We start from the raw sequence: 57671 nt of genomic DNA, 5'->3' as shown, positions 1-57671 counted from the left end.
CTGCTTTTTTACAAGATAGAATCGGCCCAAATAGAGCTGGACCTTTTGGTTTATTGCAGCCATTGGCAGATGGTGGTAAAATGTTCTTCAAAGAAGAATTTATTCCAGCTAATTCTGATAAACTATTGTTTATATTGAGTCCTGGTATAGCTATGCTCACAGCTACTATGACCAGTGCTGTTATCCCATGGGGAGCAGATTTTATGCTTCACGGTCGGTTGATATCGCTTCAATTATCGGATATAAATATTGGTATTCTCTATATTTTAGGTTTTCTATCGGTAGGGATCTATGGTATCTTACTTGGAGGCTGGTCGAGTAACAATAAGTATTCTCTCTTCTCTTCTATTCGTGCGAGTTCACAGATGATTTCTTATGAATTGGCTATGGGCATGCTCATAATTACAATCGTGATGATGACAGGCTCTATGAGTCTCAAAGATATTGTAGTATCTCAATCTGGTGGTTTGTATGGTATCAGTGCTTTACAAGGACTTAATTGGAATGTGTTTTATCAACCATTAGCTTTCATTTTATTCCTTACTTGCGCTCTAGCAGAATGTAACCGTGCACCTTTTGATATGGCTGAATGCGAAACAGAGCTTATTGGAGGATATCATACCGAATTTTCTAGTATGAAGCTCGGCTTTTTCCTTTTTGCGGAGTATATTAATATGTTTGTGAGTTCAGCAGTAATTTCTGTATTATTCTTTGGAGGTTATGCCTTCCCTGGTATGCAGCATTTTGAAGGTATTCCACTTGCATTGCTTTCATTCGGAGCCATGATGCTTAAGACTGTATTTTTTATCTTTGTCTTTATGTGGATTCGCTGGACTTTACCGCGATTCAGATACGACCAATTAATGGATCTTGGGTGGAAGAAATTGATTCCATTAGCCCTTATCAATATGCTTATCACTGCTGGAGTTATTCTTTATTTTAAAGGTTAGTTGAGAAGTTAGATAATAGATTTTAGACATTAGATTTAAGGCAAAATATTTTTAACTGCAATGTATTTTCACTAATAGTTATCACTATTAGTTCTAATTTATGGAAACTCATATTGGTCTAGATTTAGACAAAGCCGCACAACTTTTAATCGAAGGAGAATTAGTTGCCATTCCTACGGAAACGGTTTATGGATTGGCTGGTAATGCGTTATCAGCAGAAGCGATATCTAAAATATACTTGACTAAAAATAGACCGCAGTTTAATCCTTTGATATTACATGTAGCAAGTATAGAAGCACTGAAAAAATACGTCTTGTATTTACCTCCTAAAATTGAAAAACTAATCCAAAAGTTTTCACCAGGACCTTTAACGGTATTGCTACCTAAATCAAATATAGTTCCGGATATAGTAACAGCTGGTAGTTCAAAAGTAGCGATACGCATACCGAATCATCCGCTTACTCTTGACCTTCTTCATAAAATCGATTTTCCTCTGGCTGCACCAAGTGCCAATCTCTCTGGAAGGGTAAGTCCTACCTCATCCGAACATGTATTTGAGCAATTAAATGGGAAAATACCCTATATTCTAGATGGTGGTGAAACTATTGTAGGACTAGAAAGCACTATAGTAGGATATGATGAAAGTTGTGAAGAAATAGCAATTCATAGACTAGGTGGCCTGAGTATCGAAGAGATAGAAGCATGCCTAAATGAAAAGATACGTGTGGATATTCATCATAACCAACCTGCTACACCCGGACAATTAAAAAGTCATTATGCTACACAAACACCTCTATTAGTAGGAGATATTGAAGAACTAATGTTCGATAAGAATCCAAATGAAATTGTCATCATCAATTACAATAAATTGAAAGATATCGAAGTCAAAAAACAATATGTTTTAACGTCTCAGAACTCTAGTGCAGAAGCAGCCCAACATCTCTTTAAGATTATGCGTGAGGCAGATAAGTGCCAAGCGCAATATATTCTCTGCGAATGGGCTCCTGAAGAAGGGCTGGGATTGGCAATAAATGATCGATTGCAAAGAGCGAGTTTCTTAATATAATAATTTCACTTGCATTTAGTGACTATTGCAATTATTAATTAGCACAATACACAAAACTAACCACGCAATCTTATACCTATAAAAAAAGTTCTCGGCATATTGGGTCCATAGATATAGTTACTATCTCTATTTTTACCTATATCAAAATCACTTTGATAAGAGTTAAAGACATTTTTCACTCCACCATAAACTTCAAAATTGTTCTTAAACTTTTTGAAAGGTAAGTTATATGCTATTTTTGTATTAATTTCAGAAAAAGCGGAAGTTTCGACCATGGCATCATTCTGGAAATTTTCTGCACCTCCGAAATGAGCTAGTTTCATGCTGCCTGTATAGACGTAGTTGAGATTGATATTCCAATTTTGATTTGGAGTAAAACTCAAATTAGTAAACCCATATTGGTTAGGCGTGCGCAAGAAATCCCTAGTAGCGGGCAAGCCTTGTACATATTCCACCTCGTTCTCAAATAGGCTATTTTGAAGAGTAAAGCCTGCTTCAATTTGCAATTTTTTATTGTAATTGGCGCGTAACTCCAGAGTGACCCCTCGCACACTGGCGCCAAATCCATTTCGCTTTTCAAATATCTCTCCAAAACTATCCTGCCCGAGATTTTGAAGCACAAAGGCATTTCTCAAATAAGTATAGAATGCCTCTAAGGTAAATCCAGCTATCCATTTATCTCCTCCTTTGTCGTAGTTTAATGATGTAGATAAACTCTGGGAGTTTTCTTCACTTAACTGTCTAGATAACTGAACTCTCGATACACCTCCACCAGCAAATGCTATGTGAAGGTCAGAATCAAACGCCTGAGGTGCCCTAAATCCAGCTCCATAATTTATCCTGAACTGCGTATTATTTTTGAATTTATAGAGTAAAGCTAAGCGTGGACTCCAGATAATATCTTCTACGAAATTGTGATGATCTAGTCGAATACCTGATAACAGATTTAACTGTGGAGTAATGTCCCAGTCACTTTGAATAAATCCACCCAAATCCTTAGTATGCTGATTTACCAGGTAGTTATAGCTTTGAATCTCATCATGAACTTGATCAGAAATATACTCAAAACCTAAGGTGAATACATTCCTAGATTTGAAGAAATAATCTAGTCTATGATTTAACTGAAATCCTCCTTGAATAGTTCTAGCTTGGGAGTTTCCATAAGGCGGCTGTGCCAAATGGCGTGTAATATCTGAACTACTATCTGGAAAAATACCTGTATAATGACTTCTATTTGTATTCTGAAAAGCCCCAAAAAGTATCAATGAAGACTTATCTTTATTAAAATTAATTTGATAATCAAAACTTCCTAGCCAAATAGAATGCTTGCGCTCTTCGGACTGCATGGCCAGGTGAGGTTGGATTTCTCTCATTTCACCGCCATATCGGTATTCGTTGAGATAACTCACGGATAATTCTAGTTTTTGGTTTTCCTTTGGAAGATAAAATCCACTGATGCCTAGAGAATTATTTTCGAGCTTCGGTAGTTCAGAAAAATTGTCACCATTAACATCCAGATAATCTCTATGTCTTTTATTTAGAAAAATACTTAACCCCAGATTTCTATTTTTATTTACCACTGTTGCATTTCCATTGAGATTGATATCATTGGATTTCCCGTTGACCGATTGATAAAAACTATTGATATCATAACTCGTTTTCTTCGGCAATTTCGTAATGACATTCACTGTACCTCCTATCGCGCTAGAACCATATAAAGAAGAACCACCACCCCTTACCACTTCGATACGTTCTATCATATTGACCGGAAGCTGTTCCATACCATAAAGGCCCATCATAGGACTGAAAATAGGTCTGCCGTTGATGAGAATTTGAGAATACCCACCTTGCAATCCATTTATTCGAAGTTGGGTATAGTTGCATGTTTGACAATCTGTCTCAATACGCAGTCCTGGCTGAAATTTCAGACCTTCGGAGAGATTACAAACTTGTAAATTATTCAATGTTTTACTATCCATGACATTGACTATCACTGGACTTTCTGTTTTCCTTTTAAACGTCTTGGTTCCCGTAATGACTATTTCTGAAACTAGTCTATTTTTTAATGAGTCTGTCACACTATTTTTCTTCTGGGCAAACGTGTCCACGGTTAATAATAAGAAAGATAAAATCAAAAAGGACTTAGACAATTCGAATATAGGCTTTAATCAGCAAAGCTAAAGTTTTTGAATCAAACTTGAATTTCAAGCAAATCTAATTTGTTTAAATTAACAAGTTCTAGTTCATAAAGATTTCTATTTGTACACTTTAAAAGAAGTTCTTGCGTTATATTTGTGCGGATGTATAGGTATGGACTTATTTTGGTGATATTAGCCTCTTTAGAATTACATAGCCAAGCACCTAGACTAGAACATGAAATAGGATTTGGAGCTGGATTCGCTAATTATTATGGCGATCTCAATACCCAATTCGGTATAGATGCCATACGACCTTCAGCGACCGTCTTTTGGCGTGGAAATTATGGCTACCGATTTTGCTTAAAAACTTCTCTTTCCTATATGCAGCTAGCAGCAGATGATGCGAATTCATCGTCCACATTTCAAAAGCAGCGAAATCTGTCCTTTCATAGCTCAGTTACTGATTTGCAAGCACAAATAGAATTCAATTTTTTAAAATATGTAAAAAATGTTTACTATAATCAAATGGGGTCTAGATTTACGCCATATTTATCTTTTGGGGCAGGAGTTTTGTTTTTTAACCCTAAAACCTATTACAAAGGTCAAGAATATTCGCTACAACCATTAGGCACAGAAGGTCAGACAGATCAGAGTTATACCCAACTAGGTCGATATCATCTTTATGCACTATCTATCAATTATGGCTGTGGTTTCAAACTCCATGTGAAGAGAAATATAAGTGTCGGCTTAGATTTTCGAATTCAACGAACTATGACAGATTACTTAGACGATGTTAGCGGTAAATATGTATCACCTATAAATCTTCCACAGGCTGACAAAGGCATATCTTATTTGCTATATGACAGAAGTAAAGAAATTGGGAACTCAATAGCAAGTCCGGGAAAGCAGCGTGGTTCTGAGAATGGAAATGATGATTTTGCAAATGTATTTTTGACAATATCTTGGACATTTTTCTCACCAGCTTGTCCCGGTGAAAGATATTAGAATCTTTTTAAACAACATTTATAGAATTCTAATTATTTTAGTGTGACTAATAATATTGTATGATAAAACTCTTCCTTAACATTTGCACTATAATTTATTTTATAGAATCTAATGCCCAACTTATTGACACGAAAGATGTTCCTGAGTTTAAGTATAATCGTAAGTCTTTTGTAGTACTAAGAGATACTGCAAAGTTTAAAGCTATTTCTAATGCTGGTAATGGATATAGTAAAGAATATGAAACTATGACTTTGAGCTTTTTCGATTTAGATGACTCTAAGAAAATAGTAGCTAATATTACCCAAGAAGTTCTGGTATGTATTGAAGGTAATTATTTAAAAAATAAAAGAGTAGGTAGCTTTGTGTTTTCTATTCTGGATAGTTTGAATCCTCAACTCAAATTTAAAATATGGGAACAAAACTATAGGAATGGAAAGAGACACGGTATCAGTAAAGCATATACGCTTCAAGGCAAATTAGCTGCGCAATACGAGTACAAAGATGATAGTCTGACAGGTAAATCGATCTTATATGCCGCTGATGGTCAAAATAAAATGGAGGAAGTTATTTATGATATTATCCCTGGTAAATTTATAATTAGAAAATATAATGATACGAGTGGTAAATTAAAGAGAGAAGAACTCTACGAAAGATATGAACTCAATGGTAAATCAAGAGATTTCTATCCTAGTGGACAAGTAGAAATGGAAGAATTTTACATAGACGGTAAGCTTAATGGCACTCGAAGACATTTCTATCCTTCTGGACAACGGTGGAATGAAGTAGAATATAAAAATGGAAAAACTTGGACTGCTTTGGGCGCTTATTTAGAGAATGGAAAACCGCTTTATCCAGGCTCTTTAATGAATGGAACGGGAGTCCTTCATATATACGATAAGTATGGAGAATTGAAAGAATCCTATATGTTCATGAAAGGAGATTTTGTAAAATAACCCCTTCTACATTAAGTCTAATGAGGTGAAATTCTAGTGAAAAATGAAGAACTCTGCGTTTCATAAAAAATTTTTAAATCTATTTTAGATTTAAAAGGTAATAGAATATGCTCCAAAATTTTGAAGAATTTGAACATGAAAATTTTAGTGACTATGAAATATTCACTAAAATATGGTCTAAACCCTATTCTGTATTGCGTTTTATCCATACAAAGCAATACGAAAATAATATGTACCTTATACTATTTCTGATAGGAGTAGTCAATGCATTTGACCGAGCAAGTCTAAGGAATATGGGAGATACTAAATCTTTAACCGAAATCATAGTAGGCTCCATCATAGTTGGAGGTCTACTAGGCTGGATATCCTTCTATTTTTATTCTTTTCTTGTATCATGGGCTGGCTTGATGTTAAAGGGAAAAGGAGATAGAGAATCATTATATCGAGTGTTCACATATTCGATGATACCAGCCATTGGCAATATTATATTAACCTTTATTCAAATATTTTTTTTTGGTGGTGATGCCTTCACATCTGACTTTGATAATGAATTTGGCGACTATGCCACAGCATTCATTTTTTATTCCTTAGCAATGGCGTCACTTGGATTAGGTATATACAGTATTATACTTTGTGTTATTGGCACCTCAATAGTTCAGAACTTTTCGTTCGGGAGAGCACTTCTCAATCTTTTATTACCAATTATTTTCATAGTGATAATATTTGGAGGAATCTATCTGCTATTTGATTAATTATCCTAAAAGGCTTGGCGAAAAAATTAAGTGCCCTTTAATTGAATTAATACCGTAGCAAGGTATTAAAATGGGTTGGACCATTTTAAAACCGCTATTGGTATAAAAGGATATTAATGTAAAATTAAAATTCCCGTAATAAAAATACAGGATAACCATTTATTGGTTTACCAGCAATAGTCTTAGTATAAGAGATAAACTGAATACCATAGGTTTTTCCATCTGCCTTAATCACATAGCTACGAGGAAGTATCGTATAAAAACCATCTGGGCCACCATTGCTAAATTTTTTCCAGTCATATCCGATACTAGTGAGTCCATTATTAAATGGTAGACTAGTCAAACTCGCATCTGAAAGATCTTCTAAATTCTTGTTCTCTACTTTAGCCACTAGAATATTTTTAGCTGGATTCGATATGAACCCTCCCACACCGTACATTTGCGGTTGGCTGAAATCTGTAACATAGGTAGTATAGCGCGTCACCTCAAAATCCCAAGACAATCTATCTATTGGCTCTACATCAACTGCAGATGCATCAATTAACGATATGTAGGTATAATTTGTATTCGGGTTTAGTGTTATCGTTTTTGTTATCTCATTTGACCCATCTAAATTCGCATATCGGAAACTAACCTCTGTAGCTGTATAGCTTAATACTTGAAATTTTTTATTGACTAGATTGGACCCAAAATTTAAATAGTATACATTATAAAAACCTCTTTGAAAAAGATTAGCAAAGCTGTCATAATGATTCGCATAAATTTGTGTTTCTGAAAACAACTCTGCTTGCGTAATTGTTCTCGCCCAATTCGTATCTTGACGAGTAGCACCCCAAGTCGATTTACCTAAAGCATAATTCATTAATACTTTATGAGGATTAGACGCTTGAGAAGCAAATGCTATGTGCCAACTATAATTATCAGAGGTTTTAATTATTTCTTTTGTAGCCAAACTATAATATATTTTAGCCTTATAATCCATTTCTTGTTCTAAATTCAACTCTACTTTTGGATAAGGTGATAGAGTGATATCCAAAGGCCCATCTATTTCTTTCATGCAAGATGTCGTAGAGCATATTATAACCAAACAAGAAAGCGGAAACACTATTCTATTTAACATTATCTAAATTTAAAGTGATACTAGTGAATATAGTTCTTCCCCAAAGGTTATTGACTTCACCAGAACCAGCACTATGAAAATTCCCTGAAAATCCTGTTACTCGTAGATTTTTAATGTCAAAAATATTTTTGACCCCTAATGTAATATTGAGTTTATCATTCCAGACATTCGTAGAAGCACTCAGATCAGAATACATAAATGCAGAAAGCGAAGATTCCTCTACCATATTAGATTGCAGATTATATACTACAAAAGGATTGAAAGAATTGAATTTATTTACAGAGGTTAATTTAATGTCTAGTTTCTTGAAATAGTAAGTCAAGTTTGCGTTAATAGTCCAGTTGAATAAAAAGTAATCTAGTTGATTAGCAGTATTATTAAATAATCGTTGAAATCCATTTACAGATGTACCAAGAACAAATAGATACTCTTTATATTTAACTCTATTGTCAATATTCGTGATCAAACCACGCACATTTCCTACATTCAAATACTTAAACTCATTCGTATTGGGATTTACATTCACAATATCAATAGCGTTTGTTTTATTGAAGTAAGTGAAATTTAGAGACGAAGAATAGGAAATGAGTTTACTAGCCGCTTTGGTTTTATCGGGTTTCACGTCAATTCCTATTTGAAAATTATCATTTGTTTCAGTGGTTAAATTAGGATTACCAGTTATGTTGTGATTAATATCAATAAAAGTAAAATATAATTCTTTCAATTCTGGAATTCGATATCCGCGACTAAATGCCACTCGAGAGCTAAAATGCTTACTCAATTCATATCTAAAATTAAAAGTAGCTGAAATCGGTGTACTCGAAACATTATTAATGCTATACCGAAGTCCAGGCTGCATGAGTAGTTTCTCAGAAAACTTATAATTTGCCATAACGAATAAACTCAAATCTCTAATAGCCTTTACATTGGTATCCAATTTTTGAGAAGAACCGATATCCATATTATAATCTGCTCCATATAGTAAATTTAGATTTTTACTTGGTATCTCGTGCTTAATCTGAGAGCGCCCAAATAAATTATATATTCTCTCCGTTACATTTCTTAAATAAGTTTGATTTCCAGCAATGAGATCTTGATTATAAAATTCAATATTTCTTGAAAAGTAGTTAAAGTTGGAATAATTCTGCCATTCTACATATTTGGAGAAAATGGTATTGGTATTACCCCCTACATTGAATCTTGTCGTCTTATAATACTCATCATTCACCACTGTTTGTTGAGAAGAGGCTGGGTTGAGTTTATTCATTATACTTTCCCAAAAGCCGTTAATTTTCATATGCAAACTCGTTTTCTTTGAAAGTGGTGCATAGTAGGATGTATTCACCATAAACTGTTCCTTTGGATTCCATGCTACGTCACGCCACAAAGGTTTTATAGCGTTTTTTAGTGAATCTGAATTTTGATCCCAACCAAAGAAAATATTGCGGTGCACGCCCAGACTTACTCGATGTCCTTTCACTGCAGTGTTATAATATGCATTCGCATTAAGAACACCTACCGATTCTGCATATAAGTTAGCTTTGATATTTGATTCATAAGAAGAACCGGTTTTTGTAATAAGATTGATAACACCACCTGTGGCATTAGTTCCATATATCGTAGATAATGGTCCATCTACTACTTCTATTTTTTCTATATTGCCTAAAAGTACTTGTGAATAATCTATATTCCCATTTAATCTACCTGCAACCGGGATGCCATCTATCATCAATTTTAAATCTGAGCCGCTCATTCCATTGATGGATACTTTTGTTCCTAAAATTGGATCTTGACTAATGGTAAAATTATTTTCTGTCAATAAAAAATCTGCAAGTGTTACTGCATTTTTATTTTTTATTTCCTCTGCTGTATAAAATTTTAATTTAAAAGGAGATTGATATTTATTTCCAGGTACAATCTGCCCAGTAACGATAACTTCTTCTAGGACATTTTTAAGAGGTTTCATAAACAAAACTTTTGTATAAAGTGACCTATCTATTACTATTCGAGTCATACCTAATTTGAACATTATCACGGAATCCCACACAGAGAAATCTTTAAAATAAACTTCACCTTTAAAATTTGTCCTGGTAACATCTAAAGGTCGATTTTTTGAAAATAAAATTGCGGTGACGCCTTCTAGTGGCTCATTGGTTACAGAATGTTGTACAATAAATTCCTGACTGTAAACCGAATTAACAAGAAAAAGAAAAAATACTGATGCTAAAAAATACCTCACAAAATATACTAATGAACTCCGAATTTTGCGGTAAACAATTTAGAGTCTTTTTCAATTAGAATAAACAATAATTTAGGCTTCTGTGCATTCAAATCTAATTTCAACTTATCATTCAATACACCTTTAAATACAACCTTGCCCATAATATCTGAAATTAATATGGATGCGTTTTTTCCCTGCTCTGCGCTTTCAACTACCAGTTGATTATTTTCCTGATATATTGAATAAAAATCATTTAGCGATTCCCTACTTTGAATTGAATTAAATGAGCCTTTTTGCTGAAAAGCAATATTCACAGATTTAGTAGTTGCATCATAGGTTGTGAAGACCAAATGCCATAAACGATTATTTCTATCCTTTAGAAAATAGCTTCTGCCAGTAAAAGGTTGATTTGTAGCAGTATTAAACCACTTTTCTCCTATCTGATTAAAATTTCTAGTGATGATATCAGAGGTACTTAATGAGCCATTATATGTTACTGTTGCTACATCGCCTATCGCTTCATAGGCTTCTGTATTTACCACTCCTTGCTTTAAATAATCATCAGGAAAACCATTAATACTAGAAATGCGAATCAAATTATGCGCATTATTAGTCAAAGCTCCAATAGGATAAGTAGTTGAGCCGACTTTATATCTTCTAAACACCACATCCCAATCGTTATAAACTGGTTCAAAATCATTGAGGATACTAGCGTCTGATAATTTTACATATCTATAATGCCTTGCCAAGGGTGTTACTTTGGGGACAGCGATATACTTTGGATCACTATTGTCTATATTGGCATAACGGATAATAAAATTTCGACCCCCTGAAGATTTATATGAAATAAAAAACTTACCATATACATTATCTTCTCTTTTTATAATATACATCTTAGTAGGCACAGTTACTAAATTATCCTGATAAAAATCGCCTATGCCAATATTAAATTTAGTAGACAATGTACCGGTATACATGGTATCTAAGGCACCATGATAGAATATGCTAGCATGATTTGAGACCGATAAAAGGGTATCACTTAAACTTAGAGAACTGAACTGATTGGTGTCTTTAAATACTCGCCATACTCTCACCCCTTTCGTTTCGTTAATCATACCACCTATTTCATGCACTTCGTTATAAAGAGCTATATCCCAGCCAGACTGGTTTTTTGTGGTTGATGTATTGGTATGGAAATTCATAAACACATGATCGCCTTCACCTATTATAAGATTTTTTACAGTATAGTTTGCTGGTGGATTGTTTTGCGCTATAACTAAGATTGGAAATAGCACTAATAGAATAATTTTTTCTTTCATCTCTTTATTTTTTAATTTATAGTCTATATTATTTCAAAATATAATTCAGATTGCATTTTCATTCCTAAGTGTTCGATATCACTTCGTGATAATTGCTTTACGTTTTTATTTATTGAATTACCTATTTTACTTAATATTTATTTTACCTTATTGATTTGTTCAAATATTTTCTCAAAATCTACTTTATTAGGATTAATCAACTTGGCTTTTTCGAAGTATTCCTTTGCCTCTTTTACTTGAGATAATGCCTTTGGTTTGGTTTTTTCATTTTGTTCATTCAAAATTTCAAAAGAAGAATTTAACAGTACATAAGCTAGTCCATAATTCAAGTCGAAATCATTCGGAAAAAGTTTTAATCCTTCCCTATAATTCAACATAGCTTCTTCATATTTATCTTGATTCTCTAGCGTTTGTGACTTCACCAAATATAAACTTGTTGTAGGAGTGAGACGAATAGCTTCGTTTAGCTGAACCAAAGCTTGCTGATAGTTCTTTTCTCCCAGACTGCTATTGATCGAATAAATCAACAAGTCACTATCTTTAGGATACTTCGCCAATCCTTCTTGAATATATTTATTCGCACTAGCTTTGTCATCTATTTGATAACAAAGCTGTATTAGGCGAGCATAACTAACCGCAGAAGGATTGGTTTGAATTTCTTTTTCAAATAATGACTTCGCCTCTTCCTTCTTACCACTATTTATGCAGAATATGACCATATTATTAGTGATATCTTTGGTCGGCAAGGTAGTCTTTTCACCAGAATTAGATTCCAAAGTAAAGTCGAGTTTATTCTCTTCGAGAATAGATTGAATCTGAAATAGGTCTTTGTAAAGCTGATAAGCTAACTCATGTTTATTGTCTCTATGCTGCCTTATTCCTTCAGAATACAAATCGTATCCAGCGATTTGCATCAAGCGCAATAACTGTTCTTTTCTATCAAACTTCTTGTCGAGCTGATAAGTTATGATGAGAGACTGCGACACTTTGAATACTAAATCAGACTTAACATCCAATTTTTTAGATTCAAAATATTGTTTCACGATGACTGCGTGATAAAAATTCGCTTCGGCATTATTCTGATTTTCAGCTATCGTTAATGCCTGGGTTATTAGGTCATAGGCACGTTCTATATCAGAAACTTTGTTCTCCTTAGTAAATGCCGTATAGTAGGAGGCTGCCTTAGACACATCTTTTGTCTGTCCGATAAGCACGGTACAGGAGAATAAACTAAAAAGCAGAACTAATCTCAACATAACTTCTTCCTATCAAATATTATTCCACATCATCAGATTCTGTAGAATTATTTTCAGCTTGATTATCATCTTCGGTGTCCATGACAGATTCGTCGCCTATTACCGTATCATCATCTTCCAATTCATCATCTTCATCTACCACTACCTTGGCTACTGCCGCTATGCTATCTTTTTTCTCTAGTTTAATAAGCGTAACACCCTGAGTAGCTCGGCCCACGACACGCATTTTGTCCACACTCAAGCGAATAGCGATTCCAGATTTATTGATAATCATCAAATGATTGCCATCGACTACATTGAGAATAGCTATGAGGTCACCTGTTTTCTCAGTAATGTTAAGCGTTTTAACACCTTTACCACCTCTATTGGTAACTCTGTAGATAGCCTCTCCATCTTCGGGGTCATCGATATAGGTTCGCTTACCAAATCCTTTCTCACTCACTACCAATACGGATTGAGGAATTTCGCTATTCTTATCTACACTCACGATACCTACTATTTCATTGGTAGCATTCTCACCTAAGTCCATACCTGTGACACCAGCAGCAGTTCGTCCCATTGAACGTACCTTATTCTCATTGAAGCGAAGAGCTCTTCCCTCTTTAGACGCAATAATCATTTCCATATTGCCATTGGTCAACAGCGCATCCAATAATTCATCGTCTTCGCGTATCGTTATAGCGGCTACCCCGTTTTGTCTAGGTCTAGAAAATTCTTCCAAAAGGGTCTTTTTAATCACACCTTTTTTCGTACAGAAAAATACATAATGCGAATTGATATATTCTTCATCTTTCAAATTCTCGATTGGTAAATAGGCTAGAATCTTCTCATCACCTGCTATATTCATCAAATTCTGTATAGCCCGCCCCACACTGGTCTTATTGCCTTCTGGTATTTCATACACATTGATCCAATAGCATCGACCTTTACTCGTAAACAGGAGAAGTACATTATGGGTATTCGCAATAAATAAATGCTCTGTGAAATCTTCGTTTCTCGTTCTAGATCCCTTAGCGCCACGTCCCCCTCTGTTTTGTTCGCGATATTCTTCGAGCGAAGTTCTCTTGATATAGCCGAGGTGAGATATGGTGACTACCACTTGCTCATTCGCTATAATATCTAAAATATCAATATCGCCCGATGCTGCCATAATTTCAGTCTTGCGAGCATCGCCGAATTTATCTTTCATCTCCTGCAATTCGTCTTTGATAATTTGCATACGAAGACCCACATCTGATAGGATTTCTTTTAATTTCTTGATGAGATCCATCAGTTTCTGATACTCGTCTTTTAATTTATCAATTTCTAACCCAGTCAAAGCACCTAGACGCATATCGATTATGGCTTTGGACTGCAATTCAGAGAGCGAGAATCGAGCCTCAAGTGCACGCTGTGCTTCCGATTGGCTTGGAGATTTTTTGATTATCTCGATAACTTCATCGATATTGTCCACCGCTATTATCAAACCTTCGACAATATGCGCTCTCGCTTCTGCCTTGCGGAGTTCAAACTGGGTGCGGCGTGTCACTACATCATGACGAAACTCCACAAAGTGATGAATCATTTGCTTCAAGTTCAATAGCTCGGGGCGTCCATTGACCAAGGCTATGTTATTGACTCCAAATGAAGTCTGCAACTGCGTCATCTGATAGAGTCTATTCAAGACTACATTGGTAATAGCATCCCTTCTAAGCTCCACTACGAGCCTCATTCCATTTCTATCAGACTCATCGCGCACATCGGAGATACCCTCAATTTTGCCTTCATTGACTAGTTCAGAGATTTGTACATGCAGTTTTGCCTTATTGACCTGATAAGGGATTTCAGTGATGATAATACTCTCACGATTGTTTTCTACCTCTATTTCAGCCTTACCTCGCACTACTACTTTGCCACGACCTGTTTCAAAGGCTTCTCTTACCCCATCTAGACCATAAATAACCCCTCCCGTAGGGAAGTCCGGGGCTTTGACAAATTTCATCAATTCATCTATAGTAATTTCACGATTGTCAATATAAGCTATGCAGCCATCGATAGATTCCCCGAGATTGTGCGGAAGCATATTGGTAGCCATACCTACAGCGATACCACTCGAGCCATTGACTAGGAGGTTAGGTATCTTGGTGGGCATAACCTTAGGTTCGTCTAGCGTATCGTCAAAGTTTTTCTGAAAATCAACGGTTTCTTTTTCCAGGTCATTGACGAACTCCATAGCTATTTTGCTCATACGAGCCTCGGTATAACGCATAGCTGCAGGGCTATCTCCGTCCACGGAGCCAAAATTCCCCTGACCATCGACCAGTTTGTATCTCAAACTCCAGTCCTGTGCCATACGCACCATGGTATCGTATACGGAGGAGTCTCCATGAGGGTGAAATTTACCCATAACTTCCCCTACTATTCTCGCAGATTTTTTATAGGCACTAGAGGCCGTAACACCTAGCTCATGCATACCGAAAATCACACGTCTATGCACAGGCTTGAACCCATCCCGCACATCGGGAATAGCACGAGCTACAATCACTGACATAGCATAGTCTATATAGCTGTCTTTCATAGAATTGCTAATATCTACATTAATAATTCCTTTCTTATCCTTATCATCAAAATCGCTCATGGAAAACTTAAATTTCTATTTTTTTGTTAGCCTACAAATATAGTCAATTTCAGGCGATTTTATGAAGGTTTTATCCATAAGTTATGCACAATCCATCGTTAAAATTTGGTAATATAATAGGCGGATAAATAGACTTGATTTTCAGAGTTTGTAGTGAGAGAAAACGGTGTCTATTTAAGAGTTTTTAAAATGACACAAATCTTAGTCAATCATACATCGATTTGCTTTAGCTAAATTACTTTATTGATCGCTTCACTATTTTTTCTTTTGCTTTGTTTTGAGTCGGGTGGCAACACCTGACGGGGCGAGCGCCCACGCCACACTACGCCGAGCTAGGAATTCACTCAACAGGGGCATTTATTTTTGTAAATTACAAATTTACTAAAGCACTGACGAAGTTAAAAACTTCGCCAAACATTGCACGACTTCGACTTTAGACTACAGCGAACAGTGTTATAAGATTCAGTTACGTGAATCTGCTATTATCGAGGTTGAGCAAGCCTTGCAGTATTATTTAGAGATTAGTCCTCAAACTGCTTTTAATTTTAATGAAGATTTAGAAGTTGGATTTTCTACACTCATAAATAATCCATTTTTTGAAACTAAAATCAAAGATTTTAGAGTTTTTCCACTGAGCAAGTTCCCCAGTTCGGCGTAGTCTCTGACTACGTCGCGGTGTATCGAAATCTCTCATTTCACTTTCCACTTTCATTTGAATACAAATATAGCTTTTATATTGTAGAATACAAATTTACTATCGCGCTGACAGCCTATTCCGTCCTAGTAAAGGGAAAGTTGAAAACACAACACCAGCGAACTAAAGCGAACTAAGTTTTTTCCTTCCATTTAGTAGGCAATAGGTTTATTTGTAAGGTAGTTTTTAGTTGAGTATAAATATGTCTTTCAAAAAAATAGCGCTTCGTACCACTGGATTAGGATTGAATATTCTGACAAGAATCAATGCTCAAAAAGCGGGTAAATGGGGCCTGGACCTCTTTTGCCTGCCTATGGCGAAAAAATTGAAAGCACATCAGAAATCCTATCTTCTCAATGCATGTCATAAAACACTCGATGTGCATGGTCAAAAGGTTCAGACCTATCGCTGGGGTAATGGCGCAAAAAAAATATTGTTTGTACATGGATGGGCGAGTCATAGCTATCGTTGGAAACTTTTCGTAGAACTGCTCAAGGAAGGTGATTACAGTATATATGCTCTGGATGCACCTGGTCATGGGCTGAGTGGAGGTCGCATGCTCACCTTGCCACTTTACAGTGAAATCATAGAGACTTTTACGAGGGAAATAGGGCCATGGGATGCCATAGTCGGACACTCATTTGGTGGCTATGCAATTATCAATTGGCTGCATCAGCATCCACAGTCTCCATATCTCAAAGCCGCTATCCTAGCAGCACCCGGAGAGGTAGAGGACTTCATGCAGTATCACTATCAGCTTATGAAATTGTCGAAAGCCAGTATTCGGAGTTTGGAAAATGAATTTCAACGCAGAGTGCATAAAAAACCTAGTGACTTTTCTGCTGCTTTATTGGCGAAAGATTTCACCTATCCCTGCCTTATAGTTCATGATGAAGAGGATAAAGATGCAAGCGCAGCCTATTCAAAAAGATTGCATAAGGTATGGTCAAATAGCCAATTGATACTCACCAAAGGATTGGGGCATAGCCTGAAGTCCATAGAACTTACAAAAACAATTCTTCAGTTTTTGAGGAGCTAAGTCTATATTTACACTATGAATCATTTCATAAGAAATATTAACCGTTACTTCCATTTCTATAAATATGAAATTCTTGCTATAGCCCTGCTTCAGCACTTGTTTATAGGCATTTTTATCAAAGATCTAGATTTCTACATCAATTATGTATGGCCGCTCAATATGGTCATATTAGGAATAGCGAGTTCAGGTGTTTTTATAGAAAAACAAGAATGGAAGAAAAATTTAAAGAACATACTACTCATATTGGTAATTGGATTCCCTGTGAATCTCTGGTTTCACATTGGTACTGCTGCTTTATTTATGTCTTGGCTCAATATTGTATATTTCTTATTTTTCCTATTTATTCTTATAGAAATACTTAAATTTTTATTACAGCCAAGTTATATCAACCTAGACCTTATCATAGCAGCTATATGTGGATATTTACTTCTTATTGAGTTGGCCACTTTTGCATTTCAATTCTACTTCTATCTATACCCCGATAGTTTTTCTGGAGTCCATAATGTCAATCCTGTGGACACATACGCCAGTTTTGTCTATTTCGCCAGCGTTACGATTACGAGTATAGGATTTGGCGACATTAGACCTACAATACATTTTACAAAATTGCTAACTTCCTTATTCGGAATAATAGGTCAACTATATTCTATCTTATTGATTGGTGTTTTAATTGGGAAATTTACATCGAGAAAACATGGATAAATTCTTTACTGTTAATCAACCTAATGAAAAAAGCTGAAAAAGTTTTTTATATACAAAACAAACTCGAGGAACTCTATCCTGAAACTCCCATACCTCTCAACCATACTAGCGATTATACCCTGCTCATAGCCGTACTACTATCAGCACAATGTACTGATGAACGTGTCAATAAGACGACCCCTGCCCTCTTTGAGCGCGCTAAAACACCGCAAGCCATGGTCAAACTAACCATAGAGGAAATAGAAGAAATAGTTCGCCCTTGCGGCTTATCCAAATCAAAATCGAGTGCTATCTGGAATTTATCTCAAATATTGCTGGATCAGCACAAAGGTAAGGTACCGCAGAGTTTTGAAGAATTGGAGGCCTTGCCAGGTGTAGGACATAAAACGGCTAGCGTGGTGATGAGTCAAGCCTTTGGTGTACCTGCATTTCCTGTGGATACGCATATTCATAGACTAGCCACACGCTGGAAACTGACGAATGGAAAGAATGTAGAACAAACAGAAAAAGATCTCAAACGGTTATTTCCAGAGCATCTATGGAACAAGCTCCATCTTCAAATCATTTTCTATGGCAGAGAATATTGTCCTGCGAGAGGGCATAAGATAGAGCATTGTGAAATTTGTAGGTCGATTGGAGTGAAAAATTAACTACCGTTATTTTTTTCTTTACCTTATCTTCAACTCATTCATCTTCTTATGATATGAAGTTGCTACAGATTCATGTTCTGCTAAGGTTTTTGAAAAAATATGGTATCCATTCAGACTAGGATCTGCACAATAATATATATAATCTGTATTTTCTGGGTTTAATACCGCATCGATTGTACTCAACTCTGGCATGCAGATAGGACCAGGAGGAAGTCCTATGTTTTTATAGGTATTGTATGGCGATTCATACTGTGTATGGTAGGTCAAGACACGCTTTGCAGTGAAGTCTCGTGTAGCATATTTGCAAGTGGCATCTACTTGTAGGGGCATAGAAATGTTTAATCTATTCAAAAGGACACTGGCTATTTTTGAACGCTCGTCTTTGCGAGTATATTCTTTCTGAACCATACTGGCTAGTATATAAACTTGACTTGGATTAAGTTTTATGGCGGCTGCTTTAGCTTTTCGCTCTTCATTCCAGAATTTTTCATGTTCATTGATCATTATGTCTATGACATGCTTAGGACTCGTATTCCAGTAAAATTCATAAGTGTTAGGCAAAAATATAGTCAGCGCAGTCTCCTTCGCATATCCTTGCGATTTCATGAAAGAACTATCAAAAAGTGAGGTAAGAAAGCTTAATGAATCAAAAGCGAATTTTTGACTAGCCTTGCCCGCCAATTCTTCTACAAAAGTAGCCGTAGATATAGTCCAACGAATAGGATCTTGTTGACCGTTTTTCAATTTGCGCAGTATATCAAGCGACGACATCGACTTTTTAATTTTGTAATGTCCTGCGGATACTTTATTCACATTATAAATCATACTCACGATATCGAATATATAGGTATTCGCTATTACCCCATTGGCATGGAGTTTCTCTTTGACCTCTTGCACAGAGGTATCACATTCTAGCTTTAGACTGTATTCCTCAGCCACATTAGATTTTACAAAAAAAAGCAGGTAAAATAGTCCTAATAGTATAAGAACTATAAGGCTAAGCTTTTTTATCATCTTTGAATTTGAAGTTTATCGGTCTGCAACCATTGTCCTTCAGAAGAAAATTGAATAAAATACAGACCCGTATTAAGATTTGAAATGTCAGCTTGACCTTCTTTTAAGGATTGGTGCAGAACCAATTTACCAAGCATATCAAAAACGCTTATGTCTATATTTTTATGTTCACCCACTTGGAAATTGATTACTTCATTTGCTGGATTAGGATAAAAAACTATTCGCGACTTATCCATTATATTATTCGCTCGGACAATTTCGCTTGTTGTATACTTCCTCACCCCATCCAATATAAGACGAATCATAGGAGAACCTTCTCTAGATTTAGCAATATTGGATTTGGACCACACATTATTCGTCATGATAAATACGTTATCAAAACCTTTGGCGCTATTGACATCATAGCCAATCTGCAGATTTCGTTCATCTGACTGAATCCAACCTACGTAAATTGTATCTTGAACCTCAAGTGGTTCATCTAATCCAAAAGTTACAAAACTATTAAGTGAATCTAAATACTTAGGCTTAAGATTGGAGATAGATTTAATTATTTCTTCTTGCTGCCCATTCATCCCTATTTTTTTCCATAAAGTCAGATTAAAAAGCAGATTGCTCACGGGTACGTCAATATTTGAAAATAAAACTTTAATGGCTGCTAAGGTATCTTTATTAGGGATAAAAAAACGATAAGCCACTTTCTTAGTACCCAATCCTTGCAATCCATAAGCCCATTCTGCACTACCATCATCATAAGCCATTTCGTTAAAGAAAAACTGACGAGTAGTAGCAGTGTCATTTTCTTTGAAATCATCAGAATTATCAAAATATATTTTTGTGGTAACATAGGTACTATCTTCGACCAAATTGGGATAATTTAAATCGGTATTAGTCAGCAAATAATGATAAACCAATGGATTTGCAGCAAATGGTATACCTGTAACATTACTACCATATACTAACCCACTATTTTCATTAAAGCATTTAAATTTATAAGAACTAAAAATTGGTGCCGGATAAATATTTCGATTAATAGCTCTCAAAGTATCATGTAAATCTATTTGTCCACGGTACTGCTGAGCAGGAAGTAGGGTGTGATGCTTTAAAACTGAAGGTAATTCATAAATGAAATTAGCATCTCTCAAAGTAGTATCCTGATAGTTTCTGTTTTTGTCTAAGCGAACAAAATCTATATGCCAATGGTCATTGTTTCCTGAAATGGTGGCATAATTTTTAAAGCGAAACTGAAATTTATCATGAAAATAAAAAGGATCTGAAGGTACGACGGGATCTGGAATATGAATAGCTGCGAACGAAAATGACATAGAATCCTTTGCCAATTCCTGTTTCGTTCCTTTCTTTGTCCATACAGGAAACCAGCGCCCTCGATCGTCAAGAAACTCCACTTGAATGGAATCTTGAACATCGGGGTAATCCCCCAATCCCTGCGGTTGAATCAAAAAGCTTAGATAGACAGAATCGTTTCCCGTAAGATTTAATAAATCTATAGGAGCAGAAGTGAGATAGTCTGCCAAACCATAGGCATTCGTTATTTCCTTATTGTAAGGTGTACCGTACTCATTTAATCCATCTAGCGTGGCTACACCCTTACTTGGAGGCATATAAGGCAAATGAGAATTGATATAGGCATGTCTATCCGTCCATTGATAGCCTTTTAAAAAATAGTTTTTAATGTGAGCTGCATAGATAAAAGTATCACAAATCAAGCTATCCCAGATAAGCTGACCCGTGGCAGAAAATCTTCTTTTTATCGAACAAGGATAAATTAACTGCATAGACAGCGTATTGCAGTTTGGAGTATCATTTAATGAAAATAGTATAGGGGTCTGATTATTCGTTTGTATATAATCTGGTGGAAAAGCAGGATTATAAGTATCTTCTGTAGAAACTTGTTTTGAAAAACGATAGGTTCCCATTTTATAGTTTAACTGCTTTACACAGCTACCTACAACATAGTACTCAGACGTTGGGGTAGGTAATTCTTTATAGGGTGGTCGTTGCTTGTTTGTTGAAAATTCATCGACAAATGGAAGTAATAAAACATCATAATCGATCAAGTAATTAGCAGTGTCATTAGAGCCCCTCGCTGTTAACGTTTTTGACCAAATCGACTTGTGTAATAAATGATTAGACGATAAAGGTGACAGAACTTCTTGAGAACTTAGTAAAAAGGTATTTATAACAAAGAATAAAACAAGAGTTCTTTTCAAAATAATATTATGTTCTATTTTCAAGACTTTACTGAGATAGATTTAACCTAGCTCTTAACGCAGAATCTTTTAGAATATTTTGTGGGATTTTAGTTCCCAAAAATATATCCATAGTCTCTCCTACATTGATTTTTTCATCATTTAATGCAGAAGGATATTGCCTATAAACAACAGCATCTGCTGTATCTTCTACATCCTTATCGAAATAAAAGTTAGCAGATATGCCAGACATATCTAGCATATCTTTTACCTCTGCATATTTTTTACCAATAACAAAAGGCGGACTGACTACAATTCCAGTTAAACCGTCGCCTAAAGTGAGGTGAATAGCCGTTCCTTTAGGGATCATGACACCTCCTTTGATTTCTGTATTGCCAATTTTTTGAGCTAAAACAGCATCTTTTTCCGCAGAGGGAATATATGACAAGTTCCCAAGCACGAGTCCACGTGATTCTAATTCTATCTTTGCAAATCTGAGAGAACTTCTTCCTACCAAATTAGGCATTTCTACCATAGGTGGACGTTTAGAAGAAATTATGAGAAAAATAGTTCTACCAGCCTTGATTTCCAATCCCGGAGCAGGAAGCACTTCTAAAATGGTCCCTTCTTTCAAATCTTGACGATAAACGGTATCTTTTACTTCATAGTCTAGATTAGCATCCTCGATTTTTTGTTCAGCTTCAGTTATGGACATATTAACAACATTGGGTATTGTCGAACTTTCACCCCACTTGGTTATCTTCTTCAGACTAAACAGAACCAGTAGAGAAAATAAAAGAAAGAGTCCTATAAATACTAAGACGTTTAACCAAAAATATCGGTGAAATAAAAAAGCGAAAAACTTCATTAAAAGTTATTGTTTTAAGCGCGGATCCATGGCATCAGTCAGACCTTCACCCAATAAATTAAACACTGTCACGGTAATAAATATCGCAAAACCGGGAATTATAGCCAACCACCAAGCTTTAAAATAGCCTCTAGCAGATGATAACATACTACCCCAGGTCACATCTTCAGGTCGCATGCCTATACCCAGAAATGAGAGACTTGATTCTAATAATATAGCACCAGCCACCCCAAAGGCAATGGCGACCAATACACTTGAGAGGGAATTGGGCAATGCGTGCTTAAAAATAGTTCTCAATTCGCTATAGCCGAGTGACTGAGCTGCTTGTATAAATTCTAAACTACGTACCTTCAATAACTCTGCTCTTGTATATTTAGCAATTCCAGTCCAGCTTGTAAATCCAATAATCACCATGACCATTAGAATATTTGGACGACTCATTACCGCCACGATAGATAAAATTAATAACAAGGTTGGAATTGAAACTTTTACCTCTATCAATCGAGATACCAAGATATCTACCGGCACATTCACTTTTTTTCCAAAGAATGGAATGCGCTTAATCAAAATAGCTATCCCATTAAAAATGGCGAAAATACCTATGAGTATTACCAGACTATAAATAAGTTGTATTAAAAATCCACCCATGCCTTCGGATAGAGCTTTTGATAGAAAATATCCACGCACCCCGAAAGCATAATATCCACCTAGTAGAAACCCAATAATACTCAACCAAAATCTACCACGACTCATCTGCATACCTTTATCGCCAAAATAGCCCGCTAATGCCCCGAAAAAAATACCAATAATAATAGAAATAGACATCGAAATAATACCTACAAGCATGGCGGTGCGCGTACCATGCACCATACCTGCGAGTACATCCCTTCCTAGGTTATCAGTACCTAAATGATGACGCCATCTAGAACTCTCTACATCCTGATCATCTAATGGACTTTTATAGTCTTTATTTTTTAAATCTAGATTCTGTGGTGAATAAGGAATTGGTGTTCTAATGACAAAGTCGTATTTGACTTCACTCCAGTTCACATTTGATAATTCAGGCGGATATTTAGCTATGCCTAATGCCACTCCGTAGCTTTTCAATATTGGGAAATAGCTATTGCCATTGATACGACAAAAAAATGGCTTATCATTGGCTATAAAATCTGCCATAATACCTATAAACATGATAACATAAACCATTCTTAGTGACCATACGGCCATTCTATTTTTCTTGAATTGTCTTTTGACAATTCCCCAATAACTCTGATCTATTTTTTCAGTCTGCTTCTTATTCATTGTTCTACAAATTATTTATCAAATGAAATTCTTGGATCCACAACACTATACATAATATCTGCCACTAAATTTCCTACTAAGGTCAATATAGCACCTAGCATCATAACGGTGAATATCATAGGAAAATCTCTGGCAGTAAGAGCCTCTAAAGCCAGCTTACCCATACCTGGAATACTGAATATATATTCTATGACAAAACTACCACCTATCAAAGCAGGAAATATACCTGCAAAAATAGTAATAATAGGAATGAGAGAATTTCTAAAGGCATGCTTCCATACTACGGTCTTTTCATCATTACCTTTCGCTCTCGCCGTGCGTATATAATCCTGACCCAATGTATTGAGCATACCCGTTCGCATTTGCCGCGATACATAAGCTATGCCTCCATAAACCAAGCAAAATACTGGCAATACTAGGTGGTAGGCTCTCGTGCCTGCAACTTCTAGAAATGACATGTCATCATCTACTTCTCCCAAACCATAAGTTGGAAATAGATTCAAACCATACTCATCGGTAGTGATAAAAGTAACTAACAAGGTTGCAATCCAGAAATTCGGTAATGAATACATCAAAAATAAAACAAAAGTTGAAATTCGATCAGCTTTACTACCTTTATTCGTAGCACTAAATACCCCAACTGGTATTGAGATAGAATAGAAAATAACTAAACTCAGTATATTCATAAGCAGCGTCCAAGGAATAGCATCAGCTAGTTTACTGGCTATAGGTCGACTATCTAAATAGGACTGTCCGAAATCACCTCTTAAAAACCCTTTGGATTGCCCAGGCTGTGCCTCACCGAAAAACCATGGAGCATTACCAAACAACCATCTGTGATACTGATTTTCTGTTCCATACCATTTTAATGAAGGGATATAATTTTGAAGTGGTGTTTTTTTCTCCTTCATTTCATTATAGGCTGCCTGTAATTTCTGAGTTTTTAAATAAACACTATTCAATCTTGGTTGACCTTCCGTATTTTTTATCAACGATTGTATATGATTATTGATGTCCATATCATCACTTGTCATGTAAAGTAGTTGAACTTTTTGTTTTACTTCTTTCATATTCTCAAATATCGTATTATCGACCACTACATCAAAAAGACTATATTCTAAATCTTTAATTTGCTTATGATAAGCTGCTATTTCCTTCCAATTGCCATATTGAGAAATTAATGAGGATAGTGTTTCCTTATCAACTTTTTTAACGAACTTGTGCATTGTATCTGGCTCTGCAGCTGAAGTCAATGCTAAATAAAACGTGGGTAAATTTAATCCTAAATTTTCTGCTTTTTCATAATAAGCCTTTTCGGAAGCCATTTTCTCTAATGCCTGACCAGCATCACCACCACTATCTCGATTTCCTAAAGCAAGTTTCACTGGGTCTCCTGGGGTTATCTTACTGAGACCAAATGTAATCAACGAAATAATCAATAAGGTAGGAATAAAGTAGGCAATACGCTTGGCTATATACTTAAACATATAAAATCTATTGAGCTAATTTAAATTCATTTAAAAGAAATCCCGGACTAACAAGGTTGAATTCTACATCGTATCTTCTGCTGAGTGCTAATCTATTCTTAGGAGCAAAGAGGAAAACCACGGGCAAATCTTCATGAATCATCTTTTGAAGACTCATATACATTTGTCTGCGCAAATCCGGATCTAATTCTTTTCCTATATCCTCAATTAATTTATCGGATTCTGGACCTCCCCAACCAGAGTTATTATCTCCACCGGGCACAGCATTTTCCGTATGCCATGTCTGACGAGGATCTCCGATTCTAGGAGGTACTGCAAAACCAGCATAGGTCATTTCAAATTGATGCTTACCTAGTTCTTGAATGAAAACAGACCATTCTTTTGCTTCTATCTGCATGCTGATACCTATTTTGACAAAATCCTCTTGAATAATCAAGGCAGTATTCTTTCGTTGCTCATTACCTGCATTATATTTAAAATTAACAGTAAGAGGTATTCGTTGTCCATCAATTTCCTTATCTCGAATACCATCTCCATCGGTATCTATCCACCCTGCTTGATCCAATAATTGGTTGGCTAGCTTCAAATCAAATTCATAAGGTTTTAAAGTCTTATCATAAGTTTTTTGACTAGGGTGAATAAAACTCTCTGTTAGAATATTTTCTCCATTATTGATCGCATCGTTTATTTTCTTGCGATTAATAGCATGAGCAATAGCTTTTCGCACATTAAAATCTTGAAACTTTTTATTTCTTAAATTAAAGTAAAGGAACGTGTAGGCTAAAATATCCTTTTTGTCTGTTCTAAACTTATTTTTAAATTCTCTATTCTGATCTAAGTCCATAAATTCTTTGGCAGGCATACCATAGAATATATCTAATCCATCGTCCTTTAACGTAGTTAAAGCTGTATTTTGATCGTTAATTATCTTGAACTTAATTTTTTTAGGATAAGCCCAAAAATGTCGTTCGTCTCTAAATTGATCACCCCACCAGTTTTCTTTGCGGGTCAATACTATTTCTTGTCCTGTCGTCCATGACTCCAATTTATATGGACCTAATCCAGTTATAAATTTAGGATCGCGCTGAAATTTTTCCGAATTAAACTCCGTGGCAAAGGCGTTGATATCAGCATCCAGCTTTAGAGCTTCCCTTTTTTCAGGATCGTACAACTCTCTTAAAGAAAACTTCCGCATCAGTTTCTTAGGGTCATAATTATATTCAGGTATAATTACATAGCCTGCGAATTCTTCTATCTTGAAATACTTCTTCCTAGAGTAAACGGTATATTTCCTAGGATTACTAGGATCTATTACTACATCTCCTACCCAGTCAAACATAGATTTTAGATGGAGACAATTGGTTTGAGGGTTTAAAATTGCTTTCAGGGTGAATACATAGTCATTCGCTGTTACAGGATCTCCATTATCCCACTTAGCCTCTTCTCTTATTTCATATTCTATCTTCATTCCACCTTTGAAGTCACCTTCGGTAATTTCAGAAACAATCCCCAACTGCTTTGTTAAGAAAGGTACTAAATCGTACTCGCACTTCATTTCCATCGAATTAATGGAAGCGAATATAAGTCCATTGATTTCATTGGCATTCGCACTTTTAGAATTGAGTGGATTGAGCATGTCTGGATCAGCCATGTGCCGAACGACTAAGGCTCTATCCAAGCTTTTTTTGCCTTTGCATCCACTATGAAAGACGCCCAATAAAAATAAACATGAGATGAGAAAATAATAACAACTTCGTGTGTTCATCAATTTATTAATTGTTTAAGTATGGCAAATTTATCATTTTATTTTAAAACTAGGGGTATTTTGTCGTAAGATATAATATAAGTTATTGTGATAACAAAAATGCCACTGAAATTCAGTGGCATTTTTGTTGTGATAATTTTGATATCAACTATTTGATGCTTTTGAACTCGTTATATAAAACACCTAGGGAGATCATTATATTTTCTATTTCAAATTTCTTACTGCTTGCTATACGATTTACTCCATTAAACATGAAAATTACAGGTACTTCATCATGAACTCTTTGTTGAAGTTGTTTATTTAATTCTTGACGCTTTTCAAGATTCAATTCTGCCCCAATTTCTTCTATAAGCTTATCAGATGCTGCATCACCCCAGCCAACATTATTGCTTCCTCCTGGCACAGCGCTAGAAGTATGCCATTGTTGCTTAGGATCTGACATTTTAGGAGAGATTGTAAAGCCCATAGCATACATTTCAAATTGATGTTTATCTAATTCGCCAACTAGAACTGTCCACTCTTTTTCTACTATTTTAAAGTCGATTCCAACTTTCTTGAGACCTTCTTGGATAATTAATCCTTGATTTTTAGCTACTTCATCTTTTGGTATTTTGTATTCAATACTTAATTGAGTCTTTCTACCATTGAGTACTTTATCTCTTATACCATCACCATCGCTATCTTTCCAACCTGCTTCATCTAGCAGCTTAGAAGCTTTTTCTATACTAAATTCATATTCCTTTAGATTTTTATTATAGTGAGGCTGGGTAGAGTGTGCAAAACTTTCAGTTTTAGTACTTTCTCCAAATGAAATAATTTCATTTATTTTATCTCTATTAACGGAATGAGCCAAGGCTTTTCTTACTCGCACATCTTGAAATTTTTCATTTCTAAGATTAATTCCAATAAAAGAATAACTTAATCGACCTATTTTTGATAAATTAAACTTTTCTTTAAATTTATCATTTGCATTCAACTCTTTGAAATCTTTTGCTTTAATTGCTACGTAATTATCAATTTGTCCATCTTTTAGAGCTGTCATTGCAGTGTTGTCATCATTGATGATTTTTATTTTTATCCTCTTTGGATAAGCCCAGAAAGTCCTATCCGCAGAGTGTGCATTACCCCACCAGCTATCTTTTTTAACTAGTATAACTTCCTGACCAGTAGTCCATGATTCTAATTTATAAGGTCCTGCACCCGTAATGAACTGCGGATCACGCTGATACTTTTCGCTATTAAAAGACTCCGCAAATTTTATAATATCGACATTTTCGCGCAGTGCTGAACGCTTAACATCAGTGTTCATATCCTTAATAGAGAATTTTCTCATGACTTGCTCAGGGTCATAATTGTATTCAGGTATCACATAACCTCCTGCAAACTCTTCTATCATATAGTACTTTTTATTGGCAATAACACTAAATTTTTTAGGATTATCATTGTCCACTATAATATCGGCAAGCCAACTATAATAACCTCGCAATGGTTCACAATTGACCTTAGGATTTAATAAAGCCTTTATGGTAAAAGCATAATCATGACCTGTAACTGGAGTACCATTGTCCCATTTAGCATCTTCTCTTATTTCATAGTCCAAGCGAATACCACCTTTGAACTCACCATCTGTAATTTCTGTGATTTTGGCATTCTCTTTTACTAAGTAAGGTGTTAAATTGTAATCTGGCACAGGGTTAGTGCCATTAAGAGAAGCAAACATTAAATCAGCAGCTTTTCTCGCGTCGTTCGTAGTTAAAGTGATAGGATTTAGCTTATCTAAATCCGCAGAAATTCTAATATTGAGTGTCCCTCCTCCTTTGGCTTTTCCTTTGCATGAAAACAAGGCTACCGACAGAACTGTGGCAACTAACAACAAGCTAAAAATTGTTTTTTTGTTCATTACTATAAGTTAAATTTTTATTAAAAGGCAAATTTATATTAAACTCCTCATGTCTTTAAGTTTTTTTACTAGCTAAGGGCAATATTCTATAATTTGCTACATAGCATGTTAATTGTGAATAAACTAGCTGCATATCCACATTAAAATAGCTTTATTTTGCGTTTGATATATATTTAGTAAGATTATCATTATGCGCATTCTTAAACTATGTTTGGCTAGTTTGCTGATATTCCTCAGTGTCCATAGCCTTAAAAGCCAATCCAATACGATTCATATCGATGTATTGAGAAATTATGAACAAGCTCTCATTTTCCTTCAAAATCAAGATTATAGGCAAGCTTACCAATTCTTTGAATTAGTGTCTAATACGACTATACATGAAGAACAACTCAGCAATATAAACTACTATAAACAAGAAGCCACTTATTACAAAGCATATTTGGCAGGTAAACTGAAACTACCTGAGGCAGAGCAAAGTCTTTTAAAACTCTATGACAAAACTCATGATTCTAGAAAAAATCAATTGGCTTATCATTTGGGGGAGTATTATTTTAGTAAATCAAATTATGAATTAGCAGAAAAATGGTTTGCTTCCACCTCTGAGCAATCTCTCAATGAAGATTGGAAGGACGATTTCTACTTTCACTATGCCTATGCTTTACTTGAAAATAACAAACCTACTAAAGCAGCTAATTATTTTGAAAAAAGCCTCACAATTAAGAAGTCAAAATATAAATCTGAAACTGCCTATTACTTAGGAGTAATCTACTTCAATAGAAAAGATTTTGCCCAGGCAGAAAAATTTCTACAGTCTATCAAAAGTCAAGACCAAACCAAGGGTGCAAATTATATTTTAGCACAAATACAATTTCTCAATAAGAATTATACAGAGGTCATCAGACTATTGGAAAATGATAATACTGCAGGCGAATCTAAAAACCAACTCTTAGGAAAGAGTCATTTTGAGTTGCTTAACTATAAATCGGCTGAAGAGTTTCTACTAAAGCACTTGTTAGCCTCGGAAAAGGTAAGTCCGGAGGATATGTATCAACTGGCATTTTCAGAATACAAGAATGGGAATTATACCTTTGCTATTGAACATTTTAAAGAATTACAGTTAAGTAACAATTTTGGTCAATACGCCATGTATGCCCTTGCAGACTGCTATCTCAGAGCAAATGATAAACAAAATGCCATGTTTGCCTTTCAACAGGCTAGTCAGCTAAATCAAGACTCCATAATAAAAGAAGAAAGTAGATTTAATGTAGGAAAACTCAATTTTGATTTAAAGAATTATAACCAAGCAACAGATAATTTTTTCGATTTTATAACAAGTTATCCAAACTCGAAATATCAGAAGGAAGCCTGGGATTTATTGACTCTATCCCTTTTGAATTCAAATAATTATCCACAAGTAATAGGCATTATAGAAAAAAATCCAGCTATACAAGAGGGTAATGAAATTCTGTATCAAGAAGTTTGTTATACCCATGCTGTTAATCTAAATAACAATGGTGATACCGCCAATGCACTTAAATACCTACGAAAATCGATCCTAAATAATTTTGACAAGGCATTAGAGGCAGAGGCTCGCTATTTAAGAGCTGAGATTCTTTACAAAGGTGGCCAAATAGAGGAAGCTTCGAAAGAGTATTATCAGGTTTATACGTTATTGATTAATAATAAGATATTGTTTGCTCAAAATGCTACACTTTTCAATGTCTATTATGGTCTGGGATATTGTCAATACACCAAGCGTGACTTCGATGCCGCGCTAATGCAATTCTTAAACAGTGCGAAAAATTATATTTACTCTCAAAACCAACCTGTCTCCAATACCATGCAAGATGTTGACTTGAGAATCGCAGATATTTATTTTATGAATAAAAAATATGATGAAGCTTATAAACAGTATTCCAAAATTTCTCTTAGACGAGGTCAGGGATATGATTATGCAACCTTACAAAAAGCAAATATCGATGGCATAAAAAAGAATTTTAAAGACAAAATCTCAACCTTGAGTAAGTTGATGAGAGAGGTGCCAAATTCCATTTATTATAATGATGCGAATTACCAACTGGGACTGGCCTATGAAGACGACAAAAATTATGAAATGGCTATTCAGACCTATAATGATATAATCTCCAAATCAAAATCGCAGGAATATATTCCAAAATCACTCATGAGGCTGGCGACCATTTACTACAATAACCAAAATTTAACTGAAGCTTTGAATAAATATATAGCTGTTGTTAAAAATTATACCAATTCTACAGAATCGGATCAGGCCTTAAAAGCGATTAGAGAAATATATATTAGTCAGGGAAAACCAGAGGAATATATTAATTTCACAGCTACCTTGCCTGATTCAAAACAATTAGGTCTCACAGAACAGGATAGTTTGTTATTTGAATCAGGAGAAGAATTATATGCTAATCAGCATTACGATAATGCCATTATTATCTTCAATAAATATCTAGAAAAGTTTCCAAAGGGTATATTTAGTCTCAAGGCTCATTATCTCAAAGCAGAGTGCTACTCAGCCAAAAAAATGTACGCAGAAGCTATTGATGAATATGATTATCTTACAAAGGATAATACCAACCCCTATTATGAAAGAGCGGTGGTCAAGACTGCCTACTTCAACTATAACAACAGTAAAGATTATTCTAAGGCTAAAACACTCTATCAAAAGCTTCAAGCTGTGGCCTCTACCATTCAGAATAAACAGCTTGCAAAAATTGGTTTGTTAAAATCCAATTATAGACTGAAGAACTATCATGAGGTCATAGAAATAGCTAAGCTGATAGAAAATGATGAGGGAATTAGTCAAGAAATCAAAACAGAAGCTTTTTATTTTAAAGCCATTTCACTGTATCATACTCAAAATTATAAGACTGCCATTCCTTTATTAGAAGCTTTGGCTAAAGACAAAAGCAGTATTAAAGGGGCTGAATGCACCTATTATCTGGCCTCCTCTCACCACATGTTGAAGGAATTCAAAAAATCAAATGAGATTCTCCTCAAGTCAAAGGATGAATATGGTTCTTATGAATCATGGGTAGTACGCTATTTTATTCTTATCGGGTATAACTACCATAAAATGAAAGATGATTTTCAAGCCAAAGCAACCTTGGAAAGTATTATCAATAATTATCAAGGAGAAGAAGAAATTCTTAAAGAAGCACGAGAACGATTAGCAGAGGTTAATACCAGTATAAAATCGCAGTCAAAAGTTAAGTACAAGTAATTGTTAGATGTTAGATGTTAGATATTAGAAGTTAGATTTTAGAAATTAGAAATTAGACAAAATAAATATGAATAAAAGAATTGTTTTGGGAATATTGACTGTTTTGAACATTACAGTCTTTGCTCAGCAGGAGAATAATATAGATCCAGTGGAGATAAAGGTCGTAAAGGATTATAATGTATTTATAGAAGAGGCTTCTAAAATACATGAACCTATCAATTATTATCCTAAATTTAAGGAAAAAACAACCCAGAAAAAACTGGTATATAAATTACCTGATAGAATAGAGCAGTTTAAATTTGAACCATCAACTATAGAGCCTATTGCTTTTAAGCAGCGTAATATCTTCTTTCAAAACACAAATTTTGTTAGAATGGGATTTGGCAGTTCTTTTAATCCAATTTTCGAATGGTCACATCATAATGAAAAGTCTAAAACACCTAGTAGAGTTCATGTTTTTCATCATTCCGCTTGGCGTTCACCAGATTCTTTTCAAAAATATAGTGAATCAAAGGCTGAAGCTGAAATTACCAAGTCTTTTAAAAATTGGATATTTAAACCGAGGCTGAATTTACAGCATAAATATTACAATTTTTATGGAAACCTAGCAGAGTCAGGATTTAAGGACGAAGCTACTCGCAACTATTTCAATGGTGGTATTTCTGCTGTCTTGCAAAGAGAAAGTAGTGAACAAAAGTCAATCTCTATAATAAATACTATGGATCTAAACTTTGGCTTAGATAAATTAGGTCTGGTAAATCTAACGAGAGATAACCACGAATTCTATGCGAATCTTAAGTCAGAGCTCAGCTATAAACTAAAGGATGATATATTATTAAAATTGCAAGGAGGCGGTCAATATTATAATTTTTCTGCAGATACTTTTACGGACAAGTGGATTGCTCATCTCATGCCTCAAGTAGAGTATAGATCGAAAGCTTTAAAAATAGTAGGTGGTCTAAATTTATCCATGGCTATAAACAATTCAAAACAAACATATTATGGCTTACCATATCTGAATGCTGAGGTAGAAGTTGTCCCAAATTTTTTGAACGTATATGCTATATGGAAGAGAAATTTAGAACTCAATAGAATGCAAAATCATTTTGCTGCCAACCCATTTATTGTTTTTACTAATCAATTATTACCAAATACCATAGTGGAAAGTAGAGGTGCCGGTCTTAAAGGTGTATATCGTGGCATCAGTTACCAAGCCAATTTCATACAAAAAGTTATGAAAGATGCTTTATTGTTTAGAAATGATGCCGTCAATCCTCGATTTTTAAATAGTCAGATTGAAAATCAGATGACTATAAATAATATTTCTTTGGAGCTCACCTATATGCAAGAAGAACGCTGGTCTACCTTTATAAAAGGGGATATTTTTTTGTATGATATATCCAGAAATCCTGCAATAGCTTATAATTTACCGGGGCAACGCCTAACGTTAGGTGCTAATTTAAAGGCGAGTAAGAAGTTAAATTTCTTCTTTAATGGATTTGCTGTCGGTGGTGTGAAAACAGAAATATTGGGCAACGAGATTACAAATCCTATTTTATTTGACTTAAATCTGGGGCTGGAATACCATATTTCTAAAAACTTTTATATATTTGCGAATGGGAATAATTTACTAGACTCCAAAATTGCCAATCAAATTGGATTTCCAACTATTGGTATAAATGGACAAGGTGGTGTTCGCATTACATATTAGTAAGTAAATAAAATTATAATGGTTTTTGGTCAGATTTTAAAAAATGTAATAGATAAAAATCAATCTGTATGGATTCCTACCGTTGGTCTTTTGGGTTATGACAAAGTAACTTCAAAGCTCGGACTCGACGTATATGGTGCTGGTTCAGATAGTGATTTAATTCATTTGATTTCTGAGATTAAACAAGTAAGTGCAAATGAAGCCAGAGGCATATTAATTCAGGAAATAGAGTCTCTGAAAGCTACCATATCTAAGCAAGGAAAATTTAGCATAGAAGGGCTTGGTGATTTATCCTTCAGTAACGGTAGTTATCAATTTGAAAGTAAAAAGACGCTCTTTCCTACAGATTTTTTTGGTGGCGGGAATTTCAATCCTGCAGCTTTTAAAGATAACGCTCCAAAGGAAGAACCAAAAGTATTTGAGAATACCTATATCAAGGTAGAAACTCCTAAAAATCCGGAGCCTCTTCAGGAAATTCAATTAGAAAATACCATAGAGAAGCCGACAGTTCATGAGCCAGTAGAACAACCAAAAGATTTATTTGAAGCAGCGAATCTGGAGAAAAATAAAAATGAGTCTTCTAAGTCTTTCTTAGATTCTGTGAAAGATTTCTTTAATACCACTACTGAGAAAGCTGAAGAAAAACTAGATCATGCTGTCGAAGAAATTAAAGAAACTTCTGAGGAAATTATAGAGGCGGTAGATGAAAAACTAGGCAATATGGTAGAAGGGGTCACACCAGACCTTGCAATAATGGAAGAAAAAGAAATTTCCGAAGAAGATTTTACCTCAAAAATTCTTAATGAAATTAGTGAAGAAGAACAAGATGAAGAATTAGAAGAATTGGAGGAGATAGAAGCTAACGAAGAAACAGAAGAGGAAGAGGAAGAGGAAGAGGAAGAGGAAGAAACAGAACATTTTATTGAATCTAGCACAATTAATGAGGAGTTTGCAAAATCTAAAATGATTGAAATCGATGAACCTAGAAGAAATATAGGTAATGCGAGATACGACGACGGTTACTATCAATATGATCTGAGCTTAGATGAGCAAAAACCAAATAGATGGCCACTTGTAGCTGGATTATCCCTAGCTTTTTTAGCTGTTGGATTTCTATTGGCGTGGATTATAGCTTCATTTCAAGGTAAGCAACTTATGGGCCTGAATCCATTATGGGATTCTAAAAAACCTACAGTGAAAAAATCAGAACCAGCACTAGTAGCAAAAGCAGATACTGCCAAAATTGATACAGCTAAAGCCATAGCCAGTGCTGCTGTAGATACTGTAATCAATGAGGTAATAACAAAAGTACAGACCTCAACTCCCGATAAAACTACAGCTAAAAATAACACAACACCAGCTCAACCTATAACAAAGGCTGCTTCCCCAGCGCCAGCTGCTACTTCCAAACCAACGAGCACTCAAACTGCTCAAACAACAACAAAAAATACACCAACACCCAAAACACCTAATTCTTCTGACCTAGTCAGCAAGAAGTCAGTCGCTGTTGCTACTGATAAATCTAAAAAAACGGAAGATAAAGCGAGTGCCAAGGACGCAGCCTCTATTTCAACAACAAAAGACGATAAAACTGCTGCCAACAAAGAATCTAAGGCAAAAGATACTGCTTCTAAAAAAACTCTAGCTAAGGTTGAAAAGGTCAATATTATTGGTAAGCCTTATGCTACTGCAAACTATACCAAAGGAAATCACTATTTATCTTTCGGTAAGTTTAAAATAGCCTCCGCTGCTGTCAAATTAAAGACTGACATGAAGAAAAAGGCAGGAATAGAGACCGATATAATCTTATTAGATGGTACATATAGAGTGGTGGTACCCTATTTATCTAAAGAAAAAGCAGAAGCAGCTTCTAAGGATTATGTGAGTACGACTTTGTTTGAATGATGGTTATTTTAGAAGTTAGATTTAAAATTTAAGAAGATTGAATCTTAATAATAATTACTAGCTATCAACATTAATACAACCCAGTTTACTTTTAACTTTCTACTTTTCACTTTCACTTAATCTTTTAACTTAAAACTAAAAACTAGTTATGACAGCATACGTATTTCCAGGACAAGGAGCTCAGTTTGTAGGCATGGGAAATGAAATCTCAGAAAAATTTCCCCAGGCTAATGAGTATTTTCAAAAAGCAAACAACATTTTGGGCTTCGATATCGAAACAATTATGAAGACTGGAACTATGGAAGAATTAACCCGAACAGAGGTAACTCAGCCGGCTATTTTTATTCATAGTGTATTAATGGCTAAATCTCTTCCTGAATTTAAACCAAATATGGTAGCAGGACATAGCTTAGGAGAATTCTCTGCCTTAGTGGCTGCTGGAGGCCTATCCTTTGAGGATGGTTTAAAGCTCGTTTCTATTCGAGCAAATGCCATGCAAAAAGCATGTGATGCCAATCCATCGACTATGGCAGCAGTACTGGGATTAGATGATGATAAGGTAGATGAAATTTGCAAGTCTATAACCGATGAAATCGTGGTAGCTGCTAATTATAATTGTCCAGGTCAGCTAGTTATTTCTGGTTCACATAAAGGTATTGAACTCGCTGGAGAGAAATTAAAAGAAGCTGGGGCGAAGCGTGTTTTGCCACTTAAAGTAGGAGGAGCTTTCCATTCACCTTTTATGGCACCAGCCAAAGATGAATTAGCAAAAGCTATTATGGAGACTATTTTTTCCAATCCAGTCTGCCCTATATACCAAAACTATACTAGTCATGCCTCTACAGATGGCGAAACGATTAAGCAAAATTTAATAGATCAATTGACAGGATCAGTTCAATGGACAAAAAGCGTGCAGAATATGATAAAAGATGGCGCCAACACTTTTTATGAAGTAGGCCCTGGTGCAGCGCTGACGGGCATGATTAAAAAAATTAATGCAGAGGTAACAGCAGAGAAACTAGCCTAATTCAAAATGATTCAATCCGAAATACAATTTATACGAGAAGAATTAAAGGAATATTCGCCTCCATCTAAAATCTGGGTTTACTACTCTGAAAAAGACTTTACCGAGAATATTACAGAAATTCAATCTCAACTAAACCACTTTACTCAAAATTGGAAATCTCATGGTAGCTCTGTGAAGGGAAAAGGATTCACTCTCGGTGGTCATATAATAATTCTTGTAGCAGATATTTCAGTATGTGAAGTTAGCGGTTGTTCTACGGATAGCTCCGTTCAGTTTATTACACAATTAGGTAGTCAGTTTCAACTAAATTTATTTGATAGACAACTTGTTCTACTATTAATAGAGGATAAAATAACTCCCACGAATCTCAATAGTTTGAATCAATATACACCAGATACGCTTGTATTTAATCCTTTCTTTTCTGATTTAGCAAATTGGCAAGAGTGCTTTATTCAAAAAATACAAGAGTCAAAATATAAGAGATTTGCAAAAAACTAATTCATTCACCGACCACTTACTACTGGTTATTGACCACTGACTACTTATATCACCCCACTCTCCAATAAATAGAACCTCTTATTCCTCATATCCATTTCTGCCAAACAGCTATAAGGTATCGTAAAGGTAGGGCAGGTATGACCAAAGTCCATTTCCGTAATGATTGGTAAATTAGATAGTCCTTCTTCATCTCTAACTACTTTTAGCAGCGCATCGTTGTATTCTTGAACATATTGATTATTATAAGGACGTCCAAGGATAATACCTTTGACTCTTTTCAAAATACCTTGAGCTACATAATTTCTCAACCACCATTTAAATAAACTTGGATTAGGCATATCTTCCGAAGTTTCTAGAAACAAAATAGTATCATTCCAATCATCTAAAGTTGGCCAATAGTCCGATCCTTTGAGAAATTCTAAAACCTCCATACAACCTCCTATCAATCTTCCTTGAACCTTTGAATCTCCCTGAAGAAAATTCCAAGAACCACTGGGTTCTAATTTCCTTTTGTGATCCATGAGATTGATATTGGCCCATTCTAATCGCTCAGAAGTCCAACCATTCAAATTTGGGACTATTTCACCAATGATCTCTGAGGAAAATAAGCTTCTTTTGATATCTTCAATCTGATAAGAATGCATGCCCCCATTCTCCGCAAAACCCACTAGTAATGAAGTTCCATAAAAGCTAGAAACTCCAGCTTTCATGCAAGCAAAATGGCTAATAGTAGTATCAGAAAAACCGAGAAATATTTTAGGGTTGTTTCGAATAACAGATAAGTCTACAAATGGCAGAGTTCGGATACTATCATCTCCTCCAATATTAGAAATAATAGCCTTGATACGAGGGTCCGCAAAGGCATGCATCAAATCATCAGCCCTAGCTTGTGGATTTCTATATATCCAATCTGCTGAGCGCAAGGCATGCTTGGTTTCCACTACTTCTAGTCCAAACACTTCTGCTAGTCGTTTCTTCCCGTATTGATACCGATGAGGGAGTTCACCAGCCCCTCCCCAAGATAGTGAAATAGTGGCAACTTTATCTCCTGGTATGAGTTTTTTTGGTTTTATAAGTGTATTCATATAACTTTTTGTGATAAATGTAGTTCATTTATAATAAAATGAGATAGTGACAAATTCTAGTTAGCTAGATTCTTTAGCTATTTTTGTAACCTTTTCTTATTTTCTTATCCAATTGTCAAATATCAAAAATATGCACGCAAAATCTATTTTCTACTACTGTCTTACTCTTGTCTCCATTAACCTCATTTCATGTAATTTTCAAATCACAAGCAATGAAGGTAAAGGTCCATTAATCGATAAGACATATCAGTACAAATTCACCGCTTTAGAACAGGATAATGGTATAGAGTCTAAAATATACAAATCAAATGAACATAAGGTGGTAGTCAATGCCCCTAATGACATCATTGATAATATTTTAGTAGAAATGGAAGGGGATCATAAGGTTCATATTCATGTCAAAAATAATTCCAATATTTCTACTGCTAAGGTAACAGTAAAAATATATACGCCATATCTTACTGAGCTAGATGCTTCCTCAGCAGCAGAAGTTCAAGTTATAGATACTTTTGTAGCTGAAAAAATCGTATTGGAATCAGGAAGCGGTGCTGAAATCAAAGGGAGTTTTAAGGCACTTACTGGAAATGTAAAAGCTTCAAGTGGTTCGTCTATTGATGTTAACATATTAGGAGAAACTATCTCAGTGGAATCAACCTCTGGATCTGAAATAACACTGTCAGGCTTAGCTAAACAAACCGATATGAAGGCGTCATCCGGATCACAAATCGATGGAGAGAAGTTTGTAAGTCAATCATCTAATTTAGAATCCTCAAGTGGAGCCGAAATCTCCTTAGGTGTAACTTTAAAAACTATCGCTAAATCTTCAAGTGGCAGTAATATAGATATATATAAACGATCAAATCAGATTGAAATATCGAAAGAAGTTTCAAGCGGAGGAAGTGTAGATTTGCATTAGTAGAACAATGAATTATTAGCTTAAATCATTGAAATTGTTTTCAAAGTTTAAGATTTGATTTACCAAATAGGTAACGGAATTCTATTATATTCGGTATTATCAAGTGAACGTAAAGGTTTAAGACCATAAGCCTTTCGTCTCAAGTCTATCAATATTTTTTCTTCATTTGACAAGTTCATTATATTATCAGACCCTTGATAAAAATATGGGGATTCATGCTTATTCATCCTAACCACGTCATGTATATAAGCATACGAATCGGGATCATATTCTCCTTTCTTTACTGCTGATTCCAATAGATTCAAATACTTTTCATTATCTGGGTTAATAAGACTAAAATGAAAAATTAATTGTACTTTACTAGCAGACACTCCAATTCTTCTTTCGGATGGAAAGCCATGTTTGCCAATCAATCTCAAAAGACAATCAAAAATATTTGCTTTTAAACTCAGTCTATTTTCAGGTTCACCTACCTTAAATTCGTCTTTCTCGAAGCCTATACAACTCTTCATAACTATACAACGATAAACATATTCCAAACTATCAATCAATCTGGCATATTCAGAATTGATACCTGCAAGATAGATTTTGTTATATTCCTTAATACTATCTTTCATTTCCTTATATCGACTTTCGTTTATAAATATTTCGTCCCATTGCTTCAGAGTATTGTAGTACATGCCTTTCAATAGAGTTAGACGCAATACTTCCATTGACTTTTTCTTATCTATCTTGCTTAATATTCTAGCATATTTACTTAAATATTTAACCCCTACAAAATCTACTTTACTAAAAGCAGTATCATACTTGGCTATTGCTAGTGGATAATTTTTAAAATAGGCTTGTTCATCTCCTTCATTACAATAATTATAAAAGGAAATATAATCATTCTGACCTTGTAAGAGGCTTATTGAAAAGAAAAAAACAATTGTAACTTTAGAACGCATTTGAATTTTTATTCGTTTAAATGTTAATAGTCTAATTTTTTTAGTAGTCCCAAAGCCTCCCCAACGAGAAATATACTACCCGTAACTAGTATAGTTTTATTATTATGTCTATTAATTGCGAAATCCAAAGCTTCTTCCAAATCTGAGGTTTGATAAATAGGAGTATTACAATTCTTTATAAACAATGGAACTAATTCTTCTACAGACATAGCGCGAGGAATATTTGCCTGGCTTAGGATATAATCCAGATTTTTAGGTAAATGCGAAATCACGGTGGTCACATCCTTATCTCGAACGCATCCGAAAAGGACTACTGCGTTTTTTAATTGCTCTGCTTCTATGGCTTTCTTCAATTCCTCTATCCCAGCTTCGTTATGAGCTGATTCTAATATAATAGTCTTTTCTCCTAATTTCAGCTTGGTCCATCGACCGAGAAAGCCAGTATTTTCTGTTCTATGAGCTATCCCTTTTTGAATAAAATCAGAAATATTTACCCTATCTTTCATGTAAGTGGAAAAAGCCAACATAGCTGTTTTAATATTTTTGATTTGATAAGGCGGGAAGGCTTTTGTCTTGTCAAGTCTTAGTTTATGCTCATGACACACAAATTCTAATGCAAGACTATCGATTTCCGTTACCTTCACCTCATCGCTGGCATAATACAGCTGAACTTCATTTTCCTTTGCCTTAGCTTCAAAGACAGTATTATAATTGGAATTGGATTCTCCAATAATACATGGAATTCCATTTTTAATTATTCCAGCCTTTTCAAATGCGATTTCTTCGATTGTATTGCCCAGCATATTCATATGGTCAAAGCTGACATTCGTAATTACGCAAAGCTCAGGTAAAATGACATTGGTGCTATCGAGACGACCACCCAGACCTACTTCTATCATAGCTATATCCACCTTTTCATAAGCGAAATATTCAAAAGCCATCACTACAGTCAATTCAAAAAATGAAGGCTGTATTTTCTCAATCACCGGTTTAGCCTTTTCTACAAATTCAATAACGAACTCTTGAGAAATCATCCGATTTCCTGTCTTAATGCGTTCTCGAAAGTCAATCAAATGTGGGGAAGTGTAAATTCCAACCTTCATTCCTGTTTCGACAAACATAGAAGCGAGATAGTTGGTAGTGCTTCCCTTGCCATTAGTACCACCTATGTGAATCGATTTAAATTTATGTTGCGGAATACCAAAATAGTCACAAAGAGCTAAGGTATTGGTCAAGTCTTTTTTATATGCTGCAGAACCAATGCGAGAGAACATGGGTAATTGCTGGTAGAGAAAATCAAGAGTTTCTTGGTAAGTCACGAGTTAGTAGAAAGTTGAAGGTTTAAAGTGAATAGGAAACAGTCTTTACAGCTAATCTTCGTAATACTTAATACTAGTTTAACATCTAACTTCTTCCCGATTGCTATCGGGACTAATCCCTAATTTCGAAAGTAAATACCAGTTTCCCCCAATCAGAATCCTTATCATCACTTGGAGAGAATTTTGCTTTTTTCGCAGCCTGAACACATTTCGATACCAAGTCACTATCTGTGATTGTTGAGTTTTGAGCGACAAACTCACTTTTCTTGACATTACCTGAAGCATCTACATTGACTGATATTATAATCCTTCCTGTTTTATTTGATTTGTCTACAATAGGAGGTATCGATTTTAAGTTTCTTCCTACTAATCCGCTGCCTATACGACCTCTTCCCTCTCCTTCTGAGCCTAGACCTGTACTTTTACCCAGATAATTATCCGATTTACTACCTGATGGATCTCCCATATTGCCTTCACCTTCGGTATTTCCTTGGCTTCCAGCTCCTTTTCCAGTGCCTTTAAATCCTTTAAACAATGAGTTTTCATCCACCTTATTTTTTTCAGCAGGGGGTGCATTAGAGATATTTTTACTTGGAATTGGATCTGCTTTTTCTGGTTTTTTATTAGGGCTTTTGAGTATATTATCTACGACAACTATCTTTTGCGATTTAGTTTCTGTGATTGCATCTACCTTTGCTGTTTCCTCATAATCTTGAAGAAGCACTTTCTCTTTGATATCTTGGGTCAATGGAGGATTTCCAGGCGATGGAATAGCAATCTTATTCATAGGATTATCTTTATCCGGTTCATCCTCTCCGAGTCCCACTTCTGTATAACCAAAATCTACCATGAGACCTTCCCCTTCATCTAATTCTAAAGGTTGGGAGAATTTCCATATATAAAAAAGAAGTAAGATTAAAATAAAATAAATGACAACGGCAAGCTTAGGATAGATTCTTCTGTTCCTTTCGTAGATATCAACTCTTTGTAGCATGGCCGTCATGATCTATTGTTTGGCAGGTTGTGTGGCCAATACCATTTTAATTTTCAATTCATTACCTATCTGCATAATATTGACTAAGTCCTGTACAGTCAAGGACTGGTCTAGTCGAAGTACTATGGTAGGAGTCTCCATACTCGCCACCAGACTAGAGAGTTTAGACTTTAAATCTTCAATATTGACCTGTTGTTTATTGACAAAAATGACTTTATCTTTGTCTACAGAAAGAATGACTGGTTGCTTAGCCAAACTGGAGTTTGATTTCGAATTGGGAAGTGATAATCTTATAACATTAGGATTGACCAAAGTGGATACAATCAAAAAGAATAACATTAAGAAAAACATAATGTCATTTAGAGATTCTGTACTTACTTCTGCGCCTTCTTTATGTCTTCTTCTAAATCTGGACATAGTCAATTATTTAACTGGAGTTGATATAGTTTCTATCAATTGTGCAGAACCTCTTTCTAAGTGATATACATTTCCTTTGATTTTTTTTGAAATCACGAAATAGAAATAATAGGCAATAATACCCAAAGTCAAGCCTAATGCGGAGGTAATCATTTTTACATACAATCCACCAGAAATGGACTCAATGTTATAATCTCCTGTTGCATTAATCGTATAGAATATCTGAATAACACCCGCTATAGTACCTATGAAACCAAGCATAGGAGCTAGTTTAGATACCAAACTGAGCGTTTCCTCTCCTTTTTCCATTTGAAACACTTCTAAGTCGATGGCTTTCTCCATAGCTAACTCAATATCTTTCAAGGGAAGACCTATTCGAGAAATTCCTTTGTAAATAACTCTAGATAGCGGTGAATTAGCTCTTAAACATATATCTTTAGCCCCTGTTATATTTCCTAAAGAGATAGATTCATTTACCTTGTCAAGCAAGTTGTTATCTTCTTTACGTGCCTTCAAGGCGCTTAGCCTTTCAACAAAGATGTAAATAGCTAGTCCTCCTAATAGGAAAATCAAGCCAGAGACAAACTGTCCCATTGAGCCCATTTTAGCGAAAATATCTAATAAGCTTTGCTCTTGTCCATTCATAAATTAAACTTTTTTATATTAGCTGATTGCAAATTTAGTTATTGCACATATCGCTAAATCTAAAAGATATGCACAACTAGTCTATAAACTGAACAAAAAAAGAATTATTGCTCTTAGAATTATAAAAACTAAGCATTTTAGATTAAATTACCTATATTTGCACTCCAAAAATAAAAATTAGTTCTTTTTTTAGTATGGAAAGGAGGAGGAATTTTGACATACATTTTCTAGGATTGAAAAATGCCGTGCATCATTTCGAATACGAAATAGGTGCGCCGTTCTTTAAAATGTATGAAAAATCTCTCATATCAGAGGCCAATCTACTGGTAAAATTAAATCTAGATAAAAAAGATTCCTTTTTTATTTTGAATTTTCAAGTAGACGGTACAGTCAACTTACCCTGTGATAGATGCAATGAGTTGTTTGATTATGAGTTAATGACTGATTTTGAAATCATTGTAAAATTTGAAGATGTAGAGAATGGAACCTTAGATGAAGCCGACGTAGTTTATATTTCCAGGAATGAAACGGCCATCAATGTTGCAGATTTAATTTATGATTATATCTTGATCAATATCCCCATTCAAGTCTTTCATCCCAATGATAAAAACGGAAATAGCACCTGTAACCCAGAAATATTGGAAAAACTAAAAGCAGTACCTAAAACAGAAGAGGAAATAGATCCAAGGTGGTCTAGTTTAAATAAATTAAAATCATAACAATAACAAAAATAAAAATTACATAATATGCCAAATCCAAAGAAAAAAATATCAACCACAAGAAGAGATAAAAGAAGAACCCATTACAAAGCAGAAGCTCCGACCTTGTCTACATGCTCTACAACGGGAGAGACTCACCTAAGACATAGAGCTTACTACGTGGATGGTGCTCTATATTACAAAGGTAAAATGGTTATCGAGGCTAAGGCTTAAGATAAACAACTTCATAGATTAAAAAAAGACCATCGAATGATGGTCTTTTTTTTTGAAATAAGTTGATTTAGAAAATTAATGTAATTTTGAAGGAACAAGAATTGAATGGAACCAACAATCGACACCTATTTAGAAAGTCATTATATACATAGAAGTAATTGGCTTCGCGCTGCAGTTCTAGGTGCCAATGATGGCATTATATCCATATCTAGTATAGCTATCGGTGTAGCTGCTGCGAGCACTACACGTGAACCCATTTTACTAGCCACGATAGCAGGCTTGGTAGCGGGTGCACTATCCATGGCAGCAGGAGAATATGTTTCCGTCAGCTCACAAATGGATACTGAAAAATCGGATATAGAACGTGAAGCCAAGGAACTTGAAGCTATGCCGGAAATTGAACTAAATATATTGGCAGCCATATACGAAAAACGAGGTTTGAAAAAAGAGACGACTATGCAGGTAGCACAGGAACTGACTGCTCATGATGCCCTAGCAGCCCATGTACGCGACGAATTAGGGATTAATGAAGTGACCCAAGCCAATCCATTAACTGCTGCTTTAGCATCTGGATTAGCCTTTACTCTAGGTGGTGCCTTACCTGCTCTAGTGACACTTTTTTCTCCTATCCCATTTATGGTGCCTAGTCTCTACGTTTTGTCTATTATTTTTTTAATGGTCTTAGGAGGTATATCTGCCAGACTAGGTGGCTCAAGTATATGGAAAGCCATACTTCGAGTCACTTTTTGGGGAACACTCGCAATGGCGCTCACTGCGCTAGTTGGATATTTATTTGGAGTGAAGGTATAAAAGTGACTTACTATTATTACCTATTATCACGCTTCATTCGTCTTAGAAATCTTATTCAATAAGGAATTAAATTCATCCTTTAACTCCTCATTGATAATACCTTTCTCTGCATCGAAATTTTCCTGAAACTTAGGTAAACAAAAATGACCTAGAATCTCAGCACCATGAATAGGAAAGCGCACTAAAGCTGCATCCATAACGCCCCTGCCTCCTCTAGGGCCGGGTGCGGTAGCGAGTAATATCATTCTCTTACCTTCAAACATCTTCAATTTATACCTCGATAGCCAATCAAAGAGATTCTTAAATACCGCTGTATATGTTCCATTATGTTCAGCCAATGAGATAATGATTACATCTGCTTCTTCTAGCTTCTTGGAAAAATGTGAGACCAATTCTGGAATACCAATAGATTTTTCTTTATCTATCGAATATAGAGGCAGATCATAATCATTGAGGTCCAGGAGCTCCGTATCATGAGATTGAAAATGCGTCAACACATAAGATAAAAATTTCTTATTAATTGATTGAGAGCTATTACTAGCTGCAAATGCGAGTACTTTCATTTTATTTATTTAATTTAAACATTCATAGGAACTTCGATGAGCAATATTTCTGAGTCCTTTTCTAAGGAAGTTAAACTTAATTTCTCAATACTCCAAACCCCTAGTGCGTCTCTTCGCTCTAATTTCTGATTATTAATCTCAAATTGACCGTGTATAACAAAGGCATAGACCCCATTACTTTTATCTTTTAATTGATAGTTTGCTATGGAATTCTGGTCAAATTTTCCTATGTGAAACCAAGCATTCTGATGTATCCAAACACCAGCTTCTTCTGGCACAGGAGAAAGTATCTGTTGCAATCTGTTTTGTTTGTCAGAAGGATCAAGTTTTAACTGATCATAGCGTGGTTTTACGTTTTGCTTATTGGGGAATATCCAAATTTGCAAAAGTTTTAGTTTTTGGTCACTATGGTGATTAAATTCACTATGAGTAACTCCAGAACCAGCACTCATTACTTGAATTTCACCCGCTCTGATAACTGAAGTATTTCCCATACTATCTTTATGCTCAATAGCTCCCTCCAATGGTATGGTTATAATCTCCATATTGTCGTGAGGATGCGTGCCAAATCCCTCGCTGGCATTCACAGTATCATCATTCAAAACTCGCAGTGCTCCGAACTGCATACGCTCTGGATTGTAATAACTAGCAAAGCTAAAAGAGTGATAAGCATCAAGCCAACCATGATTGGCATATCCTCTTGTGTTGGCTTTATGTAAAACTGAATTTTCCATGTTTATTGTGTTTTTTATTGGTAAATGATTAAAACCTAAGATTTCCTTTTTTGGCAATTTTTCTTCTTGCCTTCTAGCTATGAGACCAGCGACAGATAGAAGTGCTGAACCTAATAGCCCTTTCTTTAAAAATTCTTTTCGATTCATACTTTAAAATTTTAATGCAAAGGTAAATCAGTCTTAGTTCAATTTCATTGATCTAGATTAAGAAAAAACCTATAAAAAAAATATTTAGATTTTTAGGGTCTGCTGAAAAACTAATCAATTCAATGAGATTCGGAGTCGCAGCCTAATTTCTAATAAAACAAGTGCAAGATAGAATAGAAGTTATCTCAATGTTTTCGTTGAAAACCTTGCAGCAAATTATCTTAAACCACATAGGCACATAGATTTTTTAGTTAAGGTGCTGTTTATATAAGGAAACATTTACGATAAAAAAGGAAAGTATAGAGCGCTGAAGCGCTACCGCAATAGAATGAGATCTATGTTCAAGCGGTTTATCGCCTACGGCTTACTTATTTTCCTATGTACCTATGTGGTTAAAAAAAGTTGTGAGTTTAACAGCAAACCCTATTTAATTTTTATCTTTTCGAATGCGACTCAGAAATTCGGGTGTCAAACCCAGATAGGAAGCTATTAGGTGCTGAGGAACTCGCTGTAGCACGTCAGGATATTTACTTCGAAATTGTTCATATTTCTCTTTACCAGACAAGGCTATGTTGCTAAAAATTCGTTGTTGATAATTGATAAGATGCCGCTCTACTAGTAATCGAAACATTCTCTCAAGTTTAGGAATTTTCTTAAGCAATTCAACCTTAGTTTGCTTATCCATAACCAGAATCTCTGAATCTTCTATGAACTCTATAAACATTTTACTTTCACTAGCATTATGCAAACTATCCATATCAGCTAGCCACCAATTCTCTCTAGCAAAGGAAAGCACTACCTTGGTGCCATCTTCACCTATAAAATAGGATACAGCCAATCCTTTCAAAACAAATGCTTCAACATTGCAAACCTCACCATCTCGCAGTAAGAATGTTTTTTTCTGCTTAGTTTCAAATATTACCTTGGATATTATTTCATCTATTTCTTAATCAGAAAAATCATTGCACTTTAGCAAATAATCGCGAAAACTAGGGTAGGTATTATCCTTCATTTAGGGCTTTTTTATAAACATCTAGTGCCCTATTTCTAGCAAAACTATGCTCTACTATAGGGGGAATCAGCAAATCATCAGGTGAAAGCCACTGGTTGATGTATTTCGCTTCGGGATCAAATTTCTTCGCCTGCTCACTAGGGTTAAAGACTCTAAAATAAGGTGCAGCATCGCATCCTGTTCCTGCAGCCCATTGCCAGTTTCCATTATTGGCTGATAACTCATAGTCTAATAATTTCTCAGCGAAATAAGCCTCTCCCCATCGCCAATCTATAAGAAGATGCTTGGTCAGAAAGCTGGCTACAATCATTCTTACTCGATTATGCATGAATCCAGTTTCATTGAGTTCTCGCATACCCGCATCCACTATGGGATAACCCGTCCTACCTAGGCACCATAATTTAAATTCGTTTTCATTATTTCGCCATGGAATTTTGTCATACTTTTCTTTAAAACTCGCATGAACGACCTTTGGAAAATGAAATAATATTTGCATAAAAAATTCTCGCCATATCAATTCGTTAAGCCAAGTTTCGTTTGTATTCATTGCCTGCAAAACAAGCTTGCGCACACTCACTGTACCGAAACGCAAGTTTACACTCAGTCTTGTTGTTCCCTCTTGATTCGCTGGAATATTGCGCGTCAAATGATAATTCTTAATAATTTGATTTAAGTCCTGAGCATTATTGGCTAAATTTAATTCAACTGAACTAAATCCCATTTCTTCCAGAGAGAGAGAGAGAGACTGAGAACTAAACTTGAATAAGCTATGGAGAAAATTTTCACTAGGAAAAGTCTGAATAGGACTAGTGCCCAGTTTCGTCTTCCACACTTTAGAATATGGAGTAAATATGGTATATGGCAGACCATCGGCCTTGACTACTTCTGATTTTTCAAAGATAACCTGATCTTTGAAACTTTTAAACTTGATAGACCGACTTTCTAGGAAGTATTGCACCTCTGCGTCTCTCTTAATAGCATAAGGCTCGTAATCGTGATTGGTGAATACTGCTTTTATATCATAGGTTGAAACTAAGTCTTGCCAAATGGTTAATGGTTTCCCATACATAAATTTCAGACCAGACCCAAACTCATTAAATTTATCATTTAAAATCTGACAATGATTATGAATAAACTGTAATCGTTTATCAGACTTATTCGTAAGTTTAGATAAAATATCTGTATCAAAAATAAAAATAGGAAGTACAGGCAAACCAGAATTTAAAGCCTGAAAAAACCCATGATTATCTTCAAAACGTAAATCTCTCCGAAACCAGAAGATTGCTAATTCTTGCATAAGGTATTAAGATAACAATTAGTGTACGTTCTTCTTTTTCAGTACACCGCCTTTAGCTTCTTTCACACTTGTGATATACATAAATGCTTTCGGATCTATTTCATAGATAGCCTCCTTAATTTTTAAAATTTCAAGACGTGTCATAATAGTAACAATAACATCTACATTTTGTTTCACATCATAACTGCCGGGCAAATAGCCCCTCTCCCCTTTATAGACTGCGATACCTTTATTAAAATCATTGACTATCGCCGATTTGATATCTTCGAATTGCGAGCTAATAATATGCAGAGCAATGTACTCTTCGATTCCATCTGCTACATAGTCGCTCATTTTAGTAGCTGTAAAGTAAGTGATAATTGAATACATAGCAGATTCGATTCCTAGCTTGTATGCAACTGTTAAGAAAATAAGGCTATTGAAAATAAGAATAATTTCACTCATACTCAAACCTATTCTCTTTGTGGTAAATACCGCTATAACTTCTGCTCCATCTATGACTCCACCAGCACGGACGACTAAACCCATGCCTATTCCTATGAAGAAACCACCAAAAATGGCTATGAGAATTTTATCATTTGTAATCGTAGGGACTGGCACAAATTGTAAACCTAAAGCCAATAAAAAGATAGCTAGGCTAGTCTGAATAGCGAAGGTCTTGCCTATGTATTTTTTACATAAATAAATAAAATAAGCATTTAACCCAAGTATCAATAGAGAAATATTTATATGATATATCTCATGTATTAGTATCGAAACGCCAGTGACTCCGCCATCCATTAAGTGATTGGGGATCATAAATCCTTTCATAGCAAAAACCGCACAGGCAGTACCCGTCAATATTAATGCTATATTTTTCAGTGAGTAAATTTGACTCCATTCGATAGGGTGATTTTTATTCATAACTTAACCAATTAGCTTTCTAAGTTCAACAAGTCTTTTTTCTTTCGCATCTTTTCTGCGTTGAATACAAGTTTTTGTAAAATAATGATGTTGCTCCAAAAATTTTACTTGTATCTTATTCCATTCTTCTTCTGTTTTTAAAAGACTTATGCTTTTAAATTCTTCAAACAAAGAGCTTGAAATAGGATAAAAATCTTCTCTGCCAAGGTAATCAAGGTCTGCATCAGCCAATATTTCCTCTAGCTGTGTTTGTGGATTTTGAGGAATTTTTGTAGCTTGAATCATACTGCAAATTTTCTCTATTTGTTCTTCATTGTAGTCAAACTCCGGCAATTTTTCTCGCACAATTTCACAGCTCAAATCCTCATGACCATTGTAGGCTAAGATAAATCCACTATCATGAAATATAGCAGCGGTTTTAAGCAAGGTTAAATCTTCTTCATCTGTAATACCTTCACTCATGGCTATTTCTATAGTCATTTCATAGACATCCCAGGTATGATGATATCCATGGTAAGTTAAATATGAAGGCAGTTCATCTTTAAGTCTTGTCAAAATATACTTCTTGGCGAGGTGAAAATTCATGATGCGAGCGGCTTATTATCTGATTGTTTTTTTTCTAAAATTGTATCTGATACGAAATACATATCCAGTCCATTTTTACCTTTTATGTCTATTTTTCCACGATAAATACAGGCAAATTTATCTTTAACTTTTTCATAAGTAGTGGAAGAAATATTAATTTTGCCAGGTTCACAAGAAGATTCCAAACGGGATGCAATATTAACAGTATCGCCCCATACATCATAGGCAAACTTTTTAGTACCTATGACCCCAGCTACGATAGGTCCAGTATTGATACCAATTCGAATCTCATAGACTTGTTTTTTAGTTTTGATTCTTTCTTTTTTCATTTCTGCCATAAATTCTTGCATTTCTATGGCAGCTAAGACTACATCTTGCGGATTCGTTTCATTACTATGTGGAATACCTCCCACACACATAAAGCAATCTCCTATGACCTTTATTTTTTCAATATTATACTTTTGAATGATATCATCGAAGGCGCCAAAAATATAATCCAATTCTGCTATTAAAACGGATGGTTTCAGAGTAGCACTAATACTTGTAAAACCTTTAATATCAGCAAACAACACTGTAGCCATATCATAACTTCTAGCTTGTGTTTTTTGCGTATTTTTTAATTCATCTGCTATCTCTTGTGGTAAAATATTGAGAAGTAATTGATCTGATTTTTTCTTTTCAATTTCTAAAATTCTACTAGCCTTTTTTCTATTGATAAACATATATAAAAGTAAGATAGAAATCAAGCTAATCAGGGCTATACCCAGAATAAGTATTTTTTGTGAGGCTTTCTTATTTGCTAATTCTAACTCGCTTTGCTTCGCTACAAGATCTGATATTTTTTTTGCCTCTTCTAAAGATGAAATATTAGCATCTTTTACTCTAATTACATTCTCCTTTTCAACGACTTCATTGGATTTTTCTTTTAAAAGAATCTTACTGGATTGAATCTCTTTTTCTGTCATTTTCAGCTCCTGTTGCTTCTTCTTTACAGCCTCATCCAATGCCTTGGTTTTTTCCGCTAATTCCTGTTTATCTGCCTCTAAGCGCCTCTTCTCTTTCTCAATATTGGCCTTCTCCTGCAATAAATCATTATACATTCTTTTTTGCTCCTCATTCTGTTCCTTCAACTCTTTCTTAGACTGAGCATTGAAATCTAGGGAAAACAAAAATAGAATACTAAATAAAATATAAGTACTAAGACGTCTCATTGAGTTTAAGTTATATCCAAAGATACAATATTATAACAAATTGAATAAATTTATGTATGACTATATTTGCACCACTGTCATATATTTATAATGAATACAGGTAATACTTTTTTTTCTATAACTAAGCAAATTGGGAGTAAAATACCTATGGTAAAAAACATCCCATCTTTTGATAGTATTCCCACTATCATAAATTCTGATAATCTCAGATTTTACAAGCTATCGAACCTAGTGCTGACTCTAGGAATGTTTGTGCACCTTCATTGGATTTTTTACTTTTATTTCCTAAGAGCATACCCAATGAGTGCAATTAATATTGTAAGTGTTGGGATTTATATTACAAGTATAATATTGAATAGAAAGGGTATGCATTTCACTTCTTCTATCATTATGGTATTGGAAATTATTATTCATCAAATCATAGCAGTTTATTATTTTGGGACTGATTGCGGTTTTCAATACTATATATTAGTTATTTCGCTATTCCCATTTCTAATGCCCAGAGGCAAATGGACTATAAAAGTATCGTTATCATTGATATGTGTTATCAGCTTTATGTTTCTAAACTTTTATTATAGTAGTTTGTTCGAACCGATACAAATTTTAGATACCATACATAAAGGCTATTTAAATTTATCAAATACTCTATTTTCATTTATTTCTCTTACTTTAAGTGGCGCGTTTTATTCCATAGCTATGCATGATACCGAAGACGAGATAAAATATGAAAAAGAAAAGTCGGACAATTTGCTACTTAATATTCTCCCCCTTAAAGTAGCACAAGAGTTAAAACAACATGGTAGAACAGAAGCTCAATTGCATGACAATGTAACCATAATGTTTACTGACTTTCAAGACTTCACTAAGCTTAGCGAAGAATTATCTGCCAAAGATTTAGTCAAGATTATTGATTATTACTTTCGGTCTTTTGATCAAATCATACTAAAGTATAATATAGAGAAAATAAAAACCATAGGCGATGCCTATATGTGTGTTTCAGGTTTTCAAACAGATTCAAAGTTAGCAGCTAACAATATGATTTTGTGTGCTATGGAAATTTTGGAATTTATCCATAATGAAAGGATACTACCAAAGAATCCAACGAAAAGAAGTTTTGACATTCGGATAGGAATCAATACAGGGGCGGTAGTAGCTGGAGTAGTCGGTGATACGAAATTTGCTTACGATATATGGGGAGACGCTGTCAACATTGCCAGTAGAATGGAGAAGCTAGGTGAAGTAAATACGATCAATGTTTCTGAAGCAACCTATCATCTTGTAAAAGATAGTTTTGATTTTGCTTCACGCGGTGAGATCGATGTGAAAAACAAAGGAACAATGAAAATGTATAATCTGAAAACTAAGGATAAATAAGGTACTTTACCCTAATTTTTTTAAACTTTGCTATATCAGAATACCAAGATTCACGAATTTCGTTCTCTGTCTTACCATTAATAATTTGCCATCTTAGGGTTGCATTACCTGCTAAATTATCGAAAAACAATGATGGTAAGAAAAACTCCTTTTTATCCCTGGTCCAATGCTGATAGGCTTTTAAAATGTAGGATAAATCAAACTTCTCTACTACCTTTATCTCTGACAATTGTTCTCCAAAACACCACTGATTCAAATATGGTGGTGAGCTAGCACCTTTTCGAGACATGGGTATGAAGCTATCTTTCAAAACTTGTTTATTCAAAAATGGCGAGCCAAAGCATTCAAAAGGCGTCTCAGTACCTCTGCCTACAGAAACACCAGTTCCTTCAAATAAACATAGCGAAGGATATAACGCTATCGCTTGGCTTGATTTTAAATTGGGGGATGGAGGAATAGTTAAGACTATCTTGGAATCATGTTGGTAGTTCAAGCAAGGAACAACTTCTAGTTTGACTTTTGACTTGGTTTGCAGCCACTTCTCCCCTACCAGCATTTTAGCATATTCTCCTATTGTCATGCCATAGACCACAGGGATAGGTTGCATACCTACAAAGCTCTTAAATTTCATATCCAAGACGGGGCCATCAATATAATGTCCGTTGGGGTTTGGTCTATCGAGTACTATCACAGGAATATTCGCATCCGCGCAGGCTTCCATGACGTATTGCAAGGTAGAAATATAGGTATAAAATCGAACACCCACATCTTGAATATCAAAAAGCATAATATCAATATTCTTCAGGTCTTCTCTGCTCGGTTTCAAATTCTTTCCATAAAGAGATTTTATACGTATTCCAGTCTTAGTGTCTATCTCGGATTTAATCTTAGCTCCAGCATCTGCTTCGCCTCTAAATCCATGTTCGGGTGCGAATATTTTTACAATTTTAATTTCATTAGTGATAAGAAAATCTACCAAATGCTGGTTACCCACCATACTGGTATGATTGCAGGTAATTGCTATCTTTTTCCCTTTTAACTTAGGTAAATATAGTTGGCTGCGGTCCGCTCCAGGAATGATTGTTTGACCTTCTGTTAATAGATAAATACAAAGAAAGAGTGCAAAAAAAGAAAGTCGCATATTTTGAAAGAAGTTACCTTTGTGCAGTATGAATTGGAGCGTAAAGTTAGCAAAAAGTTTAACAAAGGATAAAACTCTTCAGCGGCATCACTTTATTCAAATAATATGTCAACTCGCAATAGCGCTTTGTATCTGCACTATACTTATTTCATCCTTTCTAATAAGAGGTTTTGAAAAAACTATTGAGGACAAGATTTTTGGATTTTGGTCACATATCCGTATCTCTTCCATTGGTAACTCTATCAATCCTATAGGAGAAAATCCTATTCAAATTGAGCTCAAAGATATAAACCAAAAAGGACTAGGAAAAATAACTCCTGTGGTTAATAAAGGTGCCCTTCTAAAAAATCAAGAAAATATTGAAGGGATAATTCTCAGAGGTATTGATTTCAATAAAACATCAAGCTTTGAATATGGGCAGCCAAAACATTTATCCTATGAACAAAGTAAAGAAGCACCCATAATTTTATCGCAGCATAGTCTCAATAAGCTCAATCTCAAACTAGGCGACCCCCTAATTATCAGCATACTTGATAGCCAACCAAAATCTATTCGGGCCAAAGTCATCAACAGCTATGTCACTAATATAGAGGAATTTGATGCGCAGATTGCTCTTTCTGATATAAAATTTCTCCAAAATTTAAATCAATGGGGAAGTCAGGAATATAGCTGGATAGAAATTCAATCCAAAGATAAACATGAGATACGAAATTTAGCTTCCAGTATCTATGAAGAATTAAACGATGTATCAGTGGATACTATTTATGAAATATATCCCCAGCTTTTTGATTGGCTAGCACTCATGAAAAAAAATGAACTCATTATATTTATAGTCATGCTCATAGTGGCCATGGTCAATATCATATCGACCATTAGTATATTTGTGATAGAAAAAACCAAACTGATTGGTATGCTGAAAGTACTAGGAGCTCATAATAAATCAATAATTGAAATAATGTATTACCAAGTTTTTTTTATAATAATAAGAGGTGTATCAATAGGGAATCTGATAGCGCTGGTTGTAACAGCTATTTTGCACTTTTTAAAACCAATAAAACTAGACCCTGCAATTTATTATATTTCTTATGCTCCTGTCTGGATTGACTGGAAGGCATTTGTTTTTATAAATATCTTAACGGTCTTCACATGTATAATAAGCGCATATATTCCACTGAGAACTATTTCCAAGATTTCACCTATTAAGGTAGTAGAGTATAAATAAGATAGAAGTTAGATGTTAGATGATAGAATTTAGATAAAAGAAGTTAGACAAGAAAATATGAAAAAAAAAGATATAATTTTTGGAAAGAATTCGATTGTAGAAGCATTAAAAAATGGAGTCAATATCGATACGATATGGATCAGTCAGACGGCTAGAGATGTAGGAGAAATCATACAACTGGCTAAAGCCAATGAGGTGCCCATTAAAAAGGTACCTATCCAGAAGATAGACTATCTGATCTTCCCATTTTACAAGCCCCATGAAATTTCGCATCAAGGAGTGGTAGCTATCCTCAATAAATATGAATATGCTAAACTCGACGATATTTATCATTTCCTCATCAGTCAGGGAAAGCAACCTTTTTTTGTATTTCTCGATAGAATCACAGATGTAGGGAATTTTGGAGCCATAGCTCGAAGTGCTGTATGCTTTGATGTTGATGCCATCATCATACCGAATAAAAATAGCGTTTCAGTGAATGCCCAAGCGAATAAGTCTAGTGCTGGAGCTTTGGCCCATATCCCAATTTGCCGTGTAGAAAACATTTGGGACACCATAGACTATTTGATTCAATGCGGTTTTCAGCTTATTGGAGCTACTGAAAAAGCTAAGATGAGTATAGATCAACTTGACCTTCATCTTCCTACCCTGCTCGTATTAGGAAATGAAAACACAGGAATCAGCCTACCTGTCCAAAAAATGCTCACTCATCAAATTAAAATACCCATGAATACAGATCGATTTGACTCCCTCAATGTATCTGTGGCAGCCGGCATTTTATTTCACCAAGCCTATGAAGCCAGAAAAGGAAGCTAACGATATTCGTATAGATAAATATCTCTGGGCTGTGCGCATATTTAAATCGCGCAGCATAGCCTCGGAAGCTATTGATGGCGGTAAAGTCAAACTCGATGGATATAGTGTCAAAAGCTCCAAAAAAGTGAAACTAGGCGAAAAATATCGAATTAAAAGAGAGCAGCAGGTACTAGAAATTGAAGTCACAAAAATAATAGAAAAACGAGTATCGGCCGAACTAGCTAGGGAATGTTATATCGAATTATTCAATAGTTTGACTGATTTACCAAAAGTTCAATCTGCCTTTTTCAATTCGACAGTAGACCGAGAAAAAGGTAAAGGCCGACCTACAAAACGCGATCGAAGGGAGCTAGATGATTATTTGATTTGATACGAATACAGACAGAACTATTTTCGTTGCAATCTGCTGAGAACTTACTAACGAATTATAAATACCGTAAGCGTATTAGTAATACCGTTTGTATTTATGTATCAGTCCAATATTACTGTCGTTCATTGTACTGAACATTAATAACAACGGCATTTACCACTGTAATCATCCAAAATAGTCTGGACTATTTTAGATGTAACATTGGTATAATAGTCCAATGTCATATGTGGCTCCTTGCATTAAATAAATAAAGCTAGGGCATTTACCACTCTAAACGTATAAATTTTTGTACACTTGCAGAGAAATGCATAAATATCAGATAAACAGCAGTTTATTTGCCGACCCCCCACCCCCTAGGGTACCCCCCCCACCCCTATAGGTGAGCTGGCTCAGCTTTTACCTGAACCAGCTCACCTCTGACATGAACTGGCTCACCTCTGACATCAGCTAGCTCACCTTTGACATCAGCCAGCTATCGAAATACCTGAGCTAGCTAACCTTTGAAATGAGCCAACTATCGAAATACCTGAGCTGACTCACCTCTGAAATGAGCCAGCTATCAAAAAACCTGAGCTGACTCACCTCTGAATAGAACGAGCTAACCACAAACCTGAGTCCGTTCGTCTCCAAGGTTAGCTGGCTAGGGTGTAGGCTTAGAACTATAAGGGTTTACTTTGTCTCGTCCTAAAATTACTTGACAGTTTTTGGTTAAAAAACTGATTTGGATTACATTTTTTTCTCTAAATCCTAAACAAATGTACAGTAATATTTTTCATTCCTAATAATTCAATACTTCTGATTATTACTTTTCCTGA

Annotated in this window: 48 protein-coding genes (1 of these 48 running past the window's edge); 21 read left to right on the top strand and 27 right to left on the bottom strand. The window is 35.1% G+C overall.

Annotated elements, in window-relative coordinates; all coding sequences use genetic code 11:
- On the top strand, positions 1-950 hold the 3' portion of the coding sequence (gene nuoH / locus JNL75_06970; GenBank protein MBL7789560.1) for an NADH-quinone oxidoreductase subunit NuoH. Its footprint begins 97 nt before the window's first position; only the last 950 of its 1047 coding nucleotides appear in the window; its start codon lies off the left edge, out of view; the stop codon is at positions 948-950.
- A gap of 100 nt (positions 951-1050) precedes the next feature.
- Positions 1051-2016, top strand: a complete 966-nt coding sequence (locus tag JNL75_06965) for a threonylcarbamoyl-AMP synthase (protein MBL7789559.1) — start codon at positions 1051-1053, stop codon at positions 2014-2016.
- Between the two features lie 56 nt (positions 2017-2072).
- Here the strand turns inward: JNL75_06965 and JNL75_06960 are convergent, their stop codons facing one another.
- Complete coding sequence (locus tag JNL75_06960; GenBank protein MBL7789558.1) at positions 2073-4124, bottom strand: TonB-dependent receptor; 2052 nt, start codon at positions 4122-4124, stop codon at positions 2073-2075.
- Between the two features lie 216 nt (positions 4125-4340).
- Between JNL75_06960 and JNL75_06955 the strand changes: the two genes are divergently transcribed.
- From JNL75_06955 to JNL75_06945, 3 genes are all read left to right on the top strand, one after another.
- Positions 4341-5159: a hypothetical protein gene (locus tag JNL75_06955; GenBank protein ID MBL7789557.1), complete on the top strand. Its 819-nt coding sequence runs from the start codon at positions 4341-4343 to the stop codon at positions 5157-5159.
- 59 nt (positions 5160-5218) lie between these two features.
- Entirely contained in the window at positions 5219-6112 is an 894-nt protein-coding gene (locus tag JNL75_06950; protein MBL7789556.1) for a hypothetical protein, read from the top strand.
- Positions 6113-6219: 107 nt separating this feature from the next.
- Positions 6220-6864, top strand: coding sequence for a YIP1 family protein (locus JNL75_06945; protein ID MBL7789555.1), 645 nt, complete (start codon positions 6220-6222; stop codon positions 6862-6864).
- Between the two features lie 124 nt (positions 6865-6988).
- Here the strand turns inward: JNL75_06945 and JNL75_06940 are convergent, their stop codons facing one another.
- From JNL75_06940 to gyrA, 5 genes are all read right to left on the bottom strand, one after another.
- Positions 6989-7984, bottom strand: coding sequence for an HmuY family protein (locus JNL75_06940; GenBank protein MBL7789554.1), 996 nt, complete (start codon positions 7982-7984; stop codon positions 6989-6991).
- Entirely contained in the window at positions 7974-9950 is a 1977-nt protein-coding gene (locus JNL75_06935) for a TonB-dependent receptor (protein ID MBL7789553.1), read from the bottom strand. Before JNL75_06935 ends, JNL75_06940 begins: the two co-directional genes overlap by 11 nt.
- Positions 9951-10231: 281 nt before the next feature.
- Complete coding sequence (locus tag JNL75_06930) at positions 10232-11524, bottom strand: hypothetical protein (protein ID MBL7789552.1); 1293 nt, start codon at positions 11522-11524, stop codon at positions 10232-10234.
- 137 nt (positions 11525-11661) lie between these two features.
- Complete coding sequence (locus JNL75_06925) at positions 11662-12780, bottom strand: hypothetical protein (protein MBL7789551.1); 1119 nt, start codon at positions 12778-12780, stop codon at positions 11662-11664.
- Between the two features lie 19 nt (positions 12781-12799).
- Complete coding sequence (gyrA, locus tag JNL75_06920) at positions 12800-15397, bottom strand: DNA gyrase subunit A (protein MBL7789550.1); 2598 nt, start codon at positions 15395-15397, stop codon at positions 12800-12802.
- 896 nt (positions 15398-16293) lie between these two features.
- On the opposite strand from gyrA, the gene JNL75_06915 reads away from it, so the two are divergent.
- Genes JNL75_06915 through nth form a run of 3 tightly spaced genes read left to right on the top strand, consistent with a single transcriptional unit; the run spans position 16294 to position 18482 of the window.
- Positions 16294-17130: an alpha/beta hydrolase gene (locus JNL75_06915; protein MBL7789549.1), complete on the top strand. Its 837-nt coding sequence runs from the start codon at positions 16294-16296 to the stop codon at positions 17128-17130.
- Positions 17131-17145: 15 nt separating this feature from the next.
- Entirely contained in the window at positions 17146-17832 is a 687-nt protein-coding gene (locus JNL75_06910) for a two pore domain potassium channel family protein (GenBank protein MBL7789548.1), read from the top strand.
- Positions 17833-17855: 23 nt separating this feature from the next.
- On the top strand, positions 17856-18482 hold the full coding sequence (gene nth, locus JNL75_06905; GenBank protein ID MBL7789547.1) for an endonuclease III: 627 nt from the start codon (positions 17856-17858) through the stop codon (positions 18480-18482).
- An 18-nt stretch (positions 18483-18500) separates the two neighbouring features.
- Here nth and mltG read toward each other — a convergent pair whose 3' ends face one another.
- The 7 genes from mltG to JNL75_06870 all read right to left on the bottom strand — a co-directional run bounded on the left by mltG (position 18501) and on the right by JNL75_06870 (position 29025).
- Entirely contained in the window at positions 18501-19496 is a 996-nt protein-coding gene (mltG, locus tag JNL75_06900) for an endolytic transglycosylase MltG (GenBank protein MBL7789546.1), read from the bottom strand.
- Positions 19493-21724, bottom strand: coding sequence for a T9SS type A sorting domain-containing protein (locus tag JNL75_06895; GenBank protein ID MBL7789545.1), 2232 nt, complete (start codon positions 21722-21724; stop codon positions 19493-19495). Before JNL75_06895 ends, mltG begins: the two co-directional genes overlap by 4 nt.
- A 28-nt stretch (positions 21725-21752) precedes the next feature.
- Positions 21753-22418 carry a PASTA domain-containing protein gene (locus JNL75_06890; protein MBL7789544.1) on the bottom strand — a complete coding sequence of 222 codons (666 nt, stop codon included), beginning with the start codon at positions 22416-22418 and terminating at the stop codon, positions 21753-21755.
- Positions 22419-22577: 159 nt separating this feature from the next.
- Entirely contained in the window at positions 22578-23873 is a 1296-nt protein-coding gene (locus JNL75_06885) for an ABC transporter permease (GenBank protein MBL7789543.1), read from the bottom strand.
- An 11-nt stretch (positions 23874-23884) separates the two neighbouring features.
- Entirely contained in the window at positions 23885-25360 is a 1476-nt protein-coding gene (locus tag JNL75_06880) for an ABC transporter permease subunit (protein ID MBL7789542.1), read from the bottom strand.
- A gap of 7 nt (positions 25361-25367) precedes the next feature.
- Positions 25368-27125, bottom strand: coding sequence for a hypothetical protein (locus JNL75_06875; protein ID MBL7789541.1), 1758 nt, complete (start codon positions 27123-27125; stop codon positions 25368-25370).
- A gap of 148 nt (positions 27126-27273) precedes the next feature.
- The gene (locus JNL75_06870; protein MBL7789540.1) at positions 27274-29025 is read right to left on the bottom strand and encodes a hypothetical protein; all 1752 of its coding nucleotides are present in this window, start codon (positions 29023-29025) and stop codon (positions 27274-27276) included.
- A 190-nt stretch (positions 29026-29215) separates the two neighbouring features.
- Between JNL75_06870 and JNL75_06865 the strand changes: the two genes are divergently transcribed.
- The 5 genes from JNL75_06865 (at position 29216) to JNL75_06845 (ending at position 37416) form a co-directional block, all read left to right on the top strand.
- Entirely contained in the window at positions 29216-32275 is a 3060-nt protein-coding gene (locus JNL75_06865) for a tetratricopeptide repeat protein (GenBank protein ID MBL7789539.1), read from the top strand.
- Positions 32276-32342: 67 nt separating this feature from the next.
- Complete coding sequence (locus JNL75_06860; protein ID MBL7789538.1) at positions 32343-33986, top strand: TonB-dependent receptor; 1644 nt, start codon at positions 32343-32345, stop codon at positions 33984-33986.
- 18 nt (positions 33987-34004) lie between these two features.
- On the top strand, positions 34005-35891 hold the full coding sequence (locus JNL75_06855) for a hypothetical protein (protein MBL7789537.1): 1887 nt from the start codon (positions 34005-34007) through the stop codon (positions 35889-35891).
- Between the two features lie 148 nt (positions 35892-36039).
- Positions 36040-36918 (top strand): ACP S-malonyltransferase, encoded by an 879-nt coding sequence (fabD, locus tag JNL75_06850; protein ID MBL7789536.1) that lies wholly within the window; start codon positions 36040-36042, stop codon positions 36916-36918.
- A 6-nt stretch (positions 36919-36924) separates the two neighbouring features.
- Complete coding sequence (locus tag JNL75_06845) at positions 36925-37416, top strand: hypothetical protein (GenBank protein MBL7789535.1); 492 nt, start codon at positions 36925-36927, stop codon at positions 37414-37416.
- Positions 37417-37460: 44 nt separating this feature from the next.
- Here JNL75_06845 and JNL75_06840 read toward each other — a convergent pair whose 3' ends face one another.
- Complete coding sequence (locus tag JNL75_06840) at positions 37461-38501, bottom strand: LD-carboxypeptidase (GenBank protein MBL7789534.1); 1041 nt, start codon at positions 38499-38501, stop codon at positions 37461-37463.
- A gap of 130 nt (positions 38502-38631) precedes the next feature.
- Here JNL75_06840 and JNL75_06835 point away from each other — a divergent pair, with 130 nt between their 5' ends.
- Positions 38632-39417: a DUF2807 domain-containing protein gene (locus tag JNL75_06835; protein ID MBL7789533.1), complete on the top strand. Its 786-nt coding sequence runs from the start codon at positions 38632-38634 to the stop codon at positions 39415-39417.
- A 59-nt stretch (positions 39418-39476) separates the two neighbouring features.
- Here the strand turns inward: JNL75_06835 and JNL75_06830 are convergent, their stop codons facing one another.
- The 5 genes from JNL75_06830 to JNL75_06810 form a co-directional block, all read right to left on the bottom strand.
- Positions 39477-40364: a hypothetical protein gene (locus tag JNL75_06830; GenBank protein MBL7789532.1), complete on the bottom strand. Its 888-nt coding sequence runs from the start codon at positions 40362-40364 to the stop codon at positions 39477-39479.
- 23 nt (positions 40365-40387) lie between these two features.
- Positions 40388-41683, bottom strand: coding sequence for a bifunctional folylpolyglutamate synthase/dihydrofolate synthase (locus JNL75_06825; GenBank protein MBL7789531.1), 1296 nt, complete (start codon positions 41681-41683; stop codon positions 40388-40390).
- Between the two features lie 112 nt (positions 41684-41795).
- Positions 41796-42686 carry a hypothetical protein gene (locus JNL75_06820; protein ID MBL7789530.1) on the bottom strand — a complete coding sequence of 297 codons (891 nt, stop codon included), beginning with the start codon at positions 42684-42686 and terminating at the stop codon, positions 41796-41798.
- A 3-nt stretch (positions 42687-42689) separates the two neighbouring features.
- On the bottom strand, positions 42690-43094 hold the full coding sequence (locus JNL75_06815) for a biopolymer transporter ExbD (protein MBL7789529.1): 405 nt from the start codon (positions 43092-43094) through the stop codon (positions 42690-42692).
- A gap of 6 nt (positions 43095-43100) precedes the next feature.
- Positions 43101-43739, bottom strand: a complete 639-nt coding sequence (locus JNL75_06810; GenBank protein MBL7789528.1) for a MotA/TolQ/ExbB proton channel family protein — start codon at positions 43737-43739, stop codon at positions 43101-43103.
- Between the two features lie 194 nt (positions 43740-43933).
- Here JNL75_06810 and JNL75_06805 point away from each other — a divergent pair, with 194 nt between their 5' ends.
- The 3 genes from JNL75_06805 (at position 43934) to JNL75_06795 (ending at position 45481) form a co-directional block, all read left to right on the top strand.
- A complete protein-coding gene (locus tag JNL75_06805) occupies positions 43934-44458 on the top strand; it encodes a DUF177 domain-containing protein (GenBank protein ID MBL7789527.1) in 525 nt (174 codons plus the stop codon).
- A 27-nt stretch (positions 44459-44485) separates the two neighbouring features.
- Positions 44486-44671, top strand: a complete 186-nt coding sequence (rpmF, locus tag JNL75_06800) for a 50S ribosomal protein L32 (protein MBL7789526.1) — start codon at positions 44486-44488, stop codon at positions 44669-44671.
- Positions 44672-44776: 105 nt separating this feature from the next.
- Complete coding sequence (locus JNL75_06795; GenBank protein ID MBL7789525.1) at positions 44777-45481, top strand: VIT family protein; 705 nt, start codon at positions 44777-44779, stop codon at positions 45479-45481.
- Between the two features lie 26 nt (positions 45482-45507).
- Here the strand turns inward: JNL75_06795 and JNL75_06790 are convergent, their stop codons facing one another.
- The 7 genes from JNL75_06790 to JNL75_06760 all read right to left on the bottom strand — a co-directional run bounded on the left by JNL75_06790 (position 45508) and on the right by JNL75_06760 (position 51933).
- Positions 45508-46044: an NAD(P)H-dependent oxidoreductase gene (locus JNL75_06790; GenBank protein ID MBL7789524.1), complete on the bottom strand. Its 537-nt coding sequence runs from the start codon at positions 46042-46044 to the stop codon at positions 45508-45510.
- Positions 46045-46058: 14 nt separating this feature from the next.
- Positions 46059-46778 carry a pirin family protein gene (locus JNL75_06785; protein MBL7789523.1) on the bottom strand — a complete coding sequence of 240 codons (720 nt, stop codon included), beginning with the start codon at positions 46776-46778 and terminating at the stop codon, positions 46059-46061.
- 574 nt (positions 46779-47352) lie between these two features.
- Positions 47353-47772: a Crp/Fnr family transcriptional regulator gene (locus tag JNL75_06780; GenBank protein MBL7789522.1), complete on the bottom strand. Its 420-nt coding sequence runs from the start codon at positions 47770-47772 to the stop codon at positions 47353-47355.
- 154 nt (positions 47773-47926) lie between these two features.
- Positions 47927-49234 carry a deoxyribodipyrimidine photo-lyase gene (locus tag JNL75_06775; protein MBL7789521.1) on the bottom strand — a complete coding sequence of 436 codons (1308 nt, stop codon included), beginning with the start codon at positions 49232-49234 and terminating at the stop codon, positions 47927-47929.
- An 18-nt stretch (positions 49235-49252) separates the two neighbouring features.
- Entirely contained in the window at positions 49253-50137 is an 885-nt protein-coding gene (locus JNL75_06770; protein MBL7789520.1) for a YitT family protein, read from the bottom strand.
- A gap of 3 nt (positions 50138-50140) precedes the next feature.
- The gene (locus JNL75_06765) at positions 50141-50722 is read right to left on the bottom strand and encodes an HD domain-containing protein (protein MBL7789519.1); all 582 of its coding nucleotides are present in this window, start codon (positions 50720-50722) and stop codon (positions 50141-50143) included.
- Positions 50719-51933, bottom strand: a complete 1215-nt coding sequence (locus JNL75_06760; GenBank protein MBL7789518.1) for a hypothetical protein — start codon at positions 51931-51933, stop codon at positions 50719-50721. The genes JNL75_06765 and JNL75_06760 overlap by 4 nt, the downstream gene beginning before the upstream one ends.
- Before the next feature lie 300 nt (positions 51934-52233).
- Here JNL75_06760 and JNL75_06755 point away from each other — a divergent pair, with 300 nt between their 5' ends.
- Positions 52234-53307, top strand: coding sequence for an adenylate/guanylate cyclase domain-containing protein (locus tag JNL75_06755; protein ID MBL7789517.1), 1074 nt, complete (start codon positions 52234-52236; stop codon positions 53305-53307).
- Here the strand turns inward: JNL75_06755 and JNL75_06750 are convergent.
- Complete coding sequence (locus JNL75_06750) at positions 53294-54448, bottom strand: DUF1343 domain-containing protein (protein MBL7789516.1); 1155 nt, start codon at positions 54446-54448, stop codon at positions 53294-53296. The genes JNL75_06755 and JNL75_06750 overlap by 14 nt on opposite strands.
- 28 nt (positions 54449-54476) lie before the next feature.
- Here JNL75_06750 and JNL75_06745 point away from each other — a divergent pair, with 28 nt between their 5' ends.
- From JNL75_06745 to JNL75_06735, 3 genes are read left to right on the top strand one after another with little or no spacing between them, the layout of a single operon-like run.
- On the top strand, positions 54477-55670 hold the full coding sequence (locus JNL75_06745) for an ABC transporter permease (protein MBL7789515.1): 1194 nt from the start codon (positions 54477-54479) through the stop codon (positions 55668-55670).
- A gap of 57 nt (positions 55671-55727) precedes the next feature.
- Positions 55728-56486 (top strand): 23S rRNA (guanosine(2251)-2'-O)-methyltransferase RlmB, encoded by a 759-nt coding sequence (rlmB, locus tag JNL75_06740; GenBank protein ID MBL7789514.1) that lies wholly within the window; start codon positions 55728-55730, stop codon positions 56484-56486.
- The gene (locus tag JNL75_06735; protein ID MBL7789513.1) at positions 56464-56856 is read left to right on the top strand and encodes an RNA-binding S4 domain-containing protein; all 393 of its coding nucleotides are present in this window, start codon (positions 56464-56466) and stop codon (positions 56854-56856) included. The genes rlmB and JNL75_06735 overlap by 23 nt, the downstream gene beginning before the upstream one ends.
- Positions 56857-57671 lie beyond the last annotated feature (815 nt).

The organism is Chitinophagales bacterium, from assembly GCA_016787225.1.
GTDB lineage: Bacteria > Bacteroidota > Bacteroidia > Chitinophagales > JADJOU01 > CHPMRC01.
The sequence above is the reverse complement of the archived record's forward strand: the minus strand, read 5'-3'. Positions and strand labels throughout refer to the sequence as shown.

Bases quoted from the DNA above. Each gene is read 5' to 3' on its own strand.
- JNL75_06965 (MBL7789559.1), top strand. From the start codon at position 1,051: ATGGAAACTCATATTGGTCTAGATTTAGACAAAGCCGCACAACTTTTA.
- JNL75_06950 (MBL7789556.1), top strand. From the start codon at position 5,219: ATGATAAAACTCTTCCTTAACATTTGCACTATAATTTATTTTATAGAA.
- JNL75_06945 (MBL7789555.1), top strand. From the start codon at position 6,220: ATGCTCCAAAATTTTGAAGAATTTGAACATGAAAATTTTAGTGACTAT.
- JNL75_06940 (MBL7789554.1), bottom strand. From the start codon at position 7,984: ATGTTAAATAGAATAGTGTTTCCGCTTTCTTGTTTGGTTATAATATGC.
- JNL75_06935 (MBL7789553.1), bottom strand. From the start codon at position 9,950: ATGAAACCTCTTAAAAATGTCCTAGAAGAAGTTATCGTTACTGGGCAG.
- JNL75_06930 (MBL7789552.1), bottom strand. From the start codon at position 11,524: ATGAAAGAAAAAATTATTCTATTAGTGCTATTTCCAATCTTAGTTATA.
- JNL75_06925 (MBL7789551.1), bottom strand. From the start codon at position 12,780: ATGTTGAGATTAGTTCTGCTTTTTAGTTTATTCTCCTGTACCGTGCTT.
- gyrA (MBL7789550.1), bottom strand. From the start codon at position 15,397: ATGAGCGATTTTGATGATAAGGATAAGAAAGGAATTATTAATGTAGAT.
- JNL75_06915 (MBL7789549.1), top strand. From the start codon at position 16,294: ATGTCTTTCAAAAAAATAGCGCTTCGTACCACTGGATTAGGATTGAAT.
- JNL75_06910 (MBL7789548.1), top strand. From the start codon at position 17,146: ATGAATCATTTCATAAGAAATATTAACCGTTACTTCCATTTCTATAAA.
- nth (MBL7789547.1), top strand. From the start codon at position 17,856: ATGAAAAAAGCTGAAAAAGTTTTTTATATACAAAACAAACTCGAGGAA.
- mltG (MBL7789546.1), bottom strand. From the start codon at position 19,496: ATGATAAAAAAGCTTAGCCTTATAGTTCTTATACTATTAGGACTATTT.
- JNL75_06890 (MBL7789544.1), bottom strand. From the start codon at position 22,418: ATGTCCATAACTGAAGCTGAACAAAAAATCGAGGATGCTAATCTAGAC.
- JNL75_06885 (MBL7789543.1), bottom strand. From the start codon at position 23,873: ATGAATAAGAAGCAGACTGAAAAAATAGATCAGAGTTATTGGGGAATT.
- JNL75_06880 (MBL7789542.1), bottom strand. From the start codon at position 25,360: ATGTTTAAGTATATAGCCAAGCGTATTGCCTACTTTATTCCTACCTTA.
- JNL75_06875 (MBL7789541.1), bottom strand. From the start codon at position 27,125: ATGAACACACGAAGTTGTTATTATTTTCTCATCTCATGTTTATTTTTA.
- JNL75_06870 (MBL7789540.1), bottom strand. From the start codon at position 29,025: ATGAACAAAAAAACAATTTTTAGCTTGTTGTTAGTTGCCACAGTTCTG.
- JNL75_06865 (MBL7789539.1), top strand. From the start codon at position 29,216: ATGCGCATTCTTAAACTATGTTTGGCTAGTTTGCTGATATTCCTCAGT.
- JNL75_06860 (MBL7789538.1), top strand. From the start codon at position 32,343: ATGAATAAAAGAATTGTTTTGGGAATATTGACTGTTTTGAACATTACA.
- JNL75_06855 (MBL7789537.1), top strand. From the start codon at position 34,005: ATGGTTTTTGGTCAGATTTTAAAAAATGTAATAGATAAAAATCAATCT.
- fabD (MBL7789536.1), top strand. From the start codon at position 36,040: ATGACAGCATACGTATTTCCAGGACAAGGAGCTCAGTTTGTAGGCATG.
- JNL75_06845 (MBL7789535.1), top strand. From the start codon at position 36,925: ATGATTCAATCCGAAATACAATTTATACGAGAAGAATTAAAGGAATAT.
- JNL75_06840 (MBL7789534.1), bottom strand. From the start codon at position 38,501: ATGAATACACTTATAAAACCAAAAAAACTCATACCAGGAGATAAAGTT.
- JNL75_06835 (MBL7789533.1), top strand. From the start codon at position 38,632: ATGCACGCAAAATCTATTTTCTACTACTGTCTTACTCTTGTCTCCATT.
- JNL75_06830 (MBL7789532.1), bottom strand. From the start codon at position 40,364: ATGCGTTCTAAAGTTACAATTGTTTTTTTCTTTTCAATAAGCCTCTTA.
- JNL75_06820 (MBL7789530.1), bottom strand. From the start codon at position 42,686: ATGACGGCCATGCTACAAAGAGTTGATATCTACGAAAGGAACAGAAGA.
- JNL75_06815 (MBL7789529.1), bottom strand. From the start codon at position 43,094: ATGTCCAGATTTAGAAGAAGACATAAAGAAGGCGCAGAAGTAAGTACA.
- JNL75_06810 (MBL7789528.1), bottom strand. From the start codon at position 43,739: ATGAATGGACAAGAGCAAAGCTTATTAGATATTTTCGCTAAAATGGGC.
- JNL75_06805 (MBL7789527.1), top strand. From the start codon at position 43,934: ATGGAAAGGAGGAGGAATTTTGACATACATTTTCTAGGATTGAAAAAT.
- rpmF (MBL7789526.1), top strand. From the start codon at position 44,486: ATGCCAAATCCAAAGAAAAAAATATCAACCACAAGAAGAGATAAAAGA.
- JNL75_06795 (MBL7789525.1), top strand. From the start codon at position 44,777: ATGGAACCAACAATCGACACCTATTTAGAAAGTCATTATATACATAGA.
- JNL75_06790 (MBL7789524.1), bottom strand. From the start codon at position 46,044: ATGAAAGTACTCGCATTTGCAGCTAGTAATAGCTCTCAATCAATTAAT.
- JNL75_06785 (MBL7789523.1), bottom strand. From the start codon at position 46,778: ATGGAAAATTCAGTTTTACATAAAGCCAACACAAGAGGATATGCCAAT.
- JNL75_06775 (MBL7789521.1), bottom strand. From the start codon at position 49,234: ATGCAAGAATTAGCAATCTTCTGGTTTCGGAGAGATTTACGTTTTGAA.
- JNL75_06770 (MBL7789520.1), bottom strand. From the start codon at position 50,137: ATGAATAAAAATCACCCTATCGAATGGAGTCAAATTTACTCACTGAAA.
- JNL75_06765 (MBL7789519.1), bottom strand. From the start codon at position 50,722: ATGAATTTTCACCTCGCCAAGAAGTATATTTTGACAAGACTTAAAGAT.
- JNL75_06760 (MBL7789518.1), bottom strand. From the start codon at position 51,933: ATGAGACGTCTTAGTACTTATATTTTATTTAGTATTCTATTTTTGTTT.
- JNL75_06755 (MBL7789517.1), top strand. From the start codon at position 52,234: ATGAGTGCAATTAATATTGTAAGTGTTGGGATTTATATTACAAGTATA.
- JNL75_06750 (MBL7789516.1), bottom strand. From the start codon at position 54,448: ATGCGACTTTCTTTTTTTGCACTCTTTCTTTGTATTTATCTATTAACA.
- JNL75_06745 (MBL7789515.1), top strand. From the start codon at position 54,477: ATGAATTGGAGCGTAAAGTTAGCAAAAAGTTTAACAAAGGATAAAACT.
- rlmB (MBL7789514.1), top strand. From the start codon at position 55,728: ATGAAAAAAAAAGATATAATTTTTGGAAAGAATTCGATTGTAGAAGCA.
- JNL75_06735 (MBL7789513.1), top strand. From the start codon at position 56,464: ATGAAGCCAGAAAAGGAAGCTAACGATATTCGTATAGATAAATATCTC.